The sequence below is a fragment of the Kitasatospora sp. NPDC101155 genome (assembly GCF_044768305.1).
Lineage (GTDB): Bacteria > Actinomycetota > Actinomycetes > Streptomycetales > Streptomycetaceae > Kitasatospora.
On sequence record NZ_JBIWPN010000012.1, the window covers coordinates 99679 to 155628 of the forward strand.

Consider the following 55950-nt stretch of genomic DNA (forward strand, 5'->3'; position numbering starts at 1 on the left):
GATTAGCTCAGCGGGAGAGCACTACCTTGACACGGTAGGGGTCACTGGTTCAATCCCAGTATCGCGCACAGTAACGGACCCTCCGGGGTCTGCTGCAAGACCGCCACACCAGGCGCGATTAGCTCAGCGGGAGAGCACTACCTTGACACGGTAGGGGTCACTGGTTCAATCCCAGTATCGCGCACAGTAACGGCCGGGGCCGTGGTCCGTAGGGATCACGGCCCCGGCCGTTTTGTCGTTCCGGTGCTGCCGGAGTGCTGCCGGAGAGCGGCTGGAAAAGAGAAGAGCCGCGTACGGTCGCCCTCACCGGCGCCCGTACGCGGCATCTCCGCCTGCCGGGGTGCTCTGCGGACCGCTCCTCGCCCGTCCGCGTGTCATCGCGGCCGCGGCTTCCCCGGCGGCACTGCTCCCCGTCCCCAGGGGACCAGTGCCCGTTCTGGTGTTCCTTCCTCAGCGGCCGATCAGGTTGGCCACGGCTTCGGCCTGGTTGGCCATTTGGTCCCACCCGCCGAACAGCAGCATCAGGACCACGGCGCACGGCAGGGCCATGGCCAGCGCCACGGCGGGGTGCCGGGTGGGCTGCTCGGCGGACTGGGGCTGGATGAAGGCCGACCGACGGCGGCGGGAGGTTCCCGTCTGCTGCGATGCCATGGGCCCTGCTCCTGATCCGGTCGATTTGGCGCGGTGGACGGCTTACCTCGGGGGACGAGCTCCCCGTCCACCGCTGAGCACAACGCTATTGGTCAGGGGGCCTTTCGGGCGTCATGCCGTCGTACTGTTCCTCGGGCATCCCGGAGGATGACGCTCAGACTCAAGGCGTACTACCGGAGGGGGAGACAGGTCTTTCGCCGCCCCCGGGGGAACCCTGAGGGGCAACCCCGAGAAGCGATTAGGCACCCCTGTGGCCTGCAGCTCAGCGCACGATCCGACAATCGCACGGTGGCTTGAGGTGTTGCGTATCAGCACACCGCAGCGGGCAGTCCGTAAGCTGTGCCAGACAGGAACTGACGATGCCCCAACCGACGGGGCCTCACCCACAGGCTGACGGGGAACGAGACATGGCGATGATGCGGCTGAGGCGTGAGGACCCCCGCATCGTCGGGCCGTACCGCCTGCACCGGCGACTGGGGGCCGGCGGCATGGGCGTGGTCTACCTCGGCTCCGACCGCCGGGGGCAGCGCGTCGCCCTCAAACTGATCCGCGCCGAGCTCGCCGAGGACCAGGAGTTCCGCACCCGCTTCGCACGCGAGATCGCCGCCGCCTCCCGGATCCGGGGCGGCTGCACCGCCCGGGTCGTCGGTTCCGACATCGAGGCCGACCGGCCCTGGCTCGCCACGGCGTACGTGCCCGGGCCCTCGCTCTACAAGCAGGTCGGCGACGAAGGGCCGTTGAGCTGGCCCGAGGCCGCCCGGATCGGGGCGGCGCTCGCCGACGGCCTGGTCAAGGTGCACGAGGCCGGGGTCGTCCACCGCGACCTCAAGCCGTCCAACATCCTGCTCTCCCCACGCGGCCCGCGGATCATCGACTTCGGCATCGCCTGGTCGCGCGGCGCCAGCACCCTCACCCACGTCGGCACCGCGGTCGGCTCCCCCGGCTTCCTCGCGCCCGAACAGGTGCGCGGCGCGGCCGTCACCCCGGCCACCGACGTCTTCGCCTTCGGAGCGACGCTCGCGTACGCGCTCACCGGGGACACGCCGTTCGGGTCGGGCGCCTCCTCCGAGGTGATGCTGTACCGGGTCGTCCACGAGGAGCCCGACCTGTCCGCCGTCCCCCCGCAGCTCGCCCCGCTGATCCGGGCCTGCCTGGCCAAGGAGCCCGCCGAACGGCCCGGCGCGGCCGCGCTGCACGATCGGCTCAGCGAACTGGCGGCGCGCGGTGCGGCGGCGGCCGCCGGTGGCGGCGGGCGCGGGGCCCGGCGAGGGGCCCCGACCGCTCCGCCCGCTGCTGCTGCTGCTGCTGCTGCTGCGCAGGATCCTGCACACGCGGGTGTCCGGCAGGGTGTCCCGGCGCCCGGGCGCTCGTCCGAGCCCGCCGCTCCTGCGCGGGCCAGAGGCGCGGCCGCCGGTCGTTCCGGCGGGCAGGCTGCCGGAACCCCGGCGCGACGCCCGGCAGCACCTTCCCAGCGGCCCGAGGCGACGCCGGTGACCCGCCCGCTGCGGGCCCGACCGCAGACCCCGCCGCCGGCCCGGCCCCGACCCCGGGACCGGCAGCACACCCCGGCTCCCGGCGGGCGGCCCGGCATGGCACGGCAGCGGCTGCTGCGGCAGCGGCTGGTGGTCTTCGTCACCGTGACGATCGGTGTCGCGCTGGCCATCGCGGCGGCGCAGGGCTGCGAGAACCGTGGCAACCAGGGGATGCGGCCGCCGGTCGGGCAGACGGCGACGGCGAACACCGGAGGCCGCGGGGGCGAGCAGGCGGTGCCCGGGACCTCGATGGACATCGCCCTGCAGACCACGGCGGCACCGCTCCCGGCGACGCCGCTCCCGACAACACCGCCTCCGGCGGCGCGGGGTGGTGCGGGGGACGGCGCGCTGGCGCCCGCGCAAGGGCCCGGTCCGGTAGTGGACTGGCCGAACCGCAGCTACCCCGACGGGGCGGGCCGGGCCTCCGTCGCGCTGAAGGACGGGCACTCGGCCGGGGCGGGGCCGCAGGTCGCGCTGAGCACGGTGCTGCCGGCCCGGTACAAGGGCCAGCCGGCCGCGGTCGTCGTGCTGCGGCGGGCAGAGGGGTCGGCGCCGGTCGACCTCGTCCAGCTCTACACCTTCGCCGGGGACAACCCGGTCGCCGCCACCTCCCGCACCTCGACGGCCGACCCGCAGGCCACGGCCACCTGGCGCCTGGACGGCAGCGCCGTCGTCCGCGAGGAACGCGTGGCCGCCACCGGCGCGACCACCTCCACCCGCTACACCGTCCGCGCCGACGGCACCCTCGACGAATCCTGGCCCGGCGCCGGCGCCTCCGGCGGTACCGGCCTCACCACCCCACCCCCGGCCGCTGCTCCGGCCCCGCCGACTGCCCCGACGGGCTGAGGCAACGGGCGGGGCGCGAAGAGTCGGTCCCGCCGACTTCTCGCGCCGGCCGATCGGGAGTCGCTCGACGGGGTGGCGCGGCCCGCTTCCTGCGAGGCTCCGGGGCACGGAAAGTCGGCCGAGCCGACGTCCTGTGCGCAGGGCCGGGAGCAGGCGCGCCACGACGAATCACGCGCGGCCGGGCCGGACGGCCCTGCATCGGCGCGGTGAGGCATGCCCAGGAAGCCGGGTGGTTCGAATTCCTGCGCCGAGGCCGACTCGGGTGCGGGGGAAGGACCGGCTCGGTTGGGAAGTCGGCCGGCCAGGAGGCGCGCCCGAGAAGTCGGGTGGGTCGACTTCCTGTACGGCGGGGGCGGGGGTCAGCGCGTGGTGACGGCGTAGAAGGCCACGGCTGCGGCGGCGCCTACGTTGAGGGAGTCGATGCCGTGGGCCATGGGGATGCGGACGGGGTGGTGGGCGGCGGCGATGGCGTCGGGGGTGAGGCCGTCGCCTTCGGCGCCGAGCATGAGGGCGGTTTTGGGGAGGGCGTGGGGGGCGAGGGCGGCGAGGTCGACGGCGCTGTCGGCGGGGGTGAGGGCGAGGAGGGTGAAGCCGGCCTCGCGGACGGTGGCGAGGGCAGCCGGCCAGGGGTCGAGGCGGGCGTAGGGGACGGCGAAGACGGCGCCCATGGAGACCTTGACGGCCCGGCGGTAGAGCGGGTCGGCGCAGTCGGGTGACAGGAGGACGGCGTCCATGCCGAGGGCGGCTGCACTACGGAAGATGGCGCCGAGGTTGGTGTGGTCGACCAGGCCTTCCAGCACGGCGACCCGGCGGGCCCCGGCGAGCAGGTCGGCGGCGTCCGGGAGGGGCTTGCGCTCCATCGAGGCGAGTGCGCCGCGGTGGACGTGATAGCCGGTGACGGCTTCGGCGAGCGCGGGCTCGACCACATGGACGGGGGCGTCGGCCTCGGCGATGACGTCGGCCATCACGTCCAGCCACTTGGCGGTGAGCAGCATCGACCGCATCCGGTAGCCGGCCGCGAGGGCGCGGCGGATGACCTTCTCCCCCTCGGCGATGAACAGGCCCTCGGCGGGTTCGCGGCGGCGGCGCAGTTCGACGTCGGTGAGGCCGGTGTAGTCGGCGAGGCGGGGGTCGGCGGGGTCGGTGATGGTGCTGGGTTCGGACACCCTGCGATCTTGCCAAGCCGGGGCGGGGAAGGCCAAACGGCTGAAGGGACAAGGTGGTCCCGGACTATCCGGAGTGCAAATATGACCGTATGGCCCGAAATCCGGGCCGATCCTGGGCTCCGTCGGCCTCTGGTGCCACTGGCGACGCCGGCTCCTTCGGTGGGCGCCCACACGGTCGGCAACAGCTGCCCCGCGCGAAGCGGCCGAAACCGGTACGACACCGATCCGTGGCCGGGCAGGTGTTCGCACTGCAGATCCTGATCGTGCTGCTGCTGGTGGCGGGGGCGGTGGTGGCGCTGGTGGTGCAGTCCCAGACCGACGCCGACCACGAGGCCCGCGACCGGTCGGTGGCGGTCGCGCAGTCCTTCGCCCACTCGCCGGACATCGTGGACGCGCTGCGCTCCCCCGACCCGACCGCGGTCCTCCAGCCGAAGGCGCAGTCCGCGCGGATCTCCTCGGGCGTGGACTTCATCGTGGTGATGAACGACCAGGGCATCCGCTACACCCACCCCGACCCGGCCCGGATCGGCCAGAAGTTCGTCGGCACCTACGAGCCCGCCTTGCACGGCCAAGTGGTGACCGAGCATCTGACCGGCACGTTCGGCCCGCTGGTCCAGGCGGTGGTCCCGGTGTACGCGCCGGGCGGCTCGGTGGTCGGGCTGGTCTCGGCGGGCGTCACGTTGAGCAGCGTCTCCACCGCGAGCGAGCGCCAGCTGCCGGTGGTGCTGGGCGCGGCGGCCGGCGCGATCGGGCTGGCCACCCTGGGTACGGCGCTGATCAGCCGGAGGCTGCGGCGGCAGACGCACGGGTTGGGCCCGGCCGAGATGACCCGGATGTACGAGCACCACGCGGCGGTGCTGCACGCGGTGCGCGAGGGCGTGATGATCGTCGGCGGGGACAGGCAGTTGCTGCTCTGCAACGACGAGGCGCGCCGGCTGCTGGACCTGCCGCCGAACGCCGAGGGCCGCCCGGTGACCGGGCTGGGCCTGGAGCCCGCCCCGCTGGAGCTGCTGACCACCAACCGCCCGGTGACCGACGAGGTGGTGATGGCCGGGGAGCGGCTGCTCGCGGTGAACGTCCGGCTGACCGACCAGGCGGGCGGCCTGGCCGGCTGCGTCGCCACGCTGCGCGACTCCACCGAGCTGCTGGCACTGACCGGCCGGGCCGAGGGCGCGCAGCGGCGGCTGCGGCTGCTGTACGACGCCGGGATGACGGTCGGCAGTTCGCTGGACGTGACCCGGACCGCGGAGGAGCTGGCACAGGTCGCGGTGCCGCGGTTCGCGGACTTCGTCACGGTGGACCTCGCCGAGCAGGTGCCGGCCGGCGAGGAGCCGCCGCCGGGCGCCTCGCTGGGCCGGATGCGGCGCGCCGCCGTCGCCGGGATCAGGAGTGACGCGCCGTTCTACCCGGTGGGCACCCTGCTGGAGGTGGTGCCCGCCACCCCGCTGGCCGGGGCGCTGCACAGCGGGGAGCCCAGTCTGGAGCCGCGGCTGGCCGAGGAGCGCGGCTGGCGGGAGCAGGACCCGGAGCGCTCGGAGCAGGCGTTGGCGTACGGGGTGCACTCGCTGGTACGGGTGCCGCTGCGGGCGCGCGGAGTGCTGCTGGGGGTGGCCCGGTTCTGGCGGTCGGAGCAGCCGGAGCCGTTCGAGCCGGAGGACCTGGCGCTGGCCGAGGAGCTGGTGTCGCACGCGGCGGTGTGCATCGACAACGCCCGGCGCTACACCCGTGAGCACGCGATGGCGGTGACCCTGCAGCACAGCCTGCTGCCCCGCAGCCTGCCGGTGCAGAACGCGCTGGAGGTGGCGCACCGCTACCTGCCGGCCCAGGCCGGGGTGGGCGGGGACTGGTTCGACGTGATCCCGCTGCCGGGCATGCGGGTGGCGCTGGTGGTCGGCGACGTGGTGGGCCACGGACTGCACGCGGCTGCGACGATGGGGCGGCTGCGCACCGCGATCCACAACTTCTCGACCCTGGACCTGCCGCCGGAGGAGCTGCTCGGGCACCTGGACGAGCTGGTGACCCGGATCGACCGGGACGAGGCGGCGTTCAGCGAGAGCGCGGGGCTGGCCGGGGCGACCTGCCTGTACGCGATCTACGACCCGGTGTCCCGGCGCTGCGCGCTGGCCAGCGCCGGGCACCCGCCGCTGGCCGTGGTGGACCCGCAGGGCGGCGTGGTGTTCCCGGAGCTGCCGACCGGGCCGCCGCTGGGGCTGGCGGTGCTGCCGTTCGAGACCGTCGAGCTGGACCTCGCCGAGGGCAGCCGGCTGGTGCTGTACACCGACGGTCTGGTGGAGGACCGCGAGCGGGACATCGACGAGGGGCTGGCGCTACTGCGGACGGCGCTCAGCGGGCCCCCGCGCACGCCGGAGCAGATCTGCGCGGACGTGTTCGGGGCGATGCTGCCGGCGCACCCGCAGGACGACATCGCGCTGCTGGTGGCGCGGACCAGGATACTGAGGCCGGACCAGGTGGCGCAGTGGGACGTGCCCGCCGACCCGGCGGCGGTGCGGACGGTCCGGGCGCAGGTGGCGGCGCGACTGTCGGACTGGGGGCTGGACGAGGCCGCGTTCGTCGCCGAGCTGATCCTCAGCGAGCTGGTGACCAACGCGATCCGGTACGGCTCCGGGCCGATCAGGGTGCGGCTGCTGCGCGACCGGGCGCTGATCTGCGAGGTGTCGGACGGCAGCAGCACCTCGCCGCACCTGCGGTACGCGGCGACCGAGGACGAGGGCGGGCGCGGACTGTTCCTGGTCGCGCAGTTCGCGGCCCGCTGGGGGACGCGCTACACCGCGACCGGGAAGGTCATCTGGACGGAGCAGCCGCTGGAGTAGGAAGTCGGACCGGCCGACTTCCTACTCCACGAACCGCCCGCAGGCGGGAGTTCGAAGACAGGCCCTAGCGCTGGAAGGCGGCGGCGAGGACGTTCACCACGTCGCCGACGACGATCACCGCCGGGGGCTTGACCCCCTCGGCCTCGACCACCGCGGCGACGGTGCCCAGGGTGGCGTCCACCCGACGCTGGGCGGCGGTCGTGCCCTCCTGGACGATCGCGACCGGGGTTTCGGCCGGACGGCCGTGCTCGACCAGCTTGGCGGCGATCGCGCCGATCTTGTCCACCGCCATCAGCAGCACCAGGGTGCCGCTCATCCCGGCGACGGCCTCCCAGTTGGTGACCGAGCGCGGGTCGTCCGGGCCGACGTGGCCGGAGATCACGGTGAACTCCTGGGTCAGCCCGCGGTGGGTGACCGGGATGCCGGCCGTCTCCGGGACGCTGATCGAGCTGGAGATCCCGGGCACCACGGTGACCGGGATGCCCGCCTCGGCGCAGGCCAGCAGCTCCTCGCCGCCACGGCCGAAGACGTACGGGTCACCGCCCTTGAGCCGGACCACGAACTTCCCGGCCTCGGCGTGCTCGATCAGCGCCCGGTTGATCGCCTCCTGGGCCATCTGGCGGCCGTACGGGATCTTCGAGGCGTCGATCACCTCGACGTCCTCGGGCAGCTCGGCGAGCAGCTCGCGCGGGGCGAGGCGGTCGGCGACCACCACGTCGGCGTCGGCGAGCAGTCGGCGGCCGCGCACGGTGATCAGGTCCGGGTCACCCGGGCCGCCGCCGACCAGGGCGACGCCCGCGCCGTGCGAGCGGTACTGGCGGGAGGCCAGCGAGCCGTCCCGCAGGCCACCGACGATGGCGTCGCGCAGGGCGGCGGAGTGCCGCGGGTCACCGGTGAGGACGGCGACGGTGGCGCCCGCGTCGCGGCCGCTGGCCGGGGTCCAGGCGGTGGCGGCGGAGGCGTCGTCGCTGCGGGAGCAGAACACCCGCTCCCGCTCGGCCTCGGCGCTGACCGCCGCGTTGACCTCCGGGTCGTCGGTGGCGACCAGGGCGTACCAGGCCCCGGCCAGGTCGCCGTCCCGGTACGGGCGGGCGTGCCAGGTCAGCTCACCCGCGTCGGCCATGGCCTGGACGGCCGGGGTGGTGGCCGGGGATATCAGGTGCAGCTCGGCGCCGGAGGCGATCAGGGCCGGCAGCCGCCGCTGCGCGACCTGGCCGCCGCCGACTACGACGACGCGGCGGCCGGCCAGCAGCAGGCCGACCGGGTACGGGGTGCGGCCCTCGGTGCTGGGGTGCGGGGTGGGCGCGGTCATCGGCGGTGCTCCTGATCGGGGGGAGGGTGTCGGGGACGGTACGGCGGTACGCCACTCCGCGGGCCGGCGCGCCCTCGGGCCGGTCCGCGGAGTGGTGACGGGATGCGTCAGGCCTTCTCGGTGACCCCGGCGGAGTCGAAGGTGGCTACATCGTGCATCGCGCGGGCCGCACTCTGCACCAGCGGCAGGGCCAGCAGGGCACCGGTGCCCTCGCCGAGCCGCAGGTCGAGGTCGATCAGCGGACGCAGGCCCAGCTTCGCCAGCGCGGCCTGGTGGCCGGGCTCGGCGGAGCGGTGGCCGGCGATGCAGGCGGCCAGTACCTCGGGGGCGATCGCCTTGGCGACCAGTGCCGCCGAACCTGCGATGACACCGTCCAGCACCACCGGGGTGCGCAGCGAGGCGGCACCCAGCAGGAAGCCGGCGATGGCCGCGTGCTCCAGGCCGCCGACGGCGGCGAGGACGCCGATCGGGTCGTTCGGGTCAGGCTGGTGCAGGGCCAGCGCGGCGCGGATGACCTCGACCTTGTGCGCGTGGGTGTGGTCGTCGATGCCGGTGCCGCGGCCGGTGACCTCGGCCGGGTCCAGGCCGGTGAACACCGAGATCAGGGCGGCCGAGGCGGTGGTGTTGGCGATGCCCATGTCGCCGGTGACCAGCGCCTTGTTGCCCGCCGCGACCAGGTCGCGGGCGGTCTCGATGCCGACCTCGATCGCCTTCAGGGCCTCCTCGCGGGTCATCGCCGGGCCCTGGGTCATGTCGCCGGTGCCGGGACGGACCTTGCGCGGCAGCAGGCCGGTGGCGCGGCCCTGCTGGACGGCGTCCGGCAGCTCGGCGGCCACGCCGACGTCCACCACGCAGACCTCGGTGCCGATCTGCTTGGCGAAGGAGTTGATCACCGCTCCCCCGGCCAGGAAGTTGCCGACCATCTGGGCGGTCACCTCCTGCGGCCAGGGGCTGACGCCCTGGGCGTGCACGCCGTGGTCGCCCGCGAAGATCGCCACGCAGGCGGGCTCCGGGATCGGCGGCGGGCACTTGCGGGACAGGCCGCACAGCTGGGCGGAGATGATCTCCAGCATGCCGAGCGAGCCGGCCGGCTTGGTCATCCGCTTCTGCCGGTCCCAGGCCTCGCCGAGCGCCTTGGCGTCCAGCGGGCGGATGCCGCGCAGGGTGTCGGCCAGCAGGCTCTGCGGCTCCTCGCCGGGCAGCGCCCGGTTGCCGTACTGCTCCTCGTGGACCACCCAGGACAGCGGGCGCTTCTTGGCCCAGCCCTGCTGCTCCAGCTCGGGCTCGTCCGGGAACGAGTCGACGAAGCCGACGCACAGGTAGGCGACAACCTCCAGGTGCTCGGGCAGACCGAGCTCGCGGACCAGCTCCTCGTCGTCGAAGAAGCTCACCCAGCCGACGCCCAGGCCCTCGGCGCGGGCGGCCAGCCAGAGGTTCTCGACGGCCAGGGCGGCCGAGTACGGGGCCATCTGCGGCTGGGTGTGCCGGCCCAGGGTGTGCCGGCCGCCGCGGGTGCGGTCGGCGGTGACCACGATGTTGACCGGGGTGTCGAGGATGGCCTCGATCTTGATCTCGCGGAACTGCTTGGCACGGCCCTTGGGCAGCGAGTCCGCGTACGCCTCGCGCTGGCGCTCGGCCAGGGCGTGCATCCGCCGGCGGGTCTTGGCCGAGCGGATGACCACGAAGTCCCAGGGCTGCGAGTAGCCGACGCTGGGCGCGGTGTGGGCGGCCTCCAGGACGCGGATCAGCACCTCGTGCGGGATCGGGTCCGGGCGGAAGCCGTTGCGGATGTCGCGGCGCTCGCGGATCACCTGGTGGACGGCGTCGCGGCCGGACTCGTCGTAACCGGGGGCGGCCGGGCCGCGCGGCTCGGCGGGCTCGGCGGGCTCGGCGGGCTCGGCGGGCTCGGCGGCAGGGGCCTCCTCCCGGGCGGCGTCGGGCGTGACGGCTTCGGCGGGCTGCTCGCTCTGCTCGGTCTGCTCCGCGGCCGGCTCGGGCTGGGGCTCCTCGACGGCCGGGGCTTCCGCGGCGGGCTGCTCCTCGGCGGCGGGGGCCTCCTCCCGGGCGGTCTCGGGCGTGACGGCTTCGGCGGGCTGCTCGCTCTGCTCGGCCTGCTCCGCGACCGGCTCGGCCTGCGGCTGCTCGGCGGCCGGGGCCTCGGCGGGCTGCTCGGCCGCCTGCTCGGCGACCGGCTGCTCGGCGGGCTCCGCGGCCTCGGCGGCGGACTGCTGCTCGGCCTCCGGCGCGACGGCTTCGGCGGCCTGCGGGGCCTGCGCCTCGGCGGGCTGCTCGACGGCCTGCTCAGCGACGGCCTGCTCAACGACGGCCTGCTCGGCAGCGGGCTCAGCGGCGGCCTCGACGGCCTGCTCCGTCTGCTCGGCGACCGGCTCGGCCGGGGCCTCGGCCGGCTGCCCGGCCTGGGCGGCCTCCGGCTGCGGCTGCTCGCCCTCGGCGGCGGGCTGCTCGGCCGGCTGCTCGGTGGTCTGCTCGACGGCCTGGCCGGAGGGCATCTCACCGGTGCCGACGGCGGTCTCGGCGACCGGCTCGGCGACCGGCTCGACGACCGGCTCGACGACGGCCTGCGGCGCGGCCCCGGCGCCCTGCTCGGCCTCCTGGTCCGCCGGGGCTTCCTGGACCACCTCGACGGCCTGCGGTGCGTCGGCGGCCGCTATGGGAGCGGGCTGCTGCTGCGCCGCCTCCTCGGCCACCGGGGCCTGCTGGACGGCCTCGACCTTGGGCAGGCCGTGCGGGGTCGGCGCGGCGAGGAAGGCGGAGATCCGGCGCGGCTGACCGGCCGGAGCGGGGGCCTCCGCCTGCTCGGCGGTCGCGACGGCCTCGGCGCCGCCCTCGGCGGCAACGGCCTCAACGGCCTCAAAGGCGGCGCTCTCGACGGCGATCGCCTCAGCGGCGACCTCGACGAGGACGGTCTCGACGGCGGCGGACTCGACCGCGACGGCCTCGGCCACCGGCTGGGCGACGCCCTCCGCCGGAACCGGCTCGACCACGACGGCCTGCGCCTGTGCGGCCTCCGGAGTCGCCACCACCTGGGCGGCCTCGGGCGCCGGTACGGCCTGGAGGGCCTCCGGAGTCCCGACGACCTCGACCACCTCGATCGCCCCGATCGTCTCGACGGTCATCAGGCCCTCGATCGGCTGCCCGGGCAGCGGCACCTGCTGGAAGCCCTGGCCCTGCGGCGCCTGCTGAACCTCGGGCATGCCCTCGACCGTGGAAGCCGCCGGAGGCATCGGCGCGGCGGGCGCCATCGGCACAGTCTGCGGCACGCCCTGCGGCGGGACACCCGGAACCGGCGCGACGGCCTCGCCCATCGGCGGGCGGCCGACGACCGGGATGCCGTGCGCGGGCGTACCGCCCTGCGACGGGCCGCGGTCGGCCAGCGAGCGAACCGGCACCTGGCCGGTCATCAGCGACGGGTCCGGAATCGGCGGGCCGGCGTGCAGCGGGCGGCGCGGCGGCTGAGCCTGCGTCACGGGCTGCTGGGCCTGCGGCTGTGCCGGGCCGCCCAGGACGGGCTGCTGCTGGGCGTGCTCGGCGCCGAGCACCGGCGGGTCCACCGGCGGCCAGGACGGCTCGACCGGGGTGCCGTCCGGCTGCGGCGCGAACGGCGCCTGCTCGGCGCCCCAGGAGCCCTGCGGACCGGGCATCAGCAGCACGTCGTCCTCGTCGTCCAGCCCGTCCGGCTGGTCGACGAAGTGGAAGGCCGGGCGCGCGGCACCCTGGTCGACGGTCCAGCCCTCGCCCGGGACAGCCTGGTACGGCATGCCGGGCACGGTGTACTCGGGCTGGGCCTGCGACGGGATGACGCCGGCGCCGAGGGGCACCGCGCCGGGCAGGCCGCCGACCGGGGCCGCCGGGCTGGGGATCATTCCGCTGTCCGTCACGACGCCCTGCAGGGGTGCAACGCCCGCGACGCCCTCCGGTCCGCCGAGCGGGTCCGGCCCGGCGTGCAGGTGCTCCGGCAGTCCCTCGCCCGGGACGTGGCCGCCATCGGTCATTGTCAAAGCTCCTTCCAGGCCGCTGCCGCGCCCCTTGGCGACGCGATCACCGACCGCAGCGCCCATCCGCACGGGCCGGGCCTGCACCGACCCGCCCCTCAACCACACGCGGCCGCCGCGCCGAAGCGCTGCGGCCAAAGTCCTTCCGGCGCGCTGCGGCACCCCGGCCCGGGCCCCGCCCGTGAGGACGGCGCACCATCTGAAACAACGACAGCCCGGAGCAACCGGCACGACCGCACCGGACCCTACGGCATTCTCCAGGTCCGGCACACGGCCCGTCGAATTGCCCACACTCCGAGCGGAACCGGGTTGCACCACGTCAAAAAGGTGACAAACCGACCGAATCAGGCGGGTCGCCGACGGCTGCAGCCGCCTGGGACGCCACACTACCGGCCCGGCGCGGTGACCTCTCGAATCAGTGTCCGGATGCGACCTGGATCACCGTCGGCCCGCGCGGCGGTCCCGGCACTCACCCGAGGCCTTCACCGAACGCCTCCAGGAACCGACGATTCACCGTCAATACGAACCGTCGCCCACCCGAAGGCGGTACGATCCCCGAGGTGCTGAGCGAGAACCAAGCCAGCACAGCAGCTCCTTTGCCTGCACTGCCAAACCGGGCTGGTTCCAACCCGGCTGGTGTTGATCTTGTAAGCCCCGCCACCTGCTAGGTGTCAGGCAGAGTGAGCCAGGAATCCCCCTGCTTCAGCTGGGGGAGGGTTCAAACGATCTGCTCACCCCAGAGCAGCAGCGCACCGCTCGCGCCCGTCCCGAGCTGCAGTCCGCCGCCTTCGCCGGCGGGCCGCAGCGGGGTGGACTGCAGGAGCGCCCCGTCCGCCCGGTAGCCCGCCTCGGCGATGGCCCGGCGGATCTCCTCCGCCTCGGCGAAGGTGCGGGCCAGCGCGACGAAGCGCTCGGGCTTGCGGGCCAGCACGGCGCGCACCACGTCGAGGCCGCCGGACTCCACCACCGCGGCGTCCGGCTCCGGCAGCCCGCCCAGCACCTCGGGGCCCCGGCCGTGCACCGTCTCCACTTCGACGCCGTACCGGCGGGCGTTGACGGTGAGCCGGGCGCAGGCCGAGCGGGAGGCCTCCACCGCGACCACGGCGGCGCCGAACCGGGCCGCCTCCACCGCAAGGGCGCCGCTGCCGGCGCCGACCGACCAGACCAGGTCCCCGGGCCGTGCACCCAGACGGGCCAGCACCAGCGCGCGGACGTGCGCGGGGAGTGCTCCCGACGCGCCCGTTTCATCCTCCGTGCGCCCGGCGCCCGCGTAGGCGTCGACGGGGAGCGCCCAGCCGCGTTCCGCGCCGGGGTAGCCGACCGGGCGCCCGGCCAGCCAGCCGGCCGCCTCGTCCACCGCCCCGGGCTGGGCGGTGCCGCCGATCACCAGCACCACGTTGGGGTCGCGCCAGACGTGGTCGGCGATCCGGTCGGAGGTCAGGACGGCGACGTCCTCCTCCGGGGTGCCGAGGGCCTCGCAGACCACGAAGGTCCGGTGCACCCCGCGCAGCATCAGGGCGAGTTCGCTCGGGCCCGCGCCCGGCGCGGTGAGCACCGCGACCTTGGGGTGGGCCCGGCAGATGTTGGCCGCGCGGCGCAGCCGGCCGCCGTGGGCACTGACCACCTGGGCGTCCTCCCAGGGCATCCCGGCCCGCGCGAAGGCGGCGGCGACGGAGGAGACGGCGGGCAGGACTTCGAGTTCGAGGCCGTACTCGGGGCGACGCAGGGTGCGCACCACCCCGAAGAAGCCCGGGTCGCCCTCGGCGACCACGACGGCGGCGCCGCGGTGCTCGGCGATCCGCTTGGCGGCCTGCTGGATGTTGCCGAGGGTGATCCGCTCGGCGGCGTCCGGCACCGGGAGGGCGCCCAGTTGGTAGGGGGCGCCGGCCACCAGGGTCGCCGCGGCGAGGGCCGCACCGGCGGCCTCGGTCAGCGGCGTTCCGTCCCACCCGATGACCGTGATCCGGTCAGCCATCTGCGGCCGTTCTCCCTCGACTCGTGCGCGGCTCGTCGCGCCGACTGTGCGGCACCGGTGCAGAGGCTACCGGGTGTGATCCCTTGGGGGCCGACATCTCGTACACATGTCCGTGCCGATCAGGTGGCCGGGTGCCGTCGAGGCGGCGACGGGCGGTGGATCAGTCGCGCAGCACGTAGCGGTGGTCGCCGTGCCAGCCGTCCCGGCGCAGGTCGGGCGACTCCAGGTCCTCCGGGAGCAGGCTCCACAGGATCAGGTCACTGCGACTCTCTTCCACGACCTCGCCGGACTCGCCCCGCACTATCCAGGCGCTGCGCAGCACGCCCTCGCTGATGCCGCCGATCTTCTGGGCGACCTGCTGGGCGGCGGTGTTCCCGGCGGCGGTGCGCATCTCCAGGCGCAGGAAGCCGCGGTCCTCGAACAACCACTGGGCGACGCCGAGCACGGCCTCCGGGGCGTAGCCCTCACCGCGGGCCCAGACGGCGGTGACGTAGGAGATCTCGGTGCTGCGCAGCCGCCAGTCGGTGTTGCGCAGCTCGACCAGGCCGACCAGGCGCTGGGTCAGGTGCTCGGTGACGGCGAAGACTATGCCGCGGCCGTCCGCCCGGTGGACGGGGGCGACGGTGCGGGCGAGCTCGGCCGCGTACTGCTCGGTGAAGGGGTGCGGGAGATCCGTCCAGGCCAGGACGAGGTCGTCGGCCATCATGGTGGCCAGGCCCGGGGCGTCGTCCTCCGCAAGGGGACGCAGCAGCAGCCGTTCGGTGCTGATGGCGGTCTCGGGGAAGCTCGCTGCCATGCCGTCTCTCCTCGCCGGGTCGTGAACACAACACCGTACGCCTCCGTCGCGCCCCGGGTACCACGCGGTGCGCCGCCGCACGACGGTACGTCAGAACCCGGTCTCCCGCGGTGTCCCTGGTGCATACTGCCCGACCGGGCCCCCGCCGAGGTGCGGCGGGGGCCCGGTCGAACGTGACAAGGTATGACCGTATGACGATCAGAAGGCCGGGATGACCGAGCCCTGGAAGGTGTCGTTGATGTACTTCTTGACCTCGTCGGAGTGCAGCAGCTCGGCGAGCTTCTTGACCCGCGGGTCGTTCTCCTTGCCCTTCTTGACGGCGAGGATGTTGGCGTACGGGTTGCCCTCGGCCTTCTCCAGCACCAGCGCGTCGGTGGCCGGCTTCAGGCCGGAGTCGATCGCGTAGTTGCCGTTGATGACGGCGGCGTCGAGGTCGGAGACCGAGCGGGGCAGCTGGGCGGCCTCCAGCTCCTTCCACTTGAGGTTCTTCGGGTTGCCCGTCACGTCGGCCGGGGTGGCGGTGGTGCTGACGCCGTCCTTGAGGGTGATCAGCTTGTTGTCGGCGAGCAGCTTGAGCGCGCGGCCCTCGTTGGTGGCGTCGTTGGGCAGGCCGATGGTGGCGCCGTCCGGCAGGTCGGTGATCGCCTTGACCTTCTTGGAGTAGAGGCCCAGCGGCTCCAGGTGCACGGTCTCGACCGAGACGATGTCGGTGCCGTGCTTCTTGTTGAAGTCCTCCAGGTACGGGACGTGCTGGAAGTAGTTGGCGTCGGCCGAACCGTCCTGCACCGCCGTGTTGGGGGTCACGTAGTCGGTGACCTCCTTGATGTCGAGCTTGAGGCCCGCCTTCTCCGCGAGGTTGTCCTTGACGTACTTGAGGATCTGCCCGTGCGGGGTGGGGCTCGCGACGACCTTCAGCGGCGCGTTCGGGTCCGAGGAGGAGGACCCGGAGCTGCCGCAGGCGGCCAGCGAGAGGGCGAGGCCGGCGGTGGCGAGGACACTGGTGAACTTCAGGGCGTTGCGCACGAAAAGTGCCTTTCTGCGTGTTCCTGGGAGCCGCGTCCGGAGTCGGACGAGGGAGGTCTAGGAGGCGACGAGGTCCTTGTCGGGAGTCGTCGGGGTGCGGCCGAGCAGCCGGGTCCGGCCGCCGGTGCGGCCGCGGTGGGCCAGGCGCTGGACGGCGAAGTCGCCGATCAGCTGGACGGCGGTGACGAGGATCACCAGCTCGGCCACGATGACCCACATGAAGGCCGTCTCGAAGCGCTGGTAGCCGTAGTTGACGGCGAGGGTGCCGAGGCCGCCGCCGCCGACCGTGCCGGCCATCGCGGAGTAGCTGATCAGGGTGATGACCGTGGTGGTGACCGAGGCCACGATGCCGGGCAGTGCCTCGGGCAGCAGGGTCTTGCGCACGATCGTCCAGGTGCTGCCGCCCATCGACTGGACCGCCTCGATCAGGCCGCGGTCGACCTCACGGACGGAGGTCTCGACCAGGCGGGCGAAGAACGGGATGGCGCCGATGGTGAGCGGCACGGTCGCCGCCTGCCAGCCGATGGAGGTGCCGACCAGCCAGCGGGTGAAGGAGATCAGCGCGATCATCAGGATGATGAACGGCACCGAGCGGGCGATGTTCACCACGAAGCCGATGGCCTTGTTGACGGCCCGGTTGGCGAGCAGGCCGCCCTTGTCGGTGAGCACCAGCAGCACGCCCAGCGGCAGGCCGAGCAGCACGGTGACCGCCGCGGACACCCCGACCATCTGGAAGGTCTCCTGTGTGGCGGGCCCCATCAGCGCCCACATCTGGTCCCAGGTCATGCCACCGCTCCGTTCCCCGCGCCGATCACGTCCACCTGCAGGCCCTGCTCGCGCAGGTAGCCGATCGGCACCACGTTGTCCTGGTGGGCGCCGGGCAGCTCGACCCGCATCCGGCCGACCATCCGGCCGGCGATGGTCTCGACGGCGGCGCCGAGGATGTTGATGTCGATCTGGTAGGTGCGGGCGAGCTGGGAGACGAACGGCTGGCCCGAGGTGTCGCCCTGGAAGGTGATCTCCAGCACGGTGGAGCCGGGCTGCCCGGTGCCGAACTCGCTGAGCGGGAACAGCTCGCGGGCCAGCTCCGAGCCGGGATCGGCCAGCAGGTCGGTGAGCTCGCCGGACTCGACCACCCTGCCGCCGCGCATCAGGGCGGCGGAGTCGCAGACGGTCTTGATGACGTCCATCTCGTGGGTGATCAGCAGGACCGTCAGGCCCAGTTGCTGGTTGAGGTCGCGCAGCAGCTTGAGGATCGAGCGGGTGGTCTCCGGGTCGAGCGCCGAGGTGGCCTCGTCGGAGAGCAGCACCTTGGGGTCGCCGGCCAGGGCGCGGGCGATGCCGACGCGCTGCTTCTGGCCGCCGGACAGCTGGTTGGGGTAGCTGCGGGCCTTGTCGCCGAGGCCGACCAGGTCGAGCAGTTCGGTGGCCTTGCGGCGACGCTGGGTGCGGTCCAGGCCGATGATCTCCAGCGGGAGTTCGACGTTCTGCTGGACCGTCCGTGAGGACAGCAGGTTGAAGTGCTGGAAGACCATGCCGATCCGGCGGCGCGCCTCGCGCAGCTCCCGGCCGGCCCGGTTCTCGCCGCCGGACAGCGCGGTCAGCTCGACCCCGTCCACGGTGACGGTGCCGGAGGTCGGGCGTTCCAGCATGTTCACGCAGCGGATGAGGGTGGACTTGCCGGCACCGCTGGTGCCGACGACTCCGTAGACCTCGCCCGGGCGGACGTGCAGGTCGACGCCGGCGAGGGCGGTCACCTCGCGGCCTCGGGAGCGGTAGACCTTCGTGAGGTCCGTGGTGGTGATCACAGCTGCTTCCGTGGGTCGGGGCGGGCGGCGGTGTCGACCGCCCGACCGGGGTTGCGGTCGGCGGTGTCCCACCACGCCTCGCCAGGGGGATCCGGACCTGCCACCCCTTGATCGTGGCCGCTGGACGGCCGGGCCGCGCGACGGCGTGGCCCTTACGAGTCATCGGCGGCCGCGGCTGGGCGGGCACGCCGGAGGAAGGGGTTCCGGGAGGAAGGCGCGCTCGCACGGACGGGAGCGGCGCCGGAGTCTCGCTTCGGGGCGCGAGGGGGAGGCACCCTCAGCGGGGTGCCCGGGGGCGGTGGCCCTCAGCAGTGACACATTCGACGGCACATGGCACGCTCACCTGCCGGCAGCGTGCCGGTGGGGGTCCAGTTCGTCGTCGCAGTCATGTGAGCCAGTAAAACAGATCAGCCGAATTGCGCCCAATTATTCTGCACAGCTGTCCGCATTACGGACAGACATAGCCGTGACCAGCGCAGATGCGACTCGGCGCCGCCACCTTCCGGTCCGGATGGTGGCGGCGCCGAGGAGCGGCCCGTAGGGGCTGGGGCTCAGGCGGTCGCGGCGATCGGGGTCGCGACGGGCTTCTCCAGGTGCACGAAGCTCAGCCGGCTGCTGACCTGCTCGACGGCGGTCTGCCGGTAGCCCTGGCGGGCGTACAGACGCAGGTTGCCGAGGCTGCGGTGGCCGGTGAACAGGTGGTAGGCGGTCACCGGACGGCCGTCGTCGGCGAGGCTGCGCTCCAGGGCGTCCAGGAGCCGCCCGCCCAGGCCGTGCCGCTGCATCCGGGGATGGACCACCAGGCGCCCTATCCGGCCGATGCCCTCGGCGTCGACGTGGCCGCGGACGGCGCCCACCACCTCGTCGCCCAGCCGGGCGACCAGGACGTGCTGCTCGGCCAGCTCGGCGCGCAGGCTCTCCAGGGTCTGCGTCAGGGGCTCGATCGCCCAGTCACCGTACAGCTCCGCCTCGGGCTGGTAGCCCAGGTACTGGAGCTTGAGGATCTGCTCGGCATCCTCGGCCGCCGCGGCCGAGATGATCACACTCATGCCCATGTGGAGGGGCCTCCCCAGTCGTCGTGCCCGGCGCGCAGAGGGTGGCGCGCTCACGCTCAGTATCCGAGGGATCGCACCACCGTCAAGAGTGACGTTCGCCAGCGCTCTACCCGGGTGTCAGCTCCCCTCAATCTTCGGAGGGGCAGACAGTGGCGAGTGTCACGCCGGGGCGGGCGGGGGCGTGGAAGGCGGCGAGGTGAGGCGGGAGGGCGGTACGGGGCGTCGCCGCGATCACTCAGAGGTAGCGCTCCGCATGGAGCAGCAGCCGGAGGCAGGCCAGGCAGCGGGAGCGGGTGGGGCCGATGGAGCCGCGGGGCATGCCGAGGCGCTCGGAGAGTTCGCGGTAGGTCGGCGGTGGGTCCTCGGCGAGGGCGGCGACCAGTTGGGGGCAGCGGCCGGGCAGGGCGGCGACGGCCTCGCGGACCACGTGGCGGCGGCGTTCGGCGAGGAAGACGTCCTCGGCCGAGGGGACGGGCGGAAGGGCTGTGCACACACCGTGCATGACGGGCCCGGGCGGGCGCGGTTACGCCCGGACCGGGGCACGTACACGGGAGGGGCGCGCCGGTCGGACCGCCGCGCCCCTCCCCCGCTGACCGACGGTCAGCTCTCGGCCCACTCCTGCTGCCGCGCCAGGTCCGCCTTCACCTCGACGAGCTGGACCGCGACGGCCGAGGGGGCGGTGCCGCCGCGCCCGTTGCGGGCGGCGATGGCGCCGTGGACGCTGAGCACCGAGCGGACCTCGGGGGTCAGGTGCGCGGAGATCGAGGCGAACTGCTCGTCGGTCAGGTCGGACAGCTCGATGCCCTGGGCCTCGCAGACCTTGACGCAGGCTCCGGCCACCTCGTGCGCGACCCGGAACGGCACGCCCTGCTTGACCAGCCACTCGGCGATGTCGGTGGCGAGCGAGAAGCCGGCCGGGGCCAGCTCCTCCAGCCGCTCCCGGTGCACGGTGAGGGTGGCCATCATCCCGGTGAACGCGGGCAGCAACACCTCCAGGGTGTCGCAGGAGTCGAAGACCGGCTCCTTGTCCTCCTGGAGGTCCCGGTTGTAGGCGAGCGGCAGCGCCTTGAGGGTGGCCAGCAGGCCGGTCAGGTTGCCGATCAGCCGGCCGGACTTGCCGCGGGCCAGCTCGGCGATGTCCGGGTTCTTCTTCTGCGGCATGATCGAGGAGCCGGTGGAGAAGGCGTCGTGCAGCGTGATGAAGCCGAACTCCTTGGTGTTCCAGATGATCACCTCCTCCGCGATCCGGGAGAGGTTGACGCCGATCATCGCGGTCACGAAGGCGAACTCGGCGACGAAGTCGCGCGAGGCGGTGCCGTCGATGGAGTTGCCGACGGAGCCGCCCTCGAAGCCGAGGTCGGCGGCGACGGCCTGCGGGTCGAGCCCGAGCGAGGAGCCGGCCAGCGCGCCGGAGCCGTACGGGGAGACGGCGGTGCGGGCGTCCCACTGGCGCAGCCGCTCGGCGTCCCGGCCGAGGGCCTGCACGTGCGCGAGGACGTGGTGGGCGAAGAGGACGGGCTGGGCGTGCTGCAGGTGGGTGCGGCCCGGCATCGCGGTGTCGGGGTGCGCCTCGGCGAGGCCGACCAGGGCGTACTGGAGGTCGAGCAGCAGGCCGCCGATGGTCTTGGCGTGGTCCCGCAGGTACATCCGGAACAGGGTGGCGATCTGGTCGTTGCGCGAGCGCCCGGCCCGCAGCTTGCCGCCGAGGTCGGCACCGAGGCGCTCCAGCAGACCGCGCTCCAGGGCGGTGTGGACGTCCTCGTCGGCGACGGTGCCGGTGAAGGTGCCGGCCTGGACGTCGGTGAGCAGCTGGTCGAGGCCGGCCAGCATGGCGGCGAGCTCCGACTCGGAGAGCAGTCCGGCCTTGTGCAGCACCCGGGCGTGGGCCTTGGAGCCGGCGATGTCGTACGGGGCGAGGCGCCAGTCGAAGTGGACCGAGGCGGAGAGCCTGGCCAGCGCCTCGGACGGGCCGTCGGCGAAGCGCGCGCCCCAGAGGCGGACGTCGGAGGACTGCTGGGCGGTCATCGCGGTGGCTCCTTACACGGCTGCAGTGCTGCACACATGTGCAGTAGGTGGCATAAGTATGCACGATGCCGCATGAAACACAAAACCCCGGCCGGAGCTGGTCCGAGTACCGGGGTTTCGAGGTGTCGAGGTGTTACTGGGCCTTGGCCTGGGCGAGCTGCATGAGGTGGTCGGCGAGCGCCTGGCCGCCGGACGGGTCCCGGCTGATCAGCAGCACGGTGTCGTCACCGGCGATGGTGCCGATGATCTCGAACACCTCGGCCTGGTCGATCGCCGAGGCCAGGAACTGCGCGGCCCCGGGCGGGGTGCGCAGCACGACCAGGTTGCCGGAGGCGGTCGCGGAGACCATCAGCTCGCCGGCCAGCCGGGCCATCCGGCCCTCGCTGGCCGACTCCCCCATCGGCGCACGCGGCGTACGGTCGCCGCCCTCGGCCGGGACGGCGTAGATCAGCGCGCCGTCCCGGTTGCGGATCTTGACCGCGCCCAGCTCGTCCAGGTCCCGGGAGAGGGTGGCCTGGGTGACCACGAGTCCGTCGTCGGCGAGCAGCTTGGCGAGCTGGCTCTGCGAACGCACGGGCTGGCGGGTGAGCAGGTCCACGATCCGCCGGTGGCGCGCGGTGCGGGTCTGCGGGACCTGCGGCGTCGGGCCGGCGGCGGAGGGGCCGGAGCGGGAATCGGTCATGTGATTATTCTCCCGGACGACGGTCAGCTCGCATCGGCCGGGGCGCTCTCGCGCACCATCCGGAGGATGCCGGGCAGCGCGGCCAGGAAGGCGTCCGCCTCCTGCTCGGTCAGCACCAGCGGCGGCGCCAGCCGTACCGCGTCCGGGACGGCCGCGTTGACCAGGAAGCCCGCCTCCTGCGCGGCGGCCTGGACCTTGGCCGAGACCGGCCGGGTGAGCACGATGCCGAGCAGCAGTCCGGCCCCCCGCACGTGCGAGACCAGCGGGTCGCCGATCGCCTCGACGCCGTGCCGCAGCCGCTCGCCGATCTTGCGGACGTGCTCCAGCAGGCCCTGGGACTCGATCGTGTCCAGCACCGCGAGCCCGGCCGCGGCGGCCACCGGGTTGCCGCCGAAGGTGGTGCCGTGCTGGCCCGGGGTGAGCAGCTCGGCCGCCTCGCCGAAGGCCAGCACCGCGCCCATCGGCAGGCCGCCGCCGAGCGCCTTGGCCAGGGTGACCACGTCCGGCTCGATGCCCTCCTCGGCCTGGTGGGCGAACCAGTGGCCGGTGCGGCCGATGCCGGTCTGGATCTCGTCCAGGACGAGCAGGGTGCCGGTGGCCCGGGTGATCTCGCGGGCGGCCCTGAGGTAGCCCTCGGGCAGCGGGACGGCGCCGTTCTCGCCCTGGATCGGCTCCAGGAAGACGGCGGCGGTCTCGGTGGTGACGGCCGCGCGCAGCGCCTCGACGTCGCCGAACGGGACGTGGGTGACGTCGCCGGGCAGCGGGCGGAACGGGTCCTGCTTGGCGGGCTGGCCGGTGAGCGCGAGGGCGCCCATGGTCCGGCCGTGGAAGCCGCCCTGGAGGGCGACCAGATGGGTGCGGCCGGTGCGCCGGCTGATCTTGAAGGCCGCCTCGTTGGCCTCGGCGCCGGAGTTGCAGAAGAACACCCGGCCACCCTCCCGACCGTCCAGCTCCAGCAGCCGCTCGGCGAGGGCGATGGTCGGCTCGGCCATGAAGAGGTTGGAGACGTGGCCGAGGGTGGCGATCTGCTTGCTGACCGCCTCGACCACGGCCGGGTGGGCGGTGCCGAGGGCGTTGACGGCGATGCCGCCGAGCAGGTCGGTGTACTCCTTGCCGTCGGCGTCCCAGAGCTTGACGCCCTCGCCGCGCACCAGCGGGATGCGGGGGGTGCCGTAGTTGTCGGTGAAGGTGTGCTGCCACCGGCCGGTGAGTTGCTCGTTGTGCGTCATGCCAGTCCCCCGGTCACGGTCGGTTCGTCGTCCGGCACGACCATCGTGCCGATGCCCTCGTCGGTGAAGATCTCCAGCAGCAGGCTGTGCGGGACCCGGCCGTCCAGCACGCGGGCGGTGCCCACGCCGGAGCGGACGGCGCGCAGGCAGCCCTCCATCTTGGGGACCATGCCGCTGGCCAGGCCCGGCAGCAGATCCTCCAGCTCGCTCGCGTTGAGCTGGCTGATCACGTCGTCGGAGTGCGGCCAGTCCTTGTAGAGGCCCTCGACGTCGGTGAGCACCACCAGCATCTCGGCGCCGAGCGCGACCGCGAGGGCGGAGGCGGCGGTGTCCGCGTTGATGTTGTAGACGTGGCCGTCGGCGCTGCGGGCGATCGAGGAGATGACCGGGATCCGGCCGTCGGCGATCAGTGCCTTCACCGCGCCGGCCTCGATGTTGACGATGTCCCCGACCAGGCCGATGTCGACCTGCTCTCCGTCCACCACCGCGTAGCGCTTGACCGCGGTCATGGTGTGGGCGTCCTCGCCGGTCATGCCGACGGCGAACGGGCCGTGCTCGTTGAGCAGACCGACCAGCTCCCGCTGCACCTGGCCGGCCAGCACCATCCGGACCACGTCCATGGTCTCGGGCGTGGTCACGCGCAGGCCGTTGGTGAAGCTGGACTCCAGCCCGAGCTTGTCGAGTTGGGCGCTGATCTGCGGGCCGCCGCCGTGCACCACGACGGGGTGGAGTCCGGCGTAGCGGAGGAAGACGACGTCCTGGGCGAAGGCCGCCTTGAGGCTGTGGTCCACCATGGCGTTGCCGCCGAACTTGATCACGACGGTCTTGCCGTGGAAGCGCTCCAGCCACGGCAGCGCCTCGATCAGCGTCATGGCCTTGGGCAACGCGTTGTTGTTGCGGGCCTGTTCGCCCTTGGGTGCGATCTGCACGGGTCTCGGTTCCTCGTCCGATCAGGTGTCAGCTGGAGTAGGCGCTGTTCTCGTGGACGTAGTCGGCGGTGAGGTCGTTGGTCCACAGCGAGGCGCTCGCCGTACCGGCGTTGAGGTTCGCGGTGATGACGACCTCGCGGCCCTTCATGTCCACCAGGTCGCGGTCCTCGCCCACGCCGCCGTCCTTGCAGACCCAGACGCCGTTGATGGCCACGTCGAGCCGGTTCGGGTCGAAGGCGGCGGAGGTAGTGCCGATCGCGGCCAGCACCCGGCCCCAGTTGGGGTCCTCGCCGTGGACGGCGCACTTGAGCAGGTTGTTGCGGCTGATCGTCCGGGCGACGTCGACGGCCTCGTCCTCGGTGGCGGCGCCGGTGACGTCGATCCGGATGTCCTTGCTCGCGCCCTCGGCGTCGCCGATCAGCTGGCGGGCCAGGTCGGCGCTGACCGCGCGGACGGCCTCGGCGAACTCGGCCTGGTCCGGGGTGATGCCGGTGGCGCCGGAGGCGAGCAGCAGCACGGTGTCGTTGGTCGACATGCAGCCGTCGGAGTCGATCCGGTCGAAGGTGGTGCGGGTGGCACCGCGCAGCGCGGCGTCCAGGGCGGCGGCGTCCAGGTCGGCGTCGGTGGTGAGGACGACCAGCATGGTGGCCAGGCTCGGGGCGAGCATGCCCGCGCCCTTGGCCATGCCGCCGACCGTCCAGCCGGCCGGGCTGGTGACCTGGGCGGTCTTGTGCACGGTGTCGGTGGTCTTGATGGCGATCGCGGCGGCCTCGCCGCCGGTCTCGCTGAGCTCCGCGGCGGCCAGGGTGACGCCGGGCAGCAGGACGTCCATCGGCAGCCGGACGCCGATCAGGCCGGTGGAGGCGACGGCGACCTCGCCCGCGTTGAGACCCAGCTCCTCGGCCGCCTTCTCCGCGGTGGCGTGGGTGTCCTGGAAGCCGAGCGGGCCGGTGCAGGCGTTGGCGCCGCCGGAGTTGAGGACGACGGCGGAGACCTGGCCGCCCTTGAGGACCTGCTCGGACCAGAGCACCGGCGCGGCCTTGACCCGGTTGGCGGTGAAGACGCCGGCCGCCGCGAGCGAGGGGCCGTCGTTGACCACCAGCGCGAGGTCCGGGGTGCCGGAGGCCTTGATGCCCGCGGTGACCCCGGCGGCCCGGAAGCCCTTGGCGGCGGTCACGCCGGTGTTCTGAGTGGTCACGGTGCGACTCCGTTCACGGGAAGGCCCAGCTCCTCGGGCAGTCCGAGGGCGATGTTCATGCTCTGCACCGCGCCGCCCGCGGTGCCCTTGACCAGGTTGTCGATCGCGCTGATCGCGATGATCCGCCCAGCGGTCGGGTCCAGGGCGACCTGGACCAGGGCGGTGTTGGCGCCGTAGACGCTGCTGGTCTGCGGCCACTGCCCCTCGGGCAGCAGGTGGACGAACGGCTCGTCCGCGAACGCCTCGGCGTAGGCGGCGCGCAGGCTCTCGGCGCTCACCCCCGGCTTGGCCTTGGCCGAGCAGGTGGCGAGGATGCCGCGCGGCATGGGGACGAGGGTGGGGGTGAAGGAGACGGTGACCGGCTCGCCCGCCAGCGGAGTGAGGTTCTGCACCATCTCCGGGGTGTGCCGGTGCACGCCGCCGACGCCGTACGGGCTGACGCTGCCCATGACCTCGCTGCCCAGCAGGTGGGGCTTGGCGGCCTTGCCGGCGCCGGAAGTGCCGGAGGCGGCGACCACGACGGCCTCCGACTCGACGAGCCCGGCCGCGTAGGCGGGGAAGAGCGCCAGGGAGACCGCCGTCGGGTAGCAGCCCGGTACCGCGATCCGGTTGCTGCCCTTCAACGCGGCGCGGTGGCCGGGAAGTTCGGGCAGGCCGTAGGGCCAGGTGCCGGCGTGCGCGGAGCCGTAGAACTGCTCCCAGTCGGCGGCGGCCTTGAGCCGGAAGTCGGCGCCGCAGTCGACCACCAGGACGTTCTGGCCGAGCGCCTCGGCGACGGCGGCGGACTGGCCGTGTGGCAGCGCCAGGAACACCACGTCGTGGTCGGCCAGCACCTCGGGGGTGGTGGGTTCGAGGATGCGGTCGGCCAGCGGGATCAGGTGCGGCTGCAGCGCGCCCAGGCGGGTGCCCGCGTTCGAGCCGCCGGTCAGGGCCCCGATCTCCACCTCCGGGTGGCCGAGCAGCAGGCGCAGCACCTCGCCGCCCGCGTACCCGCTCGCGCCGGCGACGGCGACTCGCAATGCCATGGCGTTCCTCCTTAGTCGTGGCATGAATATACGCGCGAAGGAAAAGTCATGCAAGGCTGGGCGTGGGGACCGCAGTGCCGGTCGCGAGGTGGGAGCGACGGGTGCCACCCCGGCTTCCGAAGCGGAGCAGCAGTGTTGAACTGCCGGGCGGGTTACCGCTTGACGGCCCGCAGCACCACGAACTTGGGGTTCCCGGCGACGAGTTGGCAGTTGCCGAAGAGCTTGCGCAGCTTGACGTGGTAGCCGAGGTGGCGGTTGCCGACCACCCAGAGCTCGCCGCCGGGCTTGAGCGCCCGACGGGAGCCGGTGAACATCCGCCAGGCCGTGGCGTCGGTGGTGGCCTGGTGGGAGTGGAACGGCGGGTTGTTGAGCACCAGGTCCACCGAGCCGGGGGCGAACAGCTCCGGGGCGAGCGCGTCGGCGGCGAGGAACTCGGCCGCGGCGTCCGGGCCCAGGTTGGTGCGGAAGGTCTCCTCGGCCGAGGCCACCGCCTGGTGGGACTCGTCCACGAACACCAGCTCCGCGCCCGGCCCGGCCAGCGCGGCGGCCGTACCGACCACGCCGTTGCCGCAGCCGAGGTCGACCACCCGGTCCCCGGCGGCGGGGGTCGGCAGGTGGGCCAGGAAGAAGCGGGTGCCGATGTCGAGCCGCTCGGCACAGAAGGTGCCGGCGTGGTTGACCACCGTACGGCCGGAGGCGGGGCCAACGTCCGGCGGCAGCGCGTAGCGGTGCGGCCACGGACTGGCGCCGGGGTCGAGCGCCGGGTCGGGGGTGCAGAAGATCAGCCGGGCCTTGCGGACCGCGAGCGAGGTGCGGGTCGGACCGAGGATCTTCTCGAAGAGCTGCAGGGTCGAGGTGTGGATCTCGGTGACCATGCCGGTGCCGACCACGACCGTGCCGGGGTGGATCGCCGGGGCGAGTCGGTGCAGCTGGTCCTCCAGCAGGGCCAGGCTCTTGGGGACGCGCACCAGCAGCACGTCGATCCGCTCCGGCGGGGTGTCCCGGGTGGTCAGCAGCCGGGCCTCGTCGACGGCGGCGCCGGCCCCGGCGAGGTTCTCCCGGGTCGCCTGCCCGCCGAGGTGGGAGTCGGTGATCTGGACCGGTTCGTACGGCGCGAGCGCAGTGGTCAGCGCGCCCCAGCGGTCGCCGAGGACGGCGATCCGGCGGCCGGTCAGCTCGGTCGGGGTGCCGGCGGCGCTGCCCGCCTCGCCGGCGAGGTGGCGCAGCAGGTACTCGTCGGCGGCGTCCCAGGCCCGCAGCCGCTCGCGCGGGTCCGCCGGGAAGCGGGTGAGATCGAAGGTGCCCCACGAGGTGGCCAGCGGGGTGGCGGCGGGCGCGGTCTGCGGATTCATCGTGTTCTCAGGCTATCGGACACCTGGTGGGGAACAGTTTCTATGGGATCCGAGCGGACGGATACTGGAAGAGCCCGGCCGAGAGAGGTGAGGGCGATGGACTGGAAGCTCGAGGTCGTGGTGGTCCCGGTGGCGGACGTGGACCGCGCGAAGGTCTTCTACGAGGAGCAGGCCGGCTTCACGGTCGACCACGACACCTGGCTGCGGGACGGTGTGCGGGTGGTCCAGCTGACTCCTCCGGGATCGCCCTGCTCGATCGTGGTGGGGACGGGGGTGATCGATTCGGCGCCCGGCTCGGTGAAGGGCCTCCAACTGGTGGTGCCGGACATCGAGAGGGCGCACGCGGAGCTCGCGGCGCGCGGTGTGGCGGTCAGCCCGGTCCAGCACTTCGTGGCGGGCTCGCGGATGGACGGGCACGGCGAGGCCTGGAACAACTTCGTGTTCTTCAACGACCCGGACGGCAACGGCTGGGCCGTCCAGGAGGCGCCTTCGGCCGCCTAGGTCTCGGGCAGGCCTGGGGCGGGCCTTGGGTAGGCTCGTGGGATGGCTGAGGACGAGGGAAGCGTGCGGGTGGATGCCTGGATCTGGTCGGTCCGGCTGGCCAAGACGCGATCGCTGGCGGCCGCCGCCTGCAAGGCCGGGCACGTCCGGGTGAACGGCGAGCGGGCCAAGCCGGCCCAGACCCTCAAGCCCGGGGACGAGGTGCGGGTCCGCGAGGAGGGGTACGAGCGGGTCGTCGTGGTGCGCAAGCTGATCCGCAAGCGGGTCGGCGCCTCGGTCGCGGCGGAGTGCCTGATCGACAACAGTCCGCCGCGACCGCCGCGCGAGTTCGTCGCCCCGGTCTTCGAACGCGACCGCGGCGCCGGCCGCCCGACCAAGCGGGATCGGCGCGAGCTGGACGGGCTGCGCGGACGGTAGAGGTCCTACGCCGCTGTGTCGATGAGCACCCGGGGCAGGTTGAGCCGACGGGCTTCGTCCTTGGAGCAGTTGACGAAGGACGCGCGGATCCCGGAGTCGCTCAGAGCTTCTGAGCTGCTCGTGCTGAAGTGCGCAGGGGTGTGCATTAGCTCGTTTGAGTGACATCTGGTTGGCGGCCCGCGCGGTGGCGGCGTCGTCGCGTAGCGTCTGTTGCGCGATCTGGGACGCCGGGTTCGGTGCCAGCGTGCGGGGCTCCCTTGCCACCAGCGAGATGGTCTGGGACCTCCCCGTCGCCTCTGGCCGGACCCACTTGGCCAGGCCGTGAGGGAACCGGCCTCCCGGGAAGGACCACGCACAGGATGCGTGTCGCCCAGCGGGGTTGAGTACGCCGGGGACCAGTGCGCCCAAGACCGTTCGGGGCGTGCGGCTCATCGGGATTCACTCCCGATGAGTCCACAGGAACGGTTCCATGTCGCGGAAGCGAATACCGCGCGCAGTGCCACGTCGCGTCAATTTCTCCCGGTACGTACCGACGTATCCGAGGGACTGTCAGTGTCTCGACGTGGTCTTCGACGGCCGGTCCCGGCGCAGGGTGAAGGCGCCGGGACCGGGTGGTCGGCGGCTACTGCTTGAAGGCGACGCCGGCGTAGGCGGAGACGTCCTGCCAGCCGTCGGGGAGCTCGGTGGTGCGGACGTGGCCGGCGGTGGGGCGCCAGAGCGGGAGTTGGACGAGGCCGGGCCCGACGAACTCGAAGTCGCCGAAGAAGGGTTCGACGCCGGAGCGCGGGCGCAGGACGAGCGGGGCGCTGGCGCTCTTGTAGATCCGGGCGCCCTCGGCGGCGCTCTCGCGGGAGGCGAAGTCGGGGCTGCCGTGGGAGAGGATCAGCGCGCTGCCCGGCGCGAGCGCGTCGCGCAGGGTGCGCACGATCCGCTGCGCGCCCTCCTCGTCGCGGATGAAGTGCAGGACGGCGACCAGCATCAGCGCGACCGGCTGGGAGAGGTCGACGGCGGCGGCCAGCGCGGGGTGGCCGAGGATGGCCTCCGGGTCGCGCAGGTCGGCCTCGATGACGGAGGTGTGCCCGGCCTGGTGGCCGGACAGCAGGGCGCGGGCGTGGGTGGCGACGATCGGGTCGTTGTCCACGTACACCACCCGGGCGTCCGGGGCGACCCGCTGGGCGACCTCGCTGGTGGAGCCGACGGCCGGGATGCCGGTACCGATGTCGACGAACTGGCGGACCCCCCGACCCGCGACGAACTCGACGGCCCGGCCGAGGAACTGCCGGTTGGTGCGGGCCAGCAGCGGCAGCGCGGGGTAGGCGGCTATCGCGGCCTGGGCGGCCTTGCGGTCCGCCTCGAAGTTGTCCTTGCCGCCCAGGTAGTAGTCGTACATCCGCGCGGTGTGCGGTATGCCGGTGTCCAGCCCGCTCGGCGGCTGCCAGTCATCGGCTCTGGCCCACTCCCAGTCGGTGCTCGTGCCGTGGCCGACGGCCGCGGTGTCCTCGTGCATCATCTTCCGCCCCCAATGCGAAATGCCGGAATGTGCCTACCGCCCCGTAACACGCGGCGCGCCGTGATCGTATCCAACGACACACCGTGGAAACAGCGGGAGTTCAGGTTTACGCAACACCCGTAGAACGGAGTGTGTGCACGTCAAGGGAGCGGGTGGACACCCGTGGCGGATCGCCGGGCGGGGCCGTCCTCTCTATGCTGGCTGCCGATGACTGCCGACCGCCGCACCGTACTGCGCACCGCCGCCCAGCTGGCCGCCCTGACCGCCGCCGGCGGGCTCCTCACCGGTTGCGCCGACGGTACGCCCCGCCGGGCCGACACCGGGACGCTCGCCGCGCACCCCGGAACCCTCGACCCGCAGCAATCCACCGACCCGGCCTGGACCGGCGGCGAGGGCCCGGAGTCCCCCGCCCCGACCACCCCGGCCGAGCCGCAGCCCACCGGCCAGCCGACCGCGGCCACCACCCAGAGCTCCGCCCCGCCGACCCCGCCCGCGCTGACGCCGCTCGCGGCCGGCACGCCGTACGAGGTGGTGTACGGGCCGCGCACCGGCAAGAACGTGGCGCTCACCTTCCACGGCAGCGGTGACCCCAAACTCGCCACCGCGCTGCTGGAGGCCGCCGAGCAGCGCGGCGCCAAGCTGACCGTGATGGTGGTCGGCAGCTGGCTGGACCAGCAGCCGCAGATGGCCCGGCGGATCCTGGACGGCGGGCACGAGCTGGGCAACCACACCCAGAACCACCTGAACATCTCGGCGATGCCCCCGGATCAGGCCCGCGCCGAGATCGCCCAGTGCGCCGACCGGCTGCAGAAGCTGACCGGCTCGATCGGCCGCTGGTTCCGCCCCTCCGCCGCCCAGTACGCCACCCAGATGGTGCGCGACCAGGCCAAGGCCGTCGGCTACGAGCACGTGCTGTCCTTCGACGTCGACCCGCGCGACTACAACGACCCGACCGCCGCCGAACTCCAGCGCCGGGTGCTGGGCGCGGTGCGCGGCGGCTCGGTGGTGGCCCTGCACATGGGCCACCAGTGCACCATCGACGCACTGCCGGCGATACTGGACGGCCTGGCCAAGGCGGGGCTCAAGCCCGTCACCGCCAGCCAGCTCTGCGCCTGACGGACGGCGGGGGTCAGGCCATCGGGTCGCCGTCCTTGTACGGGCGCAGCCGCAGCGTTCGGGCGTCCGTCCCGCGGATCTCCTCGGCCCGCTCGACCAGTTCCGAGAGGTCGTCCCGCCCGGCGTGGATGAACCGCCCGTGCAACCCGTCGAAGCGGCCCCGGGCGGCGTCCACGGTGACCGCGACCATGTACGGGATCGAGCCCCAGGCCTTCATGTCCTGGAACATCGGCATCGCGGCGGTCATGTCGGTGGCCACCGCGCCGGGGCTGATGTCCAGGACCACGATGTCGTGCTGGGCCAGCGAGTCCGCCATGTTGTCGGAGAGCTGGAGCAGCGCGCCCTTGGAGGTGGCGTACGCGGTGTAGTTGCCGTCCGGGCGCAGCGCGAAGCCGGAGTTGAGGTTGACCACCCGCCCGCGGCGGCGGGTCACCATGCCGGGCAGCACGCAGCGCAGCAGGTTGTAGGGGCCGCGCAGGTTGGTCTCGATCACCTGCCACCACTGGTTGGGATCGGTCTCCCAGATCGGCACCTCGGCGCGGTCGACCAGGCCGGCGTTGTTGACCAGCAGGTCGATCGGTCCGAGGTCGCGCTCGACCAGCCGGACGGCCTCGCGCACCGACCCCGGACGGCAGACGTCGGCGGTGACCGCGACGCCCCGGGAGCCGCGTTTGAAGCACTCCTTGAGGGTCTCGGTCAGCGTGTCGTGGGTGCGGCCGAGCAGGCCGACTGCCATGCCCTCGGCGGCCAGGCCGATGGCGATCTCCCGGCCGATTCCCCGGCCCGCGCCGGTGATCAGGGCGACCTGTCCTGCGAGTGATCCCATCGGCACCCCGTGCTCCTTTCCCGTCCCCGGCCCCCGTCCGCGGCGTTTTGTCGGACCTGCGGCATTCTGTCGGCCGCCGGGCGGCGGCGGCCCCGGGCACACGCGCGAGCGGCTCGGCCTCACTCGTTCGGAGGATGTGTGAACGCTGGCACTGTGCCGGGGAGGGGGTGACCTACTGGCCGGTACGGAGTAGTAACGTCGTCGGGGCGGTGACCGGTGCACCCATTCCGGCACACCGACCCGTTGACCAGCAGCTCGCTGGGCCACCAGTTCGCTGGGCGACCCCCAGCACCACCGAAGGGCAACTGAGTGAGTGACATCGCGCGCGTCGGAGTAGTCGGCTGCGGCCTGATGGGGTCGGGCATCGCCGAGGTCTTCGCCCGGGCCGGGCTGGACGTCCTGGTGTCGGAGGCCAGCGGTGAGGCGCTGGAGTTCGGCCGCACCCGGCTGACCAACTCCCTGGAGACGGCGGTCAAGCGCGGCAAGCTGACCCCCGAGCAGCGGGACGAGGCGATGTCCCGGCTGTCCTTCACCATCGACCTGTCCGACTTCGCGGACCGCGACCTGGTGGTCGAGGCCGTCGCCGAGCGCGAGGACATCAAGGTCAAGATCTTCGAGACCCTGGACCGGGTGATCGAGCGCCGCGACGCGATCCTGGCGTCCAACACCTCCTCGATCCCGATCGTGAAGCTGGCCGCCGCCACCTCCCGCCCGGAGCAGGTGATCGGCCTGCACTTCTTCAACCCGGCGCCGGTGCAGAAGCTGGTCGAGGTCATCCCGACCCTGACCACCTCGGCGACCACCACCGAGCGGGTCGAGGCCTTCGCCTCCCAGGCGCTCGGCAAGGAGCCGATCCGCGCCCGTGACCGGGCCGGCTTCGTGGTCAACGCGCTGCTCGTCCCGTACCTGCTCTCCGCGGTGCGGATGTTCGAGTCGGGCGTGGCCACCGCCTCCGACATCGACAAGGGCATGGAGGCCGGCTGCGCCCACCCGATGGGCCCGCTGCGGCTGTGCGACCTGATCGGCCTGGACACCATCGTCTCGATCGCCGAGTCGATGTACGACGAGTACAAGGAGCCGCTGTACGCCGCTCCGCCGCTGCTGTCCCGGATGGTCGACGCGGGCCTGCTGGGCCGCAAGTCCGGCCGCGGCTTCTACGACTACACCGCGAGCGCCTGAGCCCCGGCGCAGCAGGGCGCGCCCGTACCGGAGGTCCGGTGCGGGCGCGCCCTTTCACGTGCCTGACGGCTTCACGTGCCTGACGGCTTCACGTGCCTGACGGCTTCACGTGCCTGACGGCCTCGGCTACTTGACCCCGGCGTCCGCGCAGGCCTGCGCGTACTGCTGGGTGCAGATGTCGGACGCCTTGTAGAGCCCGCCGCCGACGACCGTGGCCTCCACCTTCGACTTGGTCACCACGATCGGGGTGAGCAGCAGCGAGGGGATGTGCAGCCCGCCGCTGTCGGTGACCGCGGTCGCGGTGGTGCTGATGTCCAGGCCTTCGGCCAGCTGGACGGCGATGCTGCCCGCCGCGTCCGTCTCGGGCTTGTACGGCTTGTAGATGGTGAACGCCTGCTCGCCCGTGAGCACCCGGCGGACCGCGTCGATGGAGGCGTCCTGGCCGCCCACCGGCACGTTCTTGATGCCTGCGGCCTTCAGGGCGTCGATGACCGCGGCGGCCATGCCGTCGTTCGCGGCGTAGACGGCCTGGATGCCGTCCTTCCCGAGGCTCTGGATGGCCTCGTTCATCTTCGACGTGGCCACCTCCGGCTTCCACTCGCCGGACTGCTCGTAGGCGATCTTCTTGACCCTGCCGTCCAGCGCCAGGTGCGCGCCCGCCTGGAACTGCGCCGCGTTGGGGTCGGACTCGGCGCCGTTGATCATCACGACGTTGGCCGAGGAGGCCTTCGAGCCGAGCGCGTCGAGCAGGGACTGGCCCTGGAGCTGACCGGTCTGCTGGTTGTCGAAGGAGACGTACGCGGCGACCTTGCCCTGGGCCAGCCGGTCGTAGGCGACGACCTTCACGCCCTTGGCGTTGGCGGCGTCGACCCACGGGGCGGTGAGCTTGGCGTCGACCGGGTCGAGCAGGATGACCTTCACGCCCTTGGCGAGCATGTCGTCGAACTGCTTCTTCTGGACGGTCGCTTCGCCGCCCGCGTTGGCGTAGCTGATCGTGCACTTCGTGCAGAGGCTGGTCACCGTCTGTGTGATCAGCGGCTTGTCGAACGCGTCATAGCGGGTCGAGGAGGTGCTCTCCGGAAGCAGCAGACCGACGCCCTCACTGCCTCCGCCGGCCGCCGGCGTCTGGGGCGCCGCGGTCTGGCCGCAGGCCGCGAGGGTGAGCGCGAGCGACGCGGCGGCGGTGCCCGTGGCCGCGAGACGCATGGGTCTGATCATGATCGGTGGTGCCTCCTGTACTGCGCCGCGAACAGTGCGGCAGGGGAGGGATTCAAGCCCCACCGGGCGAATGCGTCAATAAGGGGATGAGGCTTTGTTATCCCCCTGCTCGATTCGTTACGGAATGAACAGGACTTTCACACTTTCGAAGATCGAATTCGGGGAGGATATTGATAATTCAGAGGACTTATTAATGGCAAAGGAGGGCGCGGCGGGCCGGGGGATCCGCCCCGGCCCACCAGGCTCTCAACCGGCGATCGCATAGCTGTCGCCGTAGACCTTCCAGCGCAGCGGCGGGTTGAGGTCGAAGTTCCCCGCGTTGAGGAAGACCATCTGCTCGGTGTCGACCCGACTGGTGTCGGAGTGGGCCTCCTCCTTCTTCATGACCACCTTGCGGGCCTCCAGGAAGGCCTTGATGTAGGTGGCCTCGTCGCCGCCCTGGGCGGGGGTCCTGGCCTTCTTCATGGCCGCGGCGCGAATGCCGCCGAAACTGTCGGAGTCGTTTCCGGGGCCGTGCATGACGATGGCGTCGTAGTAGGCGAACTGGCCGAGCGCACGCAGCCCGTCCGCCTCGGCCTGACCGACGGCGGGGTTGAAGTACACCCGGTCGCGCTCGTCGTTCTGAGCCTGCTGGAAGACCGGATCCTTGGCGGCGACGGCCCAGTCCTTGACGAACGGGGTGCCGAGACCGGCGTGCGAGGCGCTGCCGTTGACCTTCTTCAGCGCGGGCAGGTACTTGGCGAGGACGTTGCCGGGCCTGAGGTCGGTGTAGTGCTTCACCAGGTCCAGCATGTCCCCGGTCCCGGAACAGAAGCCGATGATGCCGGCGGTGTAGCCGCGGCCGTCACCGATGTCCTCGATGTACTTGTACTGGGCCTTCCAGTCCAGCGACGAGTTCTCCGCGCTGGACACCAGCTGCATGGCGATGTCCTTCTTGTGCGGGTCGTCCAGGCCGACGCCCTTGATCCGGACGGAGGCCGCGGCGGCGGGCGCGGCCGGGGCGGCCGAGGCGGCCGCGACCGCGAGGGGCGCGGCCACCAGGGCGGCGGCGAGGGCCGTGCCGAGGGCGCGGCGGGGCTGAGGGCGCATGTGAACGCTCCGTTTCCCAGGGTGGGTTAGGAAACTTTCCTAACGCGAAATTAGCGCCCAACAGCCCTGCTGCCGCAAGGGCTTTGACACACCCTCCTCAACTTCTCCGTCAGACGGCCCGGCGGCGCACCCACCACACCGCCGCCGCGCACAGCACCACGGCCAGCAGGGTCGTCCAGCCGAACTCGATCCACTGGAACGGCCAGAACCGGTCCGCCGGTTGGTACACCTCGTGGATGGTGTAACCGCCGTCGCGCACCAGTTTCTGCAGGTCGTCGTAGCTGGGGCCCAGGTTGTAGAAATCGGCCTCGGAGATCCGGTTCCCGGCCGGGTCCGAGTACCAGACGCTCAACACCCAGCGGTCGTCCACCGCCAGGGATGTCATGGCGTGCACCGGCTCCTCCAGCGGAGTCATGTAGTGCGAGCGCACGGCCTCGGAGAGGAACGGCAACGCGACCGAGGCCGCCAGGCCGAGGCCCACCGCGAGCACGGTGCGGCGCAGCACCGCGCCGGCCAGCGCCGCGACCCCGAAGGCCACCAGCACCCGGCCGATCAGCACCGGCGACGTCTGGCCGAAGAGGTCCGGGTGGAACTGTCCGCCCATGAGCTCCAGCGGCGCGGTCCACCAGCGCAGCACCAGCCCGAACAGCGCCGCCAGCACGGCCAGCACCGCGCCGCCCAGAACCAGGCCGCCCGCCGTCCAGCGGGTCCGCCCGGCCCCCTGGGTCCAGGCGAAGCGCACCGTGCCGTGCTCGAACTCCCGCGCCAGCAGCGGGCCGCCGAGGAACGCGCCGAACACGCCGCCGAGGACGTAGGACACGCTGCCGAGCATCGGCATGCTGTCGGCGTACTGGTGCAGGTACCGCTTGTACTTGGCCATGCAGGCGGTGGTGGCCGGATCGCAGGAGGCCGCGCCCGTGCGGTCCAGGCCGACGTGCAGGTACCAGCCGTGGATCAGCAGGGCAAGGGAGATCACGCCCATCACCGCGAGCAGGATCAGCAGCGCGGGGCGGTGGCGCAGCCCGGCGGCCCGCAGCACGGCGGAGCGGGGCGGGGCCAGGGTGGTCGAGCTCACGACAGCATCGCTTTCTCGGTCGTTCCGGTGGTCGCGGCGGCACGGACGGCCCCGCGCGGGCCGGGCAGCGCGGAGGCGGTCGGCTCGCGCAGGTAGGCGAGCACCAACTCCTCCAGGCCGATGCGCTGTTGGCGCCACCCGCCGGACACCGGGGCGTCCACGCCGCCGGTGCGGACCAGCAGGTGGGACTGGGTACCGGCCCGACGGTCGCGGACCACGGGCAGGCGCTCGGCGACGGCCTCCGCCTCGGCGGTCGGACCGGTGAGCATCCGGTGGCCACCCAGCAGGTCGTCCACCTCGCCGGTGACCTGGACCCGGCCACCGGCGAGCACCACCAGGTAGTCGCAGCTCTGCTCCAGCTCGTTGACGGCGTGCGAGGAGAACATCACCGACAGGCCGTCCTCGGCCACCGCGGTCAGCAGCACGGACATGAAGTCGTGCCGGGCGAGCGGGTCAAGAGCGGCCAACGGCTCGTCCAGGAGCAGGAGTTCGGGCCGCTTGGCGAGGGCCAGGGCGAGCGAGACCTGGGCCTGCTGGCCGCCCGAGAGCCGGCCGTACTTGCGCTCCAGCGGGATGCCGAGGCCGTCCAGGTGGGTGCGGGCCCGGGCGGCGTCCCAGCGCCGGTTGAGGTGACGGCCCATCGCCAGCAGGTCGCGAACGCGCAGGCCCGGGTAGAGCGCGGCGTTCTGGGCGACGAAACCGATCCGGTCCAATGCGCGCGGAGAACCGGGGAGCTGGTCACCGAGGACGGTCATCGCGCCCTCGCTGGGCAGGGTCAGGCCGGCCGCCAGGCCGAGCAGCGTGGTCTTGCCGGCACCGTTCGGGCCGACCAGGGCCACCACGTGCCCGGCCGGGATGGCGAGGTGGCAGTCCCGCAGGGCCCAGGAGCGGCGGTAGCGCTTGCCGATCCCGCCGCAGTCGATCACCGTGTCCGTCGACATCACGCCACCACCCCGTCGCGCCCCTCACGCAGGTCGCGCAGCGCGTCCTCGAACACCGCGACCATCCCCCCTTCGTCCAGCCCGGCAGCCCGTGCCGAGCGCATCCAGTCCAGCAACCCCCGCCGCAGTGCGGCCCGTTCCCTCAGCGGCACCACCCCGGCGGGCAGCCCGCGCACGAAGGTCCCCTGGCCGCGGCGGCCGACCGCCAGACCGCGGTGCTCCAGCTCCCGGTAGGCCTTGAGCACGGTGTTGGGGTTGATCGCCAGGCCGGCGACCACCTCGCGCACCCGGGGCAACCGGTCCCCCTCCGCCAACCAGCCCATCCGCAACGCCTGTTCGACCTGCTGCACGAGTTGCAGATAGGTCGGGACACCGGAGGCCGGGTCCAGGCGGAACTCGATCGGGGAGGGCCGGTCAGCTCCTTTATCTAGTTCCATAGTTAATGAGTTAAGTAGGTGCGGTGACGGGCCGTCAAGTCAAGAAAACGCAAAGGAGCCCCGCACGGACCAGGTGGTCCGGGCGGGGCCCCTCACGCCCTACGGCGTGCCCGCGCTCAGGCGCCGCGGAGCACGGCGCCGGTGCGGGCGACAGCCTCGGCGACGGCGGCCTCGCGGGCGGCGGTGGCCTCGTCGGCTGTCAGGGTGCGGTCGGCGGCGCGGAAGCGCAGCGCGTAGGCCAGCGACTTCTTGCCCTCGCCGACCTGCTCACCGGTGAACACGTCGAACAGCCGGATGGCCTCCAGCAGTTCGCCCGCGCCCGTACGCAGCGCGGCCTCGACCTCGGCGGCCGGGACGGCGGTGTCGACGATCAGCGCGACGTCCTGGGTGGCCACCGGGAAGCCGGAGACCGCCGGGCCGTTGACGCGCTCGGCGCCGTCCGCCGTCAGCAGGTCGATGTCGACCTCCGCGGCTGCGGTACGGGCCGGCAGCCCGAGCGCCTTGACCACGCGCGGGTGCAGCTCACCCGCGTGGCCGACCACCCGGTCGGTGCCGGCGACGACCAGCTCGGCGCAGCGGCCCGGGTGCCAGGGCGCCTGCTGCCCCTGGCGGACGGTCAGCTCGACGCCGGCCGCACGGGCCACCGTACGGGCCGCCTCGACGGCGTCCGCCCAGGAGGCCTGGTCACCCTTGCCCCACCAGCCGGACGGCAGCCGCTCGCCCGCGAGGGCGACGGCGACCCGGCGCGGCTGGTCCGGCAGCGCGGCGTCCAGCGCGGCCAGCTCCTCGTCGCTCGGCCGGTGGTCGACGGCCGGGCGCGGGGCCACGGTCAGCTCGTCCTTGGGCAGGAAGACGGTGCCGGTCTCGAAGACCGCCAGGTCGGTGTTGCCCCGGCCGACGTTGCGGCGCAGCGCGCCGAGCAGGCCCGGCAGCAGCGTGGTGCGCAGCGCCGGCTCCTCGTCGTTGAGCGGGTTGACCAGCTTCACCGTGCGGCGGCGCCGGTCGTCCGACTCCAGGCCGAGCGCCTCGAAGGCGGCCTCGCCGAGGAACGGGTAGTTGTTGACCTCGACGTAGCCGGCCGCGGCCAGCGCCACGCCGATCCGGCGGTGGGTCCGCTGGGCCTCGGTCAGGCCCTTGCCCGGCGGCACGTTGGGCATCCGGGCGGGGACGTTGTCGTAGCCCTCCAGCCGGATGACCTCCTCCGCGAGGTCGTACGGGTCGGTGAGGTCGGGCCGCCAGGTCGGCGGGGTGACCTCCAGGGTGTCGGCCCCCGCGACGGAGCAGCCGATCTCCTGCAGGCGCCGGGTGACGGTCTCGCGGCCGTACTCGGTGCCGGCGACCTTGTCGGGCAGGTCGGCGGGGATCAGGATGGTGCGCACCGGGTGCGGGCCGGCGATGTCGGTGACCCCGGCCTCGGCGGTGCCGCCGGCGATCAGCACGAGCAGGTCGACGGCGCGCTGGGCGGCGGCGCGGGCCGCCTCCGGGTCGACGCCGCGCTCGAAGCGCTTGGACGCCTCGGAGGGCAGCTTGTGCCGCTTGGCGGCGCGGGCGATGACGACCGGGGCGAAGTGCGCCGCCTCGATGATCACCTCGGTGGTGCCCGGGCCGGCGGCCGGGTCGAGGATCTCGGTCGAGGCGCCGCCCATGACACCGGCCAGGCCGATCGGGCCGCTGTTGTCGCAGATCAGCAGGTCCTCGACGGACAGCTTGCGCTCCACGCCGTCGAGGGTGGTGAGGGTCTCGCCCGGCTCGGCCCGGCGGACCGTGATCGGGCCGTCCACGCGCTGCTTGTCGTAGGCGTGCAGCGGCTGGCCGACCTCCAGCATCACGTAGTTGGTGATGTCGACGGTCAGCGAGATCGGGCGGATGCCCGCCTTCTGCAGGCGGCGCTGCAGCCAGATCGGGGACTTGGCGCTCGGGTCGACGCCGACGACCGTACGGGCCACGAAGCGGTCGCAGCCGGCCGGGTCGTTGACCTTGACCAGGTAGCCGAAGGAGTTGGCCGGCGGCACGTCGAGCAGCGCCGGGTCGGCCAGCGGCAGCCCGTACGCGGCGGCGGCCTCACGGGCCACGCCGCGCATGGACAGGCAGTAGCCGCGGTCCGGGGTGACGGCGATGTCGAGCACCTCGTCGACCAGCTGGAGCAGCTCGATGGCGTCGGTGCCGGGCTCGTACTCCGGCGGGAGCACGATGATGCCGTTGTGGTCGTCGCCCATGCCCAGCTCGCGGGCCGAACAGATCATGCCGGCCGAGGTCTGGCCGTAGGTCTTGCGGGCCGCGATCGGGAACGGGCCGGGCAGAACGGCGCCCGGGAGCACGACGACGACCTTGTCGCCCACGGCGAAGTTGGTCGCGCCGCAGACGATCTCCTGCGGCTCGCCGGTGCCGTTGGCGTCGCCGACGTTGACGAAGCAGTGCCGGATCGGCTTCTTGAAGCCGGACAGCTCCTCGATGGAGAGCACCTCGCCGACCACCAGCGGACCCTTGAGGTCGCCGCCGAGCTGCTCGACGGTCTCGACCTCCAGGCCGGCCCGGACCAGGCGCTCGGCCACGTCACGGCCGGTCTCACCGGCCGGCAGATCGACGTACTCGCGCAGCCAGGAAAGCGGGACGCGCATCAGATCTCCATCCCGAACGGGAGGGTGAAGCGCACGTCACCCTCGACCATGTCGCGCATGTCGGCGACGTTGTGACGATTCATCAGGATCCGCTCCAGGCCCAGGCCGAAGGCGAACCCGCTGTAGCGGTCCGGGTCCACGCCACAGGCGACCAGCACCCGCGGGTTGACCACGCCGCAGCCGCCGAGCTCGATCCAGCCCTCGGAGGAGCAGGTGCGGCACGGGCGGTCCGGGTTGCCGACGCTCTCGCCGCGGCACACGAAGCACTGCAGGTCGATCTCGGCGCTCGGCTCGGTGAACGGGAAGTACGAGGGGCGCCAGCGCAGCTCCAGGCCGCCGCCGATCAGCTTCTCGACCAGCACCTCGATGGTGCCCTTGAGGTCGGCGAAGGTGATGCCCTCGTCGACGGCGAGGCCCTCGACCTGGCGGAACACCGGGGTGTGGGTGGCGTCCAGCTCGTCGGTCCGGTAGACCCTGCCCGGGCAGACCACGTAGACGGGGGGCTCGCGGTCGAGCATGGTGCGGGCCTGGACCGGGGAGGTCTGGGTGCGCAGCACCACGCCGGAGTCGGCGGAGCCGTCCGGGGCCTGCACGAAGAAGGTGTCCTGCATCGAGCGGGCCGGGTGGTCCGGGCCCAGGTTGAGGGCGTCGAAGTTGAGCCACTCGGCCTCGACCTCGGGGCCCTCGGCGACCTGGTAACCCATCGCGACGAAGGTGTCCTCGATGCGCTCGGCCATCGTGGTCAGCGGGTGCCGGGCGCCGCGCGGGACGCGGTCGTACGGCAGCGTGACGTCCACCGCCTCCTCGACCAGCACGCGGGCGTCCCGCTCCGCCTCCAGCTCGGCCTGCCGCTTGGCGAGCGCCTGGTTGACGGCGCCGCGGGCCTGGCCGATCAGCTTGCCGGCGGCGGCCTTGGCGTGCGGCGGAAGGGCGCCGATCTCGCGGTTGGCGAGCGAGAGCGCGGAGCGGTCGCCGGTGTGGGCGACCTTGGCCTGCTTCAGCTCGTCCAGGGTGCCGGCGGCGGCGAAGGCGGCGATCGCCTCGTCCCGCGCCTGCTCCACCACCTCGGGCTTGAGGGCCTCGACCTCGACGGGGTCGTACGACTTGTTGGGTGCCGACATCTCTATCTTTCCCGTGCTCCTGCTCGTCCGTGCTCAGGTGTGTGGGGCTCGCCTTCGCGTCACGCCCGGCGGGGCCGGGGCGCGGGCAGCCGATCTCCGTACGAACGGGGAGGGGCGTCCGCGGCACAGCCGCACAGGGCGTTGCGCAACGCCAAAGGTCGAGTGTAGTCGCAGCGCGTAGCGCGGCTGCCGTCAAGCCCGTCCGGGCCCCGACCACAGCATGCTCTGCTGGTCGTCCATGCTCGTTCAGAGCATGAAGTCGGGCACCCCGGCGGGCAGGATAAATCGGAACCTGGCCCCGCCGCCGGGCGCGCGGTCGACCCGGATCGAGCCGCCGTGGGCCTCCACGATGCCCTTGACGATATAGAGCCCGAGGCCGGTGCCACCGCGCTTGGAGCCCCGCCAGAAGCGGGTGAAGACGCGCGGGATCGACTCCTCGGGGATGCCGCTTCCTTCGTCGCTCACGGTGACCGCGGTGCCTTCCACGATGCGGGGCGGGGTGCCGGAGCGCTCCCAGACGGGCGCCTCGACGACCTCCTTGGCCGGTGCCACCTCGATCGTGACAGTTCCCTCGCCGTGGCGCACCGCGTTTTCCAGCAGGTTGGCCAGCACCTGGTCGACCTTGTCCGGGTCCGCCCACAGCACCGTCAGCGGCTCGCTGATCCGGATGTCGAAGCGCTCCTCCGGGATGCCGGTGGCGACCTTGCGCTCGACGTGCCGGCGCACCGCCGCCGCCAGGTCGACCACCTGCTTGCGCAGCTCCAGCCGCCCGGCGTCGATCCGGGAGATGTCCAGCAGCTCGGCGATCAGCCGGGTGACCCGGTCGGCGTCCGCGTCCACGGTCTCCAGCATCAACCGCTTCTGCCCGTCGGTGAACCGCTCCCACTTGGCCAGCAGCGTGGCCGTGAAGCCCTTGACGCTGGTCAACGGGGAGCGCAGCTCGTGCGCGACGGTGGCGATCAGCTCGGCGTGGCTGCGCTCGGTGCGACGCCGCGCCTCGGTGCCGCGCAGGGCGATCACCAGGCGCTCCAGCGGCCCGCCGGGCTCGGTGCGGATGTAGCGCGCGGAGACCAGCACCTCACGGCCACCGGGCAGCAGCAGGTTGCGCTCGGGCTGGCCGGTGCGGATGGCCAAGCCGCCGTACGGGTCGGTCAGCTGCCACCAGCGGCGGCCGTCCAGGTCCTCCAGCGGCAGGACGTCCTCCAGCACGCTGCCGAGCGCGGCCGCCGGGAGCACGCCGGTGAGCCGGGCCGCGGCCCGGTTGAAGCAGACCACCCGACCCAGCGCGTCGGCGACCACCAGGCCGTCCGGCAGGTCGTCCGGGTCGAGCTCGGGCCCGCTTCCGACCATGGGTTGCCTCCCCGATTACCCACCGTGCCGTTCCCCACACCGAGGCAGACCCTAGCGCCTCGCAGGCCCCGACAGTAGGGCTTGCAGCGTGGTGATCCCGGCGCGCTCGGGGCGTGTCCCGTGGGTTTTGCCGCGGACCCGGCGAGGACCCGCATGACACGCCCCACGGCGCGTGTCAGCCGTTCGAGCGGCAGCCGCCGGGCGAACGCTGCGCCCGGGCCGAGGCGTACAGGCAGACGGCCGCGGCGGTGGCCAGATTGAGGCTCTCGGCGTGCCCGTGGATCGGGACGCGCACGACCTCGTCGGTGAGCGCACGGGTCTCCTCCGGGAGCCCCCACGCCTCGTTGCCGAACACCCACGCGCCGGGCGCGCCCAGGGTGCCCTCGTCGAGCTCCTGGTCCAGGTCGCGCTCCCCCGCGCCGTCCGCGGCGAGCACCCGGATCCCGGCCTCGCGCAGCTTCCCGACCGCCTCCTCGACCGGCACGCCGACCGCCACCGGCAGGTGGAACAGGCTGCCGACGGAGGCCCGGACGGCCTTCGGGTTGTAGAGGTCCACCGAGGCGTCGGTGAGCACCACGGCGTCCGCGCCGGCCGCGTCGGCGGTGCGCAGCACGGTGCCGGCGTTCCCGGGGTCGCGCACGTGGGCGAGGATCGCCACCAGCTTCGGCCGGGCCTTGAGCACCTCGGCGAACGGGGTGTCGATGAAGCGGCAGAGCGCCACGATGCCCTGCGGGGTCACCGTGTCGCAGATGTCGGCGATCACCTCGTCGGTGGCGGTCAGCACCGGCAGTCCCTCGGCCAGGGCAGCCTCGACGATGTCCGCGTGCCGCTCGGCGGCCTCCAGGCCCACGTACACCTCGACCACGGCGTGCTCGGCCGTCCCCGGCAGCTTGCCGAAGGCGACGGCCTCCCGGACGGCCTGCGGGCCCTCGGCCAGGAAGCGGCGCTCCTTGGTGCGCTGGTTCCGCTTGGCCAGCCGGCGGGCGGCGACGACGCGCGGCGAGCGCAGGGAGGTGAGCAGGGGGGTGTCGGTGCTCGGCATGGTCTCGTTCTCTGGGGGCGCTGACTCTGGAGGTGCTGACGCTGGGGGCGGAACGCAGAACCGGACCCGCAGGAGAGCCTGCGGGTCCGGTCAGAGCTCAACCGATCTCGGAAGATCAGGCGGCGTCCGCGGCAGCCTTCGGGGCGTTCACGTCGGCCGGCAGCGCCTTCTGGGCGACCTCGACCAGGGAGGCGAACGCACCCGGGTCGTTGACGGCCAGGTCGGCCAGCATCTTGCGGTCGATCTCGACGCTGGCGGCCTTCAGGCCCTGCACGAAGCGGTTGTAGGTGATGCCGTTGGCACGGGCCGCAGCGTTGATGCGCTGGATCCACAGCTGACGGAAGTCGCCCTTGCGCTTCTTGCGGTCGTTGAAGTTGTAGACCAGCGAGTGGGTGACCTGCTCCTTGGCCTTGCGGTACAGGCGCGAGCGCTGGCCACGGTAGCCGCTGGCGCGCTCCAGGATGACCCGGCGCTTCTTGTGGGCGTTGACTGCCCGCTTGACGCGTGCCACTTGATTACTCCTTGGGTTGGACCACGGACTACTTCACGTGGTCCGTCATTCGAATGGGTCGGGAAGGATCAGCTGCCCCGCACCGGCTCGCGCCGGGCGGGAGGGCGATCACTTGCCGAGAAGCTTCTTGATCTTCTTGGCGTCAGCGGGGGCCAGCTCGACCGTCCCGGCCAGCTTGCGGGTCAGCGTCGAGGGCTTGTGCTCCAGGAGGTGGCGGCGGCCGGCGCGCTCGCGCAGCACCTTGCCAGAGCCACTGATCTTGAAGCGCTTGCTGGCGCCACTGTGCGTCTTCTGCTTCGGCATTTCGCCGTATCTCCTCGTCGGTCCCGTTCACGCCCGCGCAACCTGTGCCGCGCGGGCGTGAACTGGATGGATCTGCGGTGACCGGGCGGGACGCCCTGTCACCCTAGGGGCCGGTCTCCCGGACTGCCCCGAGCCGGTGTCGGCTCAGGCGCCCTGGGAGGCGGCCGGCTGCTCGACCGGAGCCTCGGCCTCGGTGGCCGGCGCCTCGACCGGGGCGTCCTGCTCCTCGGTCACTGCGTCGTCGGCCACCAGGTCCTCGGCCACCGCGTCGTCGTCCTCGGGGGCGGCGTCGGAGCCGGGGGTCCGGCCCAGCCGCTCGGCCTTGCGGGCGTCCGCGAGGGCGCGGGCCTCGGCCATCGCCTCGGTCTTCTTCTTGTGCGGGCCAAGAACCATGATCATGTTCCGGCCGTCCTGCTTCGGCGAGGACTCGACGAAGCCCAGCTCCTGGACGTCGTCGGCGAGCCGCTGCAGCAGACGGAAGCCCAGCTCGGGGCGGGACTGCTCACGACCACGGAACATGATCGTGATCTTGACCTTGTCGCCCTGCTTGAGGAACCGGACGACGTGACCCTTCTTGGTGTCATAGTCGTGCGGGTCGATCTTCGGCCGGAGCTTCATCTCCTTGATGACCGTGTGCGCCTGGTTCTTGCGCGCCTCACGGGCCTTCATGGCCGACTCGTACTTGAACTTGCCGTAGTCCATGAGCTTGCACACCGGCGGCCGGGCGGTCGCCGCGACCTCGACCAGGTCGAGGTCGTACTCCTGCGCGAGCTCCAGCGCCTTGGCAAGCGGCACGATGCCGACCTGCTCGCCGCTGGGACCGACGAGTCGCACCTCCGGGACGCGAATCCGGTCGTTGATGCGGGGCTCGGTGCTGATGGGGCCTCCTCGGTTGCACCTTCTGCGATGCGGCCGTCGGACGGCGGTCGCACGTAGTGGACTCGACCACTGGGCGGGGCTTCATTCGAGCTGCGCTGCCCGGTACCTCTCGGCACCGCGAGCACCGCGACACGAAAAAAGCCCCGCTCGGTACAAGCGGGGCTCCACACAACCGGGGGCGGCACCCGGTGAGGGGCGCTGCAGCGACTCGGCGCCGTGGCGCCCGTCGCGGACCGGACCCGTCGACCGTGAGGCCGATCAGGTGGGAGACTTTCGCGGTTGCCCTCTCGGGCCTCCTCGCAGTGGAGCCTCCACTTGCTGGCCAGGTGCCCGTGAGGGATCCCGGCCGGTCAGTCTCGAAGCATACAGCGCCGGGGAGTCGAACGCTATTCCGCCCCGGCGCACTGCCTTTTCCCGCGCGTCACACGCCCCTTGTACGCTCCACGTGTACCCACCCGGCACGAAGGAACGAGCCACCCTTGAGCAGCGAGCCCACCCAGAACCCCGGCGCGGACGACGACGCGATCGGCTTCGACGACCTCACCCGCGACATCGCCGAGGTCCCGGCCGTCGAGGTGATCACCACCGTCGCGGTGCACCTGATGAGCGCGGCCGCGGTCAAGTGCGGCCTCGCCGAGGGTGGCGAGAAGGACAAGGACCTGGACGAGGCCCGCAAGCTGATCACCGCGCTCGCCGGGCTGGTCACCGCCGGTGCCCCCGAGATCAGCAACTTCCACGCGGCCCCGCTGCGGGACGGCCTGCGCTCGCTGCAGCTGGCCTTCCGCGAGGCCTCGCTCGTGCCGGACGCGCCGGGCACCGGGCCGGGCGAGAAGTTCACCGGGCCGGTTTACAGCTGAGATCGATCGAATAGCACCCCCGAAATTTCGGGGGTGGATCCGCTTCTCCTGGGGCACCTACCGAATTCGATAGGTGCCCCAGGCGCTTCTACCGCCGGTACAGCGGCTCCCCCGGCAGCTGCGCGCTCGCCGGGAGTACCGCGAGGTCCAGCCCCCGGTCCAGCCGCACCCGCAGCACCGGGTCCCCGGCCACCGCCCGGCCGACCCGCTGCGCGGCCTCCTGCAGCCCCGCCTGGTCCAGCGCCGGGTCGAACACCACCGCGAGCACCCCGTCCGAGTCCTCCGACGGCGCCAGCAGTCCGCTGACCACCTGCGGCTCGGCCGCCAGCAGCGCCCGGACCGCCTCGCGCACCTCCGGGTCCGTCACCGGCGGCAGGTACGGACGGTTCTCCGCCAGCGCCCGCAGCCGGGCGCCGGCCAGCAGGAAGGGCACCGGCCCGGCCGGGTCGATCAGCAGGGTGTCGGCACGCTCGGAGAAGGCGACCATCGCGGCCTGCGGGGCCGCCGTCGGTGCCGGGCGGGCGTCGGCCCGCCAGCGGGTGAGCGTCTCCAGTGACGTGAAGGCCGGCAGCGCGCGGCGCCCGTCCGGGGCCTCCAGCACCGGGACGGCCATGTCGCTGCTCTTGTCGTGCTTGTGTCCGTGCTCGTCCACCTCGACCTCGCCGAGGAGGGCGACGATCGGGACCATCAGCCGGGCCGGGGCCAGTGCCGCCAGCACCTCGGGCTCGGCCGTACGGTCCTGCGACCAGCGGGCGAGGGCCGCGGCCAGTGCCGGGTCCGCCGTGCCGTCGTCGTCGGAGAAGCCGGGATTCGGGATGCTCTTGCCGACGAACGCCGGGTTGGAGAAGTCTTTGCGGTCCACCCGGCCGACCCTATGCCACCGCGGACCACCGCCCGCATTTCCCCGCACGCGCCCCCTACCCGCCGGTAGCGCCCTGTGGCACCCTGCGCGCATGGTCATCCTCGATGCACCCGTCCCCGTCTCCGACCGCCACCGTTACGACCGGGCCACCGCCCACCTGGACGGGCCGGTGGCCGTCGTGGACCTCGCCGCCTTCGACGCCAACGCCGCCGACCTGGTGCGCCGGGCCGGTGGGAAGCCGATCCGGGTGGCCAGCAAGTCGCTGCGCTGCCGGGCGCTGCTGGACCGGGCGCTGGCCGTGGACGGCTTCCTCGGGGTGATGAGCTTCACCCTGGGCGAGTCGCTCTGGCTGGCCCGTACCGGCGTGCGCGACGTCCTGCTCGCCTACCCCTCCACCGACCGGGACGGCTACGCCGAGCTGACCGCCGATCCGGAGCTGGCCGCCGGGATCACCGTCGTCCTGGACGACCCGGCCCAGCTGGACCTGATCGACAAGGCGCGCTCCGGCGACGCCGAGGTGCGGGTCTGCCTGGAGCTGGACACCGCGCTGCACCTGCTCGGCGGGCGGGTCCGGGTGGGCGCCCGGCGCTCGCCGCTGCGCACCCCGGAGGAGCTGGAAGCCTTCGCCGAACTCGTCCGGCGCCGCCCGGGCTTCCGGGTGGTCGGCCTGATGGCGTACGAGGGGCACATCGCCGGGGTGGGAGACCGGGTGCCGGGGCGGCCGGTGCGCTCGCAGCTGATCCGGCTGATGCAGGGCCGGGCCCGGGCCGAGCTGGCCGAGCGGCGCGCGGCGGCGGTCCGGCGACTGCGCCAGGTGGCCGAGCTGGAGTTCGTCAACGGCGGCGGCACCGGCAGCGTGGAGTCCACCGTGGCCGAGCAGGCCGTCACCGAGGTCGCGGCCGGCTCCGGGCTGTACCAGCCGCAGCTGTTCGACAACTACCGCGTGTTCCGGGGCCGTCCGGCCGCCCTGTTCGGCCAGCCAGTGGTGCGCCGCCCCGGGGTCGGGGTGGTGACGGTGCTCGGCGGCGGCTACCCGGCCTCCGGCGCGGCCGGACCGGACCGCTCGCCGGTGCCGTACCTGCCGCCGGGGCTGCGCTACGACCCGATGGAGGGCGCCGGCGAGGTGCAGACCCCGCTGCTCGGCTCGGCCGCGGACGACCTGCTGATCGGCGACCGGGTCTGGTTCCGGCACGCCAAGGCGGGCGAACTGTGCGAGCGCTTCGCGGAGTTGCACCTGATCGAGGGCGACCGGATCGTGCGCACCGTGCCGACCTACCGGGGTGAGGGGAAGGCCTTCCTCTGACGGGCCGCCGGTCGGTGGCCTACCGTGGGGACGACACTGCGGCAGTGATGAGGGAGCGGCATGGAAGCCGAGATCGCGGAGCTTGCGACGAGGGGCGCGACCGCACTGGTCGGCCTGATGGTCACCGAAGCCTGGACGCGGGTCAAGCCGCGCTTCGCCGCCCTGTTCGGGCGGGACCGGGAGGAGGAGGTGACGCAGGAGCTGGACGAGATCCAGGTCGAGATCGCCGAGGACCCGGAGGGCGTCGACGGCCAGGTCCCGCAGTGGCAGCGACGGCTGCGCCTGGCGCTGCGAAACAACCCGGAGGCGGTCGCCGAACTCCAGGCCATCCTCAACGAGTTCAGCCCCAGACTGCCCCAGCAGGAGACCGGCTCGACGTACATCCACAACGAGATCAAGGACGGGACGTACAACGAGTCCGTGATCCAGTCGGGCTTCATCCAGAACATGCAGCGCTGACCTTTTCCGAGCCTTAAGCGGGCCCGATGGAACACCTAACCCAGGTGCCCCATCGGGCCTTTGCGCTGCTCCGATGCCTACAGTCCGTCAATAAGCGTGCCACGCAAGGCTATTGCCATCTGGTCCAGACCAATCCTACGCTCTGGCCGGGGCCCGCGATCCGGGCCGGGCGGCCCCGAACGGGCAGGCGTGTCCGCTCTCCCCCACACCCGCCCGGAACGACGGTCAAGGAGTCCCCACCCCATGTCCATCAAGCGAAGTGCCCTGTCCGTCGGCGTGGTCGGCGCCGCGGTGCTCGCGGTGGCCGCGACCACCGCCGGTACCGCCAGCGCCCACGGCACGATGACCAACCCCGTCAGCCGAATCGCCGCCTGCTACGCCGAGGGCCCGGAGCACCCGGTGTCGCAGGTCTGCAAGGACCTCGTCGCGGCGAGCGGCACCCAGCCGCTGTACGACTGGAACGAGGTCAACATCGCCAACGCCGCCGGGAACCACCAGGCGCTGATCCCGGACGGCAGGCTCTGCTCGGCCAACCGCGACAAGTACGCGGCGCTGGACTGGCCGCGCACCGACTGGCCGACCACCCCGGTCAGCGCGGGCAACTTCACCTTCCAGTTCCGCACCACCGCGCCGCACGTCGGCACCCAGACCATCTACATCACCAAGCCGGGCTACGACCCGACCAAGCCGCTGAAGTGGTCGGACCTCGACCCGACCCCGGTGGCCCAGGTGCAGGTCGACCGCACCGCCGTCAACGGGTACTACACCTACTCGGGCACCCTGCCGCAGCGCACCGGCCGCCAGCTGCTGTACATGATCTGGCAGCGCAGCGACAGCCCCGAGGCGTTCTACAGCTGCTCCGACGTCGACTTCGGCACGCCCACCGCCGCGGGCACCCCGGCCGTCTCCTCGCTCGCCGCCCCGGCCGCGCCCAGCGACGCGCAGATCGCCGCCGATGCCCCCAGGTCCACGGTCGCCCACCACGGCCACGGCGGGGACCCGAACGCCCCCGCCGGCCAGCCGATCCCGACCACCTCCGCGGCCGTGGCCGGTACCTCGGCCACCGGTCCGCTGCTGCTGGCCGGTGCCGCCGCGCTCGGCGTCGGCTGGGCGGGCATGGTGCTCCGGCGCCGTCGCGTCGAGGCTGTTCGACGCGACTCCTGACGCCGGACGCGGGGCCGGGCCGGCCCACCCCCGTCCGGTCCGGTTCCGCGGCTCCGTCGAGGAGCCGGGGTGAACGGCGGCGGCCCACCCGGGAGGGATTCCTCCCGGGTGGGCCGCCGCAGTGTGAGGAGCGGGGGGCTCAGGTGGTCTCGGTGCCTGAGCCGTCGGGGCTGCCCGAGCCGTCGGTGCCACCAGAGCCACCAGAACTGCCCGAGCCGCCGGAGCCGCCGGAGCCGCCGCCCGGCATCCCCGGCACTCCCGGGAGGCCGGGGAAGGACGGGAGCTTGCCCTTGAAATCGGCGATGCCCTTGACGATGGTGTCCATCACGGCGACGTCCGGCGCCTTGTCGGCGATGTCGAAGCCGAAGTGCACCGCGACCAGCACCTTGCCGTCGGTGGACGGGAAGACCACGGTCTGCACGTAGCCGCTGTTGCCCTTGGCCGCGTCCACCTTCCAGCGGACCAGGTAGCCGTCCTGTCCGTTGACCTTCACGGCCTCGGACTTGAGCTCCTGGTGCCCGGTGGTGTCCCCGTACGACTCCTTGGCGGCCTTCTCAACGTCCGCCTTGGCCGCCGCCCGGACGTCGGTGCCGCCGCCGTCGATCCGGCCGGTGGTCACCCCGCCGAGGGTGCACTGGCTGTTGCCGTCCGCGCAGGTGTACGAGCCGGTGGTGATCTCGGCGTAGCCGTCCGGGGTCTGGTCGGCCTGCCAGCCGGAGGGGACCGGCAGGGTGAGCTTGTTCACCAGGTCGACCGCCTTCCCGGCGCCCGGCTTGGACTTCCCGCTGCCGCCGCCGTTTCCACCGCCACCGCTGCCACCGCTGCCGCCACCGAAGCCCGGGACTCCGCCGAACGGCCCCGCGTTGCCGTTCGGCGCCGGCAGCTGCCGGGCGCTGCGCTGGGTGCGGTCCTTGTCGTGGCCGTCCATCGCGAGATAGGTGATCCCCGAGCCGGCGCCCAGCCCGAGCAGGGCCGCGACGGCGGTCGCCACCACCAGCTTGGAGGGCTTGCGCCAGGCCTTGCGCGGCGGCTTGGCGGGCTCACCGTAGGAGCCGTAGGCGGCGCCGAAGGGCGGCGGCTCCGGGTAGCGGACCGTCTGGCCGCTGTCCAGGACCTCGCCCTCCAGCACCGTGGGCTGCTCCGCCGCTCCCGGCCCCGGAGCCGCGGCGGCCGGACGCTCCGGCTGCGGGGCGTCCGAGGGTGCGGGCCGGGTGTCGGCCGTCCAGCCCTGCCCGTCCCACCAGCGCTGCGGCCTCGGGTGGCTGGTGATGTCCTTCGGATCCGGGTACCACCCGGCTGGAATCTGCTCGCTCACACCACAGAATCTAAAGGCAGCCGGATAAACGCGAAATCAGCACAGCCGCCAATTGCCGCAGTTTTCGATGAAATTACAGTGAGAAGCCGCCGACGGCCCACCGATGGCCTAGCGCGGGGTGACGTACGCCCCGGAGATGCCGCCGTCCACCAGGAACTCGCTCGCGGTGATGAACGAGGAGTCGTCGCTGGCCAGGAAGGCCACCGCGGCGGCGATCTCCTCGGCCCGGGCGAAGCGGCCGAGCGGGATGTGCACCAGCCGGCGGGCCGCGCGCTCCGGGTCCTCGGCGAACAGCTCGCGCAGCAGCGGGGTGTCCACCGGCCCGGGCGACAGCGCGTTCACCCGGATGCCCTCCCGGGCGAACTGCACGCCCAGCTCGCGGGACATCGCCAGCACCCCGCCCTTGGAGGCGGTGTACGAGATCTGCGAGGTGGCCGCGCCCATCCGGGCCACGAAGCTGGCGGTGTTGATGACCGAGCCCCGCCCGTGCCGGCGCATGTACGGCAGCGCGGCCTTGCAGCACAGGTAGACCGAGGTCAGGTTGACCTCCTGGACCCTGCGCCAGGCGTCCAGGCCGGTGGTCAGGATGGAGTCGTCCTCGGGCGGCGAGATGCCCGCGTTGTTGAAGGCGACGTCCACGCTGCCGTAGGTCTCGTACGCCTCGTCGAACAGCGCCTCGACCATGTACGGGTCGGTGACGTCGGTGTGCACGAACAGCCCGCCGACCTCCTTGGCGGCCGCCCGGCCGGTCTCCTCGTCCAGGTCCGCGCAGACCACCTTGGCGCCCTCGGAGGCGAGCCGACGCGCGGCGGCCAGACCGATCCCGCTGCCCGCCCCGGTGACCACGGCGGTGCGGCCGACCAGGCGGCGGCAGACGATGTCGTTGTCGCGCATCGGGCTCCTACTCCTCGCTGTGAATGAAGACGTTCTTGGTCTCGGTGAAGTGGCGCAGCGCGTCCGGCCTCAGCTCGCGGCCCACCCCGGACTCGCCGAAGCCGCCGAAGGGCCTCCAGTTCGGGGATGTGCGCCTCGACCCGGTCGGCGAACCGGCGCAGCAGCCTGGCGCGTTCGCCGGGCGCCGGCGCCGCCCAGCCCGCCTGGGCCTTCACCGCCCGCTGGACGGCCGCGTCCAGCTGCTCGGCGGTGGTGTCCGGGACGGTGGCGAGCACCTCACCGGTTGGCGGGGTTGCGGACGGTGCTGCTGGTCGGCCCGGTGCCGCCGGTCGGCTCGGTCACGACTCACATCCGTTCGAAGGATCGGTAGCGCTCCCAGTCGGTGACGGCCCCGTCGTAGGCGGCCTGCTCGACCCGGGCCATGTTCAGGTAGTGCTCGACCACGTCGTCGCCGAAGGCCGACCGGGCCAGCTCGCTCTCCGCCCACAACTCGGCCGCCTCACGCAGCGATCCGGGCACCCGGGCGTACTCCTCCACCGCATAGGCGTTGCCCAGGCAGGGCGCGGGCAGGTCGAGCTTGTGCTGCAGGCCGTACAGACCGGCGGCGATCATGCCGGCCACCGCGAGGTACGGGTTGACGTCGCCGCCGGGCACCCGGTTCTCCATCCGCAGCCCCGGGCCGTGGCCGACCACCCGGTAGGCGCAGGTGCGGTTGTCCCGGCCCCAGGCGACGGCGGTCGGGGCGAAGGAGCCGGGGCGGTAGCGCTTGTAGGAGTTGATGTTCGGCGCGTACAGCAGGCTGAACTCGCGCAGTGCGAGGAGCTGTCCGGCCAGGAAGTGCCGCATGGTGTCGGTCATCCGGCCGTCGCGGTCGGCGAAGGCGGGGGCGCCCACCGCGTCGCGCAGCGACAGGTGGATGTGGCAGCTGTTGCCCTCGCGCTCGTCGTACTTGGCCATGAAGGTGAGCGCGCAGCCCTGTTGGGCGGCGATCTCCTTGGCGCCGGTCTTGTAGACGCTGTGCTGGTCGCAGGTGGCGAGGGCGTCGGTGTAGCGGAAGGCGATCTCGTGCTGGCCGAGGTTGCACTCGCCCTTCGCGGACTCGACGGTCAGCCCGGCGCCCGCCATCTCGTTGCGGATCCGGGACAGCAGCGGCTCGATCCGGGCGGTGCCCAGCATCGAGTAGTCCACGTTGTACAGGTTCGCCGGGGTCAGGCCGCGGTAGCCGCCGAGCCAGGCCTGCTCGTAGGTGTCGCGGAACACCAGGAACTCCAGCTCGGTGCCGATGTCGGCGGCCAGGCCGTACTCGGCGAGCCGGGCGATCTGGCGGCGCAGCAGCTGGCGCGGGGCGGCGTCCACCGGGTGGCCGCCGTGCCGGGCCAGGTCGGCGGTGACCTGGGCGGTGCCGGGCTGCCACGGGGTCAGCCGCAGGGTGCCGAGGTCGGGGCGCATCGCGAAGTCGCCGTAGCCGGTGGCCCAGGAGGAGAAGGCGTAGCCGTCCACGGTGTTCAGGTCCACGTCCACGGCCAGCAGGTAGTCGCAGGCCTCGGCGCCCTTCTCGGCTACCTCGTCGAGGAAGAACCGGGCGGCGAAGCGCTTGCCCTGCAGCCGGCCCTGCATGTCGGTGAACGAGAGCGCCACGGTGTGCACCTCGCCGGCGTCCACCAGGGTGCGCAGCTCGTCCAGGGTCAGCGGCGGCCGGGGCGGCGAGCCCGCGGCGGCGTTCTCGGGCATGGCGGAACCCTCCCCATCGATCACTCTTTGAATTCAAGCGGTCACAGCGAACCGTACGGCCTGCGGCTCGCGGGGCGGAAGAGGGCGGATGGGTGTGGCGCGCCGATATGCGTGCTTGGCGAGGGATCAGCCGGTGCGGGAGGAGAATGCGCGCCATGGATCGCAGGCCTTTGATCGGCGTCAGCACCTACCTGGTGGACGCGAGTTGGAGCGACTGGCGGGGCCGCCGGGTCGCCCTGGTGCCCGAGCGGTACACCGCGTACGTCCGGAACTCCGGCGGGACCGCCGTCCTCCTGCCGCCCGACGCCCCCGAACGCGCCCCCGAGGTGCTCGCCCGGCTGGACGGCCTGGTCATCGCCGGCGGGCCGGACATCGACCCGGCGTACTACGGCGAGCCGGCGCACCCGCTGACGGAGGTCGACTCGCCGGAGCGGGACGCCTGGGAGGTCGCGCTGCTGCGGGGCGCCCTGGCGGCCGGGATGCCGGTGCTCGGGATCTGCCGGGGGATGCAGGTGCTGAACGTGGTCTGCGGCGGGACGTTGGTGCAGCACCTGCCGGACGTACTCGACGTGGACATCCACGCGGGCACACCGGGGCACTACGGCGCACACCTGGTGCGCCCGGTGCCGGGGACGCTGCTCGGCGGGCTGCTGCCGGAGAGCGAGCTCTCGGTCCCGACCTTCCACCACCAGGCGGTGGACCGGCTGGGGACGGGCCTGCGGGTGAGCGCACTCGCGCCGGACGGGACGGTGGAGGCGGTGGAGGGACCGGGGTTCACGGTCGGGGTGCAGTGGCATCCGGAGCAGGGGGACGACCTGCGGGTGATGGCGGCCCTGGTACGGGCCGCCACCGCGGCGGCGTTCGACCCGGCGGCGCTCGACGCGGTGGCACTGGGCTGAGCTCGGGCGGGGCCTGCAACTGGCTCTGGGGACGGGGGGATTCGGGACGCGGCCTGTTGCCCCGCGCCCCTGCCGGGGCGCGGGGAACTTCACGTTCAGGCCTGAAGGGTCGAGACCGGGGACGGGAGGTGCTCGCGGGGGCGTGGTCCTGGGATGCCGTCCCACTTGGCGGCGGTGCAGGCGAGGGTCTCGTCCAGCCAGAGGGCGTAGAAGTCGTTGCCGGGAACCACTCGCGGGACGTCGCGAGATGGCGGTTCATCAACTCTTCGGCGGTCGGTTCGAGTTCGGAGAGCCAGCGGGGGGAGTCCGCGGTAGCGATCTTCACGGGCCGTGATCGCCACGGCCCGGCACATGGCCGCGCAAGCTCGCCCCACCCGTTCAAGTGACCGCAGATCGCAGCCCTGACCTGGGCACATACCGCCGGCAACCCGCCCACGGGCCGGGCCGACGCGAGGCATGTGAGCGGCAATCGAGTGCCGACTGAACGGCAACGACAACGGTCACCAGTACAGCCTTTGGATCTTTGTCGATTCTGCGGTTCACTTCGAGTGCGGGGCGATCGCACCGCGTCACCTCCACCCGTGCGTCCAGAGAGGACTTCGATGGCCGGGCACGAGCATTCCCACAATGATCATGCGCATGACCACCAGAACTCGCACGGACACGGCGGGCACGGGCACGGCGGCCACGGACACGGCGGCCATTCGCACGGCGTCTCAGCCGACGCCGACCGCCGCTGGCTGGTCAGCGCCCTCGCCCTGATCGTCGTCTTCATGGCCGGCGAGGTCGTGGTCGGCTTCGCCGCCCAGTCGCTGGCCCTGATCTCCGACGCGGCGCACATGCTCACCGACGCCGCCTCGATCGTGCTGGCCCTGGTCGCCATGC

Annotated in this window: 48 protein-coding genes, 1 tRNA gene and 3 pseudogenes (1 of these 52 only partly in view); 13 read left to right on the forward strand and 39 right to left on the reverse strand. The window is 72.8% G+C overall.

The genetic code is table 11. The features are described from left to right. The first annotated feature begins 112 nt into the window (after positions 1 to 112). Positions 113 to 184: transfer RNA gene (locus tag ACIRYZ_RS19975), tRNA-Val, on the forward strand. A 266-nt stretch (positions 185 to 450) separates the two neighbouring features. On the opposite strand, the gene ACIRYZ_RS19980 is transcribed toward ACIRYZ_RS19975, so the two are convergent. Further along, on the reverse strand, positions 451 to 651 hold the full coding sequence (locus tag ACIRYZ_RS19980) for a hypothetical protein (protein WP_402945890.1): 201 nt from the start codon (positions 649 to 651) through the stop codon (positions 451 to 453). Between the two features lie 407 nt (positions 652 to 1058). On the opposite strand from ACIRYZ_RS19980, the pseudogene ACIRYZ_RS19985 reads away from it, so the two are divergent. Next, positions 1059 to 1874, forward strand: a pseudogene (locus tag ACIRYZ_RS19985) (serine/threonine-protein kinase); the annotation flags it as partial. 1514 nt (positions 1875 to 3388) lie between these two features. Here the strand turns inward: ACIRYZ_RS19985 and ACIRYZ_RS19990 are convergent. Next, positions 3389 to 4195, reverse strand: a complete 807-nt coding sequence (locus tag ACIRYZ_RS19990; protein ID WP_402945892.1) for a TrmH family RNA methyltransferase — start codon at positions 4193 to 4195, stop codon at positions 3389 to 3391. 89 nt (positions 4196 to 4284) lie between these two features. Between ACIRYZ_RS19990 and ACIRYZ_RS19995 the strand changes: the two genes are divergently transcribed. Further along, positions 4285 to 7026 carry a SpoIIE family protein phosphatase gene (locus ACIRYZ_RS19995; RefSeq protein WP_402945894.1) on the forward strand — a complete coding sequence of 914 codons (2742 nt, stop codon included), beginning with the start codon at positions 4285 to 4287 and terminating at the stop codon, positions 7024 to 7026. Between the two features lie 64 nt (positions 7027 to 7090). Here the strand turns inward: ACIRYZ_RS19995 and cobA are convergent, their stop codons facing one another. The 16 genes from cobA to ACIRYZ_RS20075 form a co-directional block, all read right to left on the reverse strand. Further along, a complete protein-coding gene (gene cobA / locus ACIRYZ_RS20000) occupies positions 7091 to 8338 on the reverse strand; it encodes a uroporphyrinogen-III C-methyltransferase (RefSeq protein ID WP_402945896.1) in 1248 nt (415 codons plus the stop codon). A 107-nt stretch (positions 8339 to 8445) separates the two neighbouring features. Beyond that, positions 8446 to 12351, reverse strand: a complete 3906-nt coding sequence (gene cobT / locus ACIRYZ_RS20005) for a nicotinate-nucleotide--dimethylbenzimidazole phosphoribosyltransferase (protein WP_402945898.1) — start codon at positions 12349 to 12351, stop codon at positions 8446 to 8448. A gap of 718 nt (positions 12352 to 13069) precedes the next feature. Further along, positions 13070 to 14326, reverse strand: coding sequence for a precorrin-6y C5,15-methyltransferase (decarboxylating) subunit CbiE (gene cbiE / locus ACIRYZ_RS20010; protein WP_402945900.1), 1257 nt, complete (start codon positions 14324 to 14326; stop codon positions 13070 to 13072). A 160-nt stretch (positions 14327 to 14486) separates the two neighbouring features. Continuing rightward, positions 14487 to 15122 carry a GNAT family N-acetyltransferase gene (locus ACIRYZ_RS20015; protein ID WP_393031933.1) on the reverse strand — a complete coding sequence of 212 codons (636 nt, stop codon included), beginning with the start codon at positions 15120 to 15122 and terminating at the stop codon, positions 14487 to 14489. A gap of 198 nt (positions 15123 to 15320) precedes the next feature. Beyond that, positions 15321 to 16145, reverse strand: a complete 825-nt coding sequence (locus ACIRYZ_RS20020) for a MetQ/NlpA family ABC transporter substrate-binding protein (RefSeq protein ID WP_393031936.1) — start codon at positions 16143 to 16145, stop codon at positions 15321 to 15323. Between the two features lie 57 nt (positions 16146 to 16202). Beyond that, positions 16203 to 16931 carry a methionine ABC transporter permease gene (locus ACIRYZ_RS20025; RefSeq protein ID WP_387627886.1) on the reverse strand — a complete coding sequence of 243 codons (729 nt, stop codon included), beginning with the start codon at positions 16929 to 16931 and terminating at the stop codon, positions 16203 to 16205. After that, positions 16928 to 17953: a methionine ABC transporter ATP-binding protein gene (locus ACIRYZ_RS20030; protein WP_402945903.1), complete on the reverse strand. Its 1026-nt coding sequence runs from the start codon at positions 17951 to 17953 to the stop codon at positions 16928 to 16930. The genes ACIRYZ_RS20025 and ACIRYZ_RS20030 overlap by 4 nt, the downstream gene beginning before the upstream one ends. A gap of 551 nt (positions 17954 to 18504) precedes the next feature. Next, positions 18505 to 19008, reverse strand: coding sequence for a GNAT family N-acetyltransferase (locus ACIRYZ_RS20035; RefSeq protein ID WP_402945905.1), 504 nt, complete (start codon positions 19006 to 19008; stop codon positions 18505 to 18507). 235 nt (positions 19009 to 19243) lie between these two features. Continuing rightward, the gene (locus ACIRYZ_RS20040) at positions 19244 to 19501 is read right to left on the reverse strand and encodes a hypothetical protein (RefSeq protein WP_393031950.1); all 258 of its coding nucleotides are present in this window, start codon (positions 19499 to 19501) and stop codon (positions 19244 to 19246) included. Positions 19502 to 19608: 107 nt separating this feature from the next. Further along, on the reverse strand, positions 19609 to 21033 hold the full coding sequence (gene argH / locus ACIRYZ_RS20045; RefSeq protein WP_402945907.1) for an argininosuccinate lyase: 1425 nt from the start codon (positions 21031 to 21033) through the stop codon (positions 19609 to 19611). 133 nt (positions 21034 to 21166) lie between these two features. Next, positions 21167 to 21715, reverse strand: coding sequence for an arginine repressor (locus ACIRYZ_RS20050; RefSeq protein ID WP_387627893.1), 549 nt, complete (start codon positions 21713 to 21715; stop codon positions 21167 to 21169). 23 nt (positions 21716 to 21738) lie between these two features. Then, positions 21739 to 22944, reverse strand: coding sequence for an acetylornithine transaminase (locus ACIRYZ_RS20055; protein ID WP_393031958.1), 1206 nt, complete (start codon positions 22942 to 22944; stop codon positions 21739 to 21741). Continuing rightward, positions 22941 to 23816, reverse strand: coding sequence for an acetylglutamate kinase (argB, locus tag ACIRYZ_RS20060; RefSeq protein ID WP_402946069.1), 876 nt, complete (start codon positions 23814 to 23816; stop codon positions 22941 to 22943). The genes ACIRYZ_RS20055 and argB overlap by 4 nt, the downstream gene beginning before the upstream one ends. Before the next feature lie 85 nt (positions 23817 to 23901). Continuing rightward, positions 23902 to 25050 (reverse strand): bifunctional glutamate N-acetyltransferase/amino-acid acetyltransferase ArgJ, encoded by a 1149-nt coding sequence (gene argJ, locus ACIRYZ_RS20065; protein WP_402946071.1) that lies wholly within the window; start codon positions 25048 to 25050, stop codon positions 23902 to 23904. Positions 25051 to 25067: 17 nt separating this feature from the next. After that, positions 25068 to 26096, reverse strand: coding sequence for an N-acetyl-gamma-glutamyl-phosphate reductase (argC, locus tag ACIRYZ_RS20070; protein ID WP_402945910.1), 1029 nt, complete (start codon positions 26094 to 26096; stop codon positions 25068 to 25070). Between the two features lie 152 nt (positions 26097 to 26248). Beyond that, positions 26249 to 27448: a methyltransferase gene (locus ACIRYZ_RS20075; protein ID WP_402945912.1), complete on the reverse strand. Its 1200-nt coding sequence runs from the start codon at positions 27446 to 27448 to the stop codon at positions 26249 to 26251. Positions 27449 to 27544: 96 nt separating this feature from the next. Here ACIRYZ_RS20075 and ACIRYZ_RS20080 point away from each other — a divergent pair, with 96 nt between their 5' ends. Next, positions 27545 to 27949 (forward strand): VOC family protein, encoded by a 405-nt coding sequence (locus tag ACIRYZ_RS20080; protein ID WP_387627901.1) that lies wholly within the window; start codon positions 27545 to 27547, stop codon positions 27947 to 27949. A gap of 42 nt (positions 27950 to 27991) precedes the next feature. Continuing rightward, positions 27992 to 28366: an RNA-binding S4 domain-containing protein gene (locus ACIRYZ_RS20085; protein ID WP_402945914.1), complete on the forward strand. Its 375-nt coding sequence runs from the start codon at positions 27992 to 27994 to the stop codon at positions 28364 to 28366. Between the two features lie 622 nt (positions 28367 to 28988). Here the strand turns inward: ACIRYZ_RS20085 and ACIRYZ_RS20090 are convergent. Beyond that, entirely contained in the window at positions 28989 to 29876 is an 888-nt protein-coding gene (locus ACIRYZ_RS20090; RefSeq protein WP_393031966.1) for an SAM-dependent methyltransferase, read from the reverse strand. Positions 29877 to 30083: 207 nt separating this feature from the next. On the opposite strand from ACIRYZ_RS20090, the gene ACIRYZ_RS20095 reads away from it, so the two are divergent. Then, positions 30084 to 30992 (forward strand): polysaccharide deacetylase family protein, encoded by a 909-nt coding sequence (locus tag ACIRYZ_RS20095; RefSeq protein WP_402945916.1) that lies wholly within the window; start codon positions 30084 to 30086, stop codon positions 30990 to 30992. A 13-nt stretch (positions 30993 to 31005) separates the two neighbouring features. On the opposite strand, the gene ACIRYZ_RS20100 is transcribed toward ACIRYZ_RS20095, so the two are convergent. Continuing rightward, a complete protein-coding gene (locus ACIRYZ_RS20100; RefSeq protein WP_402945917.1) occupies positions 31006 to 31818 on the reverse strand; it encodes an SDR family NAD(P)-dependent oxidoreductase in 813 nt (270 codons plus the stop codon). Between the two features lie 309 nt (positions 31819 to 32127). On the opposite strand from ACIRYZ_RS20100, the gene ACIRYZ_RS20105 reads away from it, so the two are divergent. Then, positions 32128 to 32997, forward strand: coding sequence for a 3-hydroxybutyryl-CoA dehydrogenase (locus ACIRYZ_RS20105; protein ID WP_402945918.1), 870 nt, complete (start codon positions 32128 to 32130; stop codon positions 32995 to 32997). A 126-nt stretch (positions 32998 to 33123) separates the two neighbouring features. Here the strand turns inward: ACIRYZ_RS20105 and ACIRYZ_RS20110 are convergent, their stop codons facing one another. From ACIRYZ_RS20110 to infC, 12 genes are all read right to left on the reverse strand, one after another. Next, complete coding sequence (locus ACIRYZ_RS20110; protein ID WP_402945920.1) at positions 33124 to 34203, reverse strand: sugar ABC transporter substrate-binding protein; 1080 nt, start codon at positions 34201 to 34203, stop codon at positions 33124 to 33126. Between the two features lie 258 nt (positions 34204 to 34461). Then, positions 34462 to 35304 (reverse strand): chitosanase, encoded by an 843-nt coding sequence (locus ACIRYZ_RS20115; RefSeq protein WP_402945922.1) that lies wholly within the window; start codon positions 35302 to 35304, stop codon positions 34462 to 34464. Between the two features lie 109 nt (positions 35305 to 35413). Further along, positions 35414 to 36379, reverse strand: coding sequence for an ABC transporter permease subunit (locus ACIRYZ_RS20120; RefSeq protein WP_402945923.1), 966 nt, complete (start codon positions 36377 to 36379; stop codon positions 35414 to 35416). Continuing rightward, complete coding sequence (locus ACIRYZ_RS20125) at positions 36376 to 37320, reverse strand: ATP-binding cassette domain-containing protein (RefSeq protein ID WP_402945925.1); 945 nt, start codon at positions 37318 to 37320, stop codon at positions 36376 to 36378. The genes ACIRYZ_RS20120 and ACIRYZ_RS20125 overlap by 4 nt, the downstream gene beginning before the upstream one ends. Further along, positions 37320 to 37757 (reverse strand): GntR family transcriptional regulator, encoded by a 438-nt coding sequence (locus ACIRYZ_RS20130; RefSeq protein WP_396249465.1) that lies wholly within the window; start codon positions 37755 to 37757, stop codon positions 37320 to 37322. The genes ACIRYZ_RS20125 and ACIRYZ_RS20130 overlap by 1 nt, the downstream gene beginning before the upstream one ends. A gap of 116 nt (positions 37758 to 37873) precedes the next feature. Further along, positions 37874 to 40375 (reverse strand): phenylalanine--tRNA ligase subunit beta, encoded by a 2502-nt coding sequence (pheT, locus tag ACIRYZ_RS20135; RefSeq protein ID WP_402945927.1) that lies wholly within the window; start codon positions 40373 to 40375, stop codon positions 37874 to 37876. Further along, entirely contained in the window at positions 40375 to 41496 is a 1122-nt protein-coding gene (gene pheS / locus ACIRYZ_RS20140; protein ID WP_402945929.1) for a phenylalanine--tRNA ligase subunit alpha, read from the reverse strand. The genes pheT and pheS overlap by 1 nt, the downstream gene beginning before the upstream one ends. Positions 41497 to 41742: 246 nt before the next feature. Continuing rightward, positions 41743 to 42846 carry an ATP-binding protein gene (locus ACIRYZ_RS20145; protein ID WP_402945931.1) on the reverse strand — a complete coding sequence of 368 codons (1104 nt, stop codon included), beginning with the start codon at positions 42844 to 42846 and terminating at the stop codon, positions 41743 to 41745. Positions 42847 to 43021: 175 nt separating this feature from the next. Further along, positions 43022 to 43888, reverse strand: coding sequence for a TrmH family RNA methyltransferase (locus ACIRYZ_RS20150; protein ID WP_393031997.1), 867 nt, complete (start codon positions 43886 to 43888; stop codon positions 43022 to 43024). A 115-nt stretch (positions 43889 to 44003) separates the two neighbouring features. Then, a complete protein-coding gene (rplT, locus tag ACIRYZ_RS20155) occupies positions 44004 to 44399 on the reverse strand; it encodes a 50S ribosomal protein L20 (RefSeq protein ID WP_030055649.1) in 396 nt (131 codons plus the stop codon). A 108-nt stretch (positions 44400 to 44507) separates the two neighbouring features. After that, the gene (rpmI, locus tag ACIRYZ_RS20160; protein ID WP_030055648.1) at positions 44508 to 44702 is read right to left on the reverse strand and encodes a 50S ribosomal protein L35; all 195 of its coding nucleotides are present in this window, start codon (positions 44700 to 44702) and stop codon (positions 44508 to 44510) included. Between the two features lie 144 nt (positions 44703 to 44846). Continuing rightward, positions 44847 to 45581: a translation initiation factor IF-3 gene (infC, locus tag ACIRYZ_RS20165; protein WP_402946073.1), complete on the reverse strand. Its 735-nt coding sequence runs from the start codon at positions 45579 to 45581 to the stop codon at positions 44847 to 44849. A gap of 479 nt (positions 45582 to 46060) precedes the next feature. Between infC and ACIRYZ_RS20170 the strand changes: the two genes are divergently transcribed. Continuing rightward, positions 46061 to 46438 carry a DUF1844 domain-containing protein gene (locus tag ACIRYZ_RS20170; protein ID WP_363427199.1) on the forward strand — a complete coding sequence of 126 codons (378 nt, stop codon included), beginning with the start codon at positions 46061 to 46063 and terminating at the stop codon, positions 46436 to 46438. An 88-nt stretch (positions 46439 to 46526) separates the two neighbouring features. On the opposite strand, the gene ACIRYZ_RS20175 is transcribed toward ACIRYZ_RS20170, so the two are convergent. Next, the gene (locus ACIRYZ_RS20175) at positions 46527 to 47300 is read right to left on the reverse strand and encodes an SseB family protein (protein WP_402945934.1); all 774 of its coding nucleotides are present in this window, start codon (positions 47298 to 47300) and stop codon (positions 46527 to 46529) included. Positions 47301 to 47391: 91 nt separating this feature from the next. Between ACIRYZ_RS20175 and ACIRYZ_RS20180 the strand changes: the two genes are divergently transcribed. The 3 genes from ACIRYZ_RS20180 (at position 47392) to ACIRYZ_RS20190 (ending at position 50226) form a co-directional block, all read left to right on the forward strand. Next, positions 47392 to 48603 (forward strand): alanine racemase, encoded by a 1212-nt coding sequence (locus ACIRYZ_RS20180; RefSeq protein ID WP_402945936.1) that lies wholly within the window; start codon positions 47392 to 47394, stop codon positions 48601 to 48603. A 60-nt stretch (positions 48604 to 48663) separates the two neighbouring features. After that, positions 48664 to 49062, forward strand: coding sequence for a hypothetical protein (locus ACIRYZ_RS20185; protein WP_402945938.1), 399 nt, complete (start codon positions 48664 to 48666; stop codon positions 49060 to 49062). Positions 49063 to 49305: 243 nt separating this feature from the next. Next, positions 49306 to 50226 (forward strand): lytic polysaccharide monooxygenase, encoded by a 921-nt coding sequence (locus tag ACIRYZ_RS20190; protein WP_402945940.1) that lies wholly within the window; start codon positions 49306 to 49308, stop codon positions 50224 to 50226. Between the two features lie 139 nt (positions 50227 to 50365). On the opposite strand, the gene ACIRYZ_RS20195 is transcribed toward ACIRYZ_RS20190, so the two are convergent. The 5 genes and pseudogenes from ACIRYZ_RS20195 to ACIRYZ_RS20215 all read right to left on the reverse strand — a co-directional run bounded on the left by ACIRYZ_RS20195 (position 50366) and on the right by ACIRYZ_RS20215 (position 54166). Then, positions 50366 to 51541 (reverse strand): DUF2510 domain-containing protein, encoded by a 1176-nt coding sequence (locus ACIRYZ_RS20195; protein ID WP_402945942.1) that lies wholly within the window; start codon positions 51539 to 51541, stop codon positions 50366 to 50368. A 108-nt stretch (positions 51542 to 51649) separates the two neighbouring features. Continuing rightward, a complete protein-coding gene (locus ACIRYZ_RS20200; RefSeq protein WP_402945944.1) occupies positions 51650 to 52435 on the reverse strand; it encodes a 3-oxoacyl-ACP reductase in 786 nt (261 codons plus the stop codon). Between the two features lie 7 nt (positions 52436 to 52442). Then, positions 52443 to 52553 (reverse strand): annotated as a pseudogene (locus tag ACIRYZ_RS20205) (aldehyde dehydrogenase family protein); the annotation flags it as partial. A 40-nt stretch (positions 52554 to 52593) separates the two neighbouring features. Beyond that, positions 52594 to 52710: pseudogene (locus tag ACIRYZ_RS20210) on the reverse strand (aldehyde dehydrogenase family protein); the annotation flags it as partial. 70 nt (positions 52711 to 52780) lie between these two features. Continuing rightward, positions 52781 to 54166, reverse strand: a complete 1386-nt coding sequence (locus ACIRYZ_RS20215) for a glutamine synthetase family protein (RefSeq protein WP_402945946.1) — start codon at positions 54164 to 54166, stop codon at positions 52781 to 52783. A 155-nt stretch (positions 54167 to 54321) separates the two neighbouring features. Here ACIRYZ_RS20215 and ACIRYZ_RS20220 point away from each other — a divergent pair, with 155 nt between their 5' ends. Continuing rightward, entirely contained in the window at positions 54322 to 55065 is a 744-nt protein-coding gene (locus ACIRYZ_RS20220) for a gamma-glutamyl-gamma-aminobutyrate hydrolase family protein (protein ID WP_393032025.1), read from the forward strand. Positions 55066 to 55160: 95 nt separating this feature from the next. Here the strand turns inward: ACIRYZ_RS20220 and ACIRYZ_RS20225 are convergent, their stop codons facing one another. Further along, positions 55161 to 55295 (reverse strand): hypothetical protein, encoded by a 135-nt coding sequence (locus tag ACIRYZ_RS20225; protein ID WP_402945948.1) that lies wholly within the window; start codon positions 55293 to 55295, stop codon positions 55161 to 55163. A gap of 372 nt (positions 55296 to 55667) precedes the next feature. On the opposite strand from ACIRYZ_RS20225, the gene ACIRYZ_RS20230 reads away from it, so the two are divergent. Then, positions 55668 to 55950 carry the 5' portion of a cation diffusion facilitator family transporter gene (locus ACIRYZ_RS20230; RefSeq protein WP_402945950.1) on the forward strand. 782 nt of this gene lie beyond the right edge of the window, so the window shows 283 of its 1065 coding nt (coding positions 1-283); the start codon lies at positions 55668 to 55670; its stop codon lies off the right edge, out of view.

Excerpts from the sequence above, each read along its gene's own strand:
- ACIRYZ_RS20090 (WP_393031966.1), bottom strand. The coding sequence starts at position 29,876 with ATGATGCACGAGGACACCGCGGCCGTCGGCCACGGCACGAGCACCGAC.
- ACIRYZ_RS20095 (WP_402945916.1), top strand. The coding sequence starts at position 30,084 with ATGACTGCCGACCGCCGCACCGTACTGCGCACCGCCGCCCAGCTGGCC.
- ACIRYZ_RS20110 (WP_402945920.1), bottom strand. The coding sequence starts at position 34,203 with ATGCGTCTCGCGGCCACGGGCACCGCCGCCGCGTCGCTCGCGCTCACC.
- ACIRYZ_RS20015 (WP_393031933.1), bottom strand. The coding sequence starts at position 15,122 with ATGGCAGCGAGCTTCCCCGAGACCGCCATCAGCACCGAACGGCTGCTG.
- pheT (WP_402945927.1), bottom strand. The coding sequence starts at position 40,375 with ATGCGCGTCCCGCTTTCCTGGCTGCGCGAGTACGTCGATCTGCCGGCC.
- ACIRYZ_RS20185 (WP_402945938.1), top strand. The coding sequence starts at position 48,664 with ATGGAAGCCGAGATCGCGGAGCTTGCGACGAGGGGCGCGACCGCACTG.
- ACIRYZ_RS20220 (WP_393032025.1), top strand. The coding sequence starts at position 54,322 with ATGGATCGCAGGCCTTTGATCGGCGTCAGCACCTACCTGGTGGACGCG.
- cbiE (WP_402945900.1), bottom strand. The coding sequence starts at position 14,326 with ATGGCTGACCGGATCACGGTCATCGGGTGGGACGGAACGCCGCTGACC.
- argH (WP_402945907.1), bottom strand. The coding sequence starts at position 21,033 with ATGACCGCCCAGCAGTCCTCCGACGTCCGCCTCTGGGGCGCGCGCTTC.
- ACIRYZ_RS20100 (WP_402945917.1), bottom strand. The coding sequence starts at position 31,818 with ATGGGATCACTCGCAGGACAGGTCGCCCTGATCACCGGCGCGGGCCGG.
- ACIRYZ_RS20150 (WP_393031997.1), bottom strand. The coding sequence starts at position 43,888 with ATGCCGAGCACCGACACCCCCCTGCTCACCTCCCTGCGCTCGCCGCGC.
- ACIRYZ_RS20025 (WP_387627886.1), bottom strand. The coding sequence starts at position 16,931 with ATGACCTGGGACCAGATGTGGGCGCTGATGGGGCCCGCCACACAGGAG.
- ACIRYZ_RS20055 (WP_393031958.1), bottom strand. The coding sequence starts at position 22,944 with ATGACGCACAACGAGCAACTCACCGGCCGGTGGCAGCACACCTTCACC.
- ACIRYZ_RS20035 (WP_402945905.1), bottom strand. The coding sequence starts at position 19,008 with ATGGGCATGAGTGTGATCATCTCGGCCGCGGCGGCCGAGGATGCCGAG.
- pheS (WP_402945929.1), bottom strand. The coding sequence starts at position 41,496 with ATGTCGGCACCCAACAAGTCGTACGACCCCGTCGAGGTCGAGGCCCTC.
- ACIRYZ_RS20215 (WP_402945946.1), bottom strand. The coding sequence starts at position 54,166 with ATGCCCGAGAACGCCGCCGCGGGCTCGCCGCCCCGGCCGCCGCTGACC.
- ACIRYZ_RS19995 (WP_402945894.1), top strand. The coding sequence starts at position 4,285 with ATGGCCCGAAATCCGGGCCGATCCTGGGCTCCGTCGGCCTCTGGTGCC.
- ACIRYZ_RS20115 (WP_402945922.1), bottom strand. The coding sequence starts at position 35,304 with ATGCGCCCTCAGCCCCGCCGCGCCCTCGGCACGGCCCTCGCCGCCGCC.
- ACIRYZ_RS20145 (WP_402945931.1), bottom strand. The coding sequence starts at position 42,846 with ATGGTCGGAAGCGGGCCCGAGCTCGACCCGGACGACCTGCCGGACGGC.
- rpmI (WP_030055648.1), bottom strand. The coding sequence starts at position 44,702 with ATGCCGAAGCAGAAGACGCACAGTGGCGCCAGCAAGCGCTTCAAGATC.
- ACIRYZ_RS20200 (WP_402945944.1), bottom strand. The coding sequence starts at position 52,435 with ATGCGCGACAACGACATCGTCTGCCGCCGCCTGGTCGGCCGCACCGCC.
- ACIRYZ_RS20125 (WP_402945925.1), bottom strand. The coding sequence starts at position 37,320 with ATGTCGACGGACACGGTGATCGACTGCGGCGGGATCGGCAAGCGCTAC.
- ACIRYZ_RS20080 (WP_387627901.1), top strand. The coding sequence starts at position 27,545 with ATGGACTGGAAGCTCGAGGTCGTGGTGGTCCCGGTGGCGGACGTGGAC.
- ACIRYZ_RS20190 (WP_402945940.1), top strand. The coding sequence starts at position 49,306 with ATGTCCATCAAGCGAAGTGCCCTGTCCGTCGGCGTGGTCGGCGCCGCG.
- argC (WP_402945910.1), bottom strand. The coding sequence starts at position 26,096 with ATGGCATTGCGAGTCGCCGTCGCCGGCGCGAGCGGGTACGCGGGCGGC.
- ACIRYZ_RS20130 (WP_396249465.1), bottom strand. The coding sequence starts at position 37,757 with ATGGAACTAGATAAAGGAGCTGACCGGCCCTCCCCGATCGAGTTCCGC.
- cobT (WP_402945898.1), bottom strand. The coding sequence starts at position 12,351 with ATGACCGATGGCGGCCACGTCCCGGGCGAGGGACTGCCGGAGCACCTG.
- ACIRYZ_RS20180 (WP_402945936.1), top strand. The coding sequence starts at position 47,392 with ATGGTCATCCTCGATGCACCCGTCCCCGTCTCCGACCGCCACCGTTAC.
- ACIRYZ_RS20050 (WP_387627893.1), bottom strand. The coding sequence starts at position 21,715 with ATGACCGATTCCCGCTCCGGCCCCTCCGCCGCCGGCCCGACGCCGCAG.
- cobA (WP_402945896.1), bottom strand. The coding sequence starts at position 8,338 with ATGACCGCGCCCACCCCGCACCCCAGCACCGAGGGCCGCACCCCGTAC.
- ACIRYZ_RS20085 (WP_402945914.1), top strand. The coding sequence starts at position 27,992 with ATGGCTGAGGACGAGGGAAGCGTGCGGGTGGATGCCTGGATCTGGTCG.
- argB (WP_402946069.1), bottom strand. The coding sequence starts at position 23,816 with ATGACGCTGATCGAGGCGCTGCCGTGGCTGGAGCGCTTCCACGGCAAG.
- ACIRYZ_RS20075 (WP_402945912.1), bottom strand. The coding sequence starts at position 27,448 with ATGAATCCGCAGACCGCGCCCGCCGCCACCCCGCTGGCCACCTCGTGG.
- ACIRYZ_RS19980 (WP_402945890.1), bottom strand. The coding sequence starts at position 651 with ATGGCATCGCAGCAGACGGGAACCTCCCGCCGCCGTCGGTCGGCCTTC.